Genomic DNA, 55695 nt, shown 5'->3' on the forward strand with positions numbered 1-55695 from the left:
TCGGAGGAGGGGGAGTTCCGGTCGCACCATACGTCCAGTGATATCACCCCACACCTGAGGGTGTATTGGACGTATCGGGTCCGCCCGCCTAGCGTGCGGCCCATGACGGAGCGACGTTCGATTCTCAGTGGTTCGCCCTTCGAGGAGCAGATCGGCTACGCGCGCGCCGTGGTCGACGGGGACAGGGTGCACGTGTCCGGGACGACCGGCTTCGACTACGCCACCATGACGATCTCGGACGACGTGGTGGAGCAGGCCGAGCAGTGCCTGCGGAACATCGGGGCCGCCCTGGCCGAGGCCGGCTGCACCTTCGCGGACGTGGTGCGGGTGCGCTACCTGATGCCGGCCCGGGCCGACTTCGAGCCGTGCTGGCCGGTCCTGCGTCGCTGCTTCGGTGAGGTCAGGCCGGCCGCCACCATGCTGGTCTGCGGCCTGGCCGACCCGCGGATGAAGATCGAGATCGAGGTGGACGCGCGGCGGGCCGCCGCGTAGGCGGGGCGGCCGGACGGACCGGGGGCGAGCGGGGCTCGGTTTCGGTCGCGTCGGGGTCGGTTTACGGACCGTTCCAGGGCCGGTCGCCCGGATGTGCACGGGTGGTTCCGCAGTCATGGCAGTATCAATGTCAGATGTGACATATCACATTGTCTAAGAAGGGTGTCGGCCCCACACGGCATGCCTCGCCGACCCTCAGGAGAACTCCCGTGAACCGAAGCGCCCTGACCTTCACTTCTCTGGCCTTCACTTCCCTGGCCTTCACCTTCCTGGCCGTCCTCGGCCCGGCGACTGCGGCCCCCCGGGCCGTGGCCGCCCCGGCGGCTGCCGTCCCTGCCACAGGTGCCACCGCCACCGCCGCCACCGCCGCGGCTGCCACCGCCGCCACGACGACGTGCGGCCCTTCCGTTCAGATGATCAACAGGCGGAACACCGTCTGCGTCACGGTCGACCGTGAATCCGTGCGCGTCTACGGGACCAGTGCGCAGCTGTTCGCCGGAAGCCGCGGCGGGAGCTTCATCTACGACGTGTCGGCGTCCGTCGTCGGCGGCGCGTCCCTCGGACGGGAGACCGGCTCGGTCTACCTCGGCACCGGCACCGGCTACGTCAACGGCCCGAGCGCCGTCGCCCCCTGCGGCTCGACCGTCCGTGCGTCGTTCTCGCTGACCGACTTCGGTACGCCCCCGCCCACCTCCGTCGTGGAGGTGCCGGTCACCTGCTGACCCGTCGTGCGATGCCGCCGGCCGGCGGGGCCTCCCGCCCGCCCGGCCGGCAGTAGGCTACGGCGTGTGGCGGAGCCGGGTGCGGACCGTGGTCACGTGCTGGTGGTTCGAACCGCCACGACGCCACCTGGTCTGTGACTGCACCAGAAGGGGAGCAGGTTGAGTACCGTCCCTGCCGGCCCGGGTGACTACCGCCATGTCCCCAACCCGGAGCAGGCCCTCAAGTACGCGATCCAGCACATCGCGGGTGACCGTGTCGAGATCGTCGAGGGAGTGATCACCCCGGTGTCGCCGTCCTGGGCCACGAGACCGCCGTCGACCTGATCCGTGAACAGATCGGCCCGCGCATGTGCGAGCTCGGCCTTCGGGCGGGCTCGGGGAACCTCGACCTGCCCGGGGCGGAGAACTTCTACGTCCCGGACCTGGCGGTCGTGCCGGCCGGGCCGGCCAAGACCGAGGGCGCCCTGCTGCCTCACCAGACGCTGCTGGTGGTGGAGGTGACGTCACCCTCGAACGGGGACACCGACCGGACGGCGAAACGGCGCCGGTACTCGCAGTTCGGTGCACCGGTCCACCTCCTGGTGGACCGTCAGGAACGCGCCTGCACCCTCCTCTCCCGACCTGGCCAGCTCGGGTACACCCTGGTCGAGGGTCCGCACCCCTTCGCCACGGCGATCCGACTGCCCGAACCCTTCGATCTGGACCTGGACACCGGCGGGTTCTGAACGCCGTGCCCTCCACCGGCTCTGCCGCCCGGCGGTCAGACCGCTGCGGGGGACTCGCTGCCCGGCTGGTCGGCGGGTCCCGTCACCGGGCCGGGCCGGGCCGGTGGCCCTTCCGGCCGGGCAGGTGGTGGGCCAAGGCGAGGGCGGCCAGGAGGGCGAGGAAGGCGCAGACCGCCCACCAGCCGGCCTGTGTCCAGATGCGGGTGCCCAGCCAGGAGCCCGCGCTGCCGCCCAGGTAGGCGCAGGTCATGTAGGCGCTCCGGAGCCGGCCGTGGGCCTCGGGGGCGAGTGCCTGACGCGGACCTGGTTGGCGACCATGCCGCACTGCATCGCCACGTCCAGCAGCAGCGTCCCGACGGCGAGGGCGGCCAGGCCCGACGGGCCGCCGAGGGCGCCCGGGACGAGGAGGACGGCCGACGCCAGGACGCCGACCAGGCAGACGAGGCTGACCGGGTCGGGCCCGTGACGGTCCACCAGGCGGCCGGCGACAGGGGTGCAGACCATGGTCGCGGCGCCGACCAGGGCGAGCAGGCCCACGGCCTCGGCGCCCAGCCCGTACGCGGGGCCGGCCAGCAGGAAGGCCAAGCACGTCCACACGGCGGAGAACCCGGCGAAGGCGGTGGCCTGGTAGAGGCAGGAGCGGCGCAACCGGGGTTCGGTCCGCAGCAGCCGCAGGGGTTCGGCCAGCAGCGCAGCGTACCGTTCGCGCGTGGACGCCGGGGCGGAGGCGGGGAGGGCGCGGCCCAGGCCCAGGACCAGGAGCAGGACCAGGGCGGCCGCGACCAGGTAGGGCGTGCGCCAGCCGAACCGTTCGCCGAGGGTGCCGCTGAAGGCCCGGGCGAGGAGCATGCCGCCGGTCGAGCCGCTGAGCAGGGCCCCGGTCATCGCGCCCCGGCGTCCGGCGGGCACGAGGGTGGCGGCCAGGATGCCGACGATCTGGGCGCCGATCGTGGTCAGACCGATGAGGGTGCTCGCGGCGAGCAGCAGCGGCAGGGTCGGTGCACAGCCGGCGGCCAGCAGGGCGAGGCCGGAGAGGGAGAGCAGGGTGAGGAGGTACGGGCGGTGCGGGAGCCGGTCACCGAGGGGCACCAGCAGGACGATCCCGGCGGTGTAGCCGACCTGGGTGGCGGTGACCACGGTGGCGGCCGCGTCGGGGGAGACGTGCAGCCCGGCGGCGATCAGAGGCCCGACGGCCTGCGGGAAGTAGAGGTTGCCGACCGCCACGGCGCAGGTGGCGGCGAGGACCGGGACCAGGCGGCGGTTCGTCACGTCGCCTCCCGCTGCCTCCGGTTCCCTCGTGCTGTCGGCGCCTCGCGCGCCCCGGCCGGTCCTGAACGGATGTCATGCGGCGAGTCCACGGCATCGGCGTCGGTGCGCCAACGGATGTAGCGTGGTGCTTGATGATCAGTTTCGTGCTCGGCGTCGAAGACCTCGCGGACACCCGGTTCGCGCTGTCGCCGCTGCACGAGACCCTGTTCAGCCTCCGGGTGCTGCAGGACCCGGGCCTGTCCGCGCTGCACCTGCCCTGGCGGCGATCGGTGCTCGGCAGGCTGGGCGGACTCGACACAGGGCTGCTGATGGCCCTGGTCGCCCGGCGGCGGACGCTCCCCGACTTCCTGACCCCGACGCCCACGGCCTTCGCGCCGACCTTCGAGGAGGAGCTCGCCGTCGTCCGGAAGGTCCACCCGGACCGGGTTCGCCACGACCTTCGGCTCGCGCACGCGCCGGACCCGCTCCCGGCGGCCCTGCACGCCGCCGCGGACGACGACGAGGCGGTGACCGCGCTCCGCGGCGACCTCTGCGAACTCCTGCGCCGGTACTGGGAGGTGACCCTCGCACCGCACTGGCCGCAGATGCGCCTCGTGTTGGAGGCGGACATGACCTACCGCGCCCGGCAGCTCGCCGTCGGGGGCGCCCGGCTGCTGTTCGCCGACATGCACCCCAACCTCCGCTGGGAGGGCGGCGTGCTGCACGTCGACCGGATGATCGGCCGGCACCGCGTCGAGGCCTCCGGACGCGGGCTCCTGCTCCTGCCGTCGGTGTTCGCGCACAAGCCGGCGCCGCCGGTCAGCCCGGACGAGGCGCCCCGTCTGGTGTATCCGAGCCGGGGCGTCGCCACGCTGTGGGAGGCGGCGCCGGCCGCCGACCCGGCTGCCCTCGTGGCCCTGCTGGGCGCGGCCCGGGCCCGGCTGCTCGGCCTGCTGGAGGCGCCGCTGCCCACGGTGGAGATCGCCCGCCGCCTGCGGGTCACCCCGAGCGCCGTCTCGCAGCACCTGCAGATCCTGCACGCCGCGGGCCTGGTGACCCGGGCACGGGACGGTCGGCACGTGCTGTACCGGCGCAGCTCGCTGGGCGACCTGTTGGCGGGCGGGGGCGGGGGCGCGGACGCCCCGGGGCCCGGCCCGGGCCGGGCTTGCTGAGAGATGCTCATCCGTGCGAGCCCGGCGCCGGGTCGGGTGGTGTGGTCGGGGCGCCGCCCGGTTCCCGGGCGGGCCCGGCTGTGCGCTGTCAGCGCAGGGCGACCGCCGCGCCGGTCCGTTCGGTGGCGATCCGGACGGCGAAGCCCGCCAGCGCGGTGCCCATCACATAGCGGTGCACGCGCTGCCAGAGCGGGTGCCGGCCGAAGAACCCGGCGACGGAGCCGGCCGTCACGATGAAGAACGCGTTGCCCGCGACGCCCACCGTGATCAGGGTCAGCCCCAACAGCACTCCCTGCATGCCGACATGGCCGCGCGCCGGGTCGACGAACTGGGGCAACAACGAGATGTAGAGGATGGCCACCTTGGGATTGAGCAGGCAGGTGGCGAGGCCCATCAGGAAGAGCTTGCGGGTCCCGTCCGGCGTCAACTCCTGGGGGGCGAGGAGGGATCGGCCACCCGGCCGGACGGCCTTCCAGGCCAGCCAGAGCAGGTAGCCCGCCCCGGCCAGCTTGACGGCCAGGTAGATCTCGGGCACCAGCGCGAAGACGGTGGCTATTCCGGCGGACACCGCGAAGAGGTAGACCAGGAAGCCGAGGGCGACCCCGGCCAGCGAGACGAGTCCCGCCCGGCGGCCCTGGGCGATCGACCGGGAGACCAGGTAGATCATGTTCGGCCCCGGTGTCAGCACCATGCCGAGCTCCACCAGCGCGATCCCCGCTATTGCTCCCAGCCCGATCACAACACTACCTCCGTACGCGCGTTCGCCTGGACGCAACCTAGCAGCTCACGGCCGTGTCCTGCTGTCGCCGTCCTGCTGTCGCCGTCCTGGGCCGGGCCGGTCGATGAAGGAGATGTACCTGCTCAACCGGGGCGGCACCCGGCCGGTCCCGGCGACCGGGGAGGCCGCGCACGCCCGGGCCATGAGGCGCTGGAGCAACGCGGCGGCAGCGCTGTCGGGGGACCTCCTGAGGATTAGCCCGACGGGCAGCCTTCACCGCCGGATGGCGACCGTCTTCGCCGCCACAACCATGGTCGTCGCCTGGGGACTGACCCTCGCTCCGGTCGCGTCCGCCACCTCCTCCACCTGCTACGCCAGCAGTTGTACGGGCCTGGACCCGGCCAAGACGACCTGTCAGTACGACGCCTAAACCGCGCGCTACGGCACCGTCGCGGGCCGTGGCATCGAGCTGCGGTACAGCCCGTCCTGCCGGGCCGTCCGGGCTCGGGCGGTGGAGGGGATCTTCGGGGACAAGCTCGACGTCCAGAACTCGGCCGGCATCTACCGCTCGGCGATGGTCTCGACGGTGAACACCCGGACCACGATGGTGAAGGACCGCGACCTCACCGCGCACGCCTGAGGGGGTTGCCACCCGCATCCGTCGGTCGCACACTGCTCGGCATGGGGGACTCGTCATGGCTGATCGCCGCCATCACCGGTGCGACCGCGGTCACCGCAAGCTGGACGACTGGCCGCCTATCGGCCCGATCAGCTCGCCAGACGGCCGAGCTCAACGCTGCCGAGAGCCGCCACGGACACACCCGACAGGCCCGCCGTGCCGCATACCTGGAGTTCATCGCCTCCGTGCACATCACGGGAAACCTCCACGGCAGCGCGATGGCACTGTTCCGCGGGGCGACCCACCCCGAGTGGCGAAGCGCACTCTCGGGGATCCACAGCGACCTCCGCGACAACTACCACGACCGGTTTCTTCCCGCACTCGACATCGTGTGCCTGGAAGGCCCCGACGACGTTGCCAGAGCCGCCACGGCCGTGCGCCCCGCTTCGACCAAGGTCTTCAAACTCGTGGAGGACATCCTGCGAGGCCCCGGCGACCCGGCCGAGCTCCCCACGCTCTGCGCCGCCCTCTGGGACGTCGTGGAAACATTCACCGACACGGCACGACGCGCCCTGAACACGTAGAGCCCTGCCCGGCCCCGCCATGACGGCGGGTCGGATACGAAGTGTGGCAGCGCGTGCACGCGGTCGCAGCCGTGTTTCACCTTCTCCTTCGAGGGCGCTCACGTCGAGCAGCCCGCCGAGCCGACCACGGTGCTCCGGCGCATCAGGGCGCCGAACCTGCCGGGTCGTCGGCTCCGATCGGAATCAGCGGGGAAGGGGTGGGGCGGTCGTGCCGAAGGCGCGCTCGGCGGTGGTCGCCACCCAGAGCGGGAACTGATCGACGGGTATCGCCGGCGATGCCGGGAAGTCCGGGCGGACCGTCGCCGCAGGGAAGAATGCGACCTGGCAGCGCCGACACAGCCATGCCGCCCGCCACACCCGGCGGTGCTGCTCCCACTGCGCCCGGGTCGGCGCCGCGCCCTGCCCCCGCCGGGCAGCGCGGCGCCGGCGCTGGGCGACGGCGTTCACGGCCAGTGCCACGCCCACCAGGATCGCCGCGACGAGGAACGGGCCCAGGGTGTAGCCGAGCCGGTAGGAGACGTCGGAGCTGCTGCCGTCATCGTCGGTGAGCAGCCCGCGAACCCCTGACACGGCCAGGAGACCGGCCAGGCAGAAGAGGGCGATCGCGGCGCCGCTCATGCCGGCCGGCTCGGGCGGCGAGGACAGCAGCGCGCGCGTCGCCTCGTCGAGCGGCCGGTCGATGTCCACGAGGGACTGCGCCACGGTGGCGGACTCGTCCGACGCGGCGCACTGCGGGCAGGGGGCGTTCATGGCGGGGTGGCTCCTGGTGAGAACGGTGGACCTTCGGTGAACGCGTAGTACACCACAGGGAACTGACCACCCGTTCCACCCGAGGCCCCAGCCTCCCGGTGCCGCTGCCGCTACTGAGCTGCGGCGCGCAGTTCCAGGGTGCAGCACTTGACGCTGCCACCGGCCTTGAGTAGTTCGGTGAGGTCGAGGCCGACGGTCTCGAAGCCCCGCGCGCGCAGCTGCTCGGCCAGCCCGACCGCCGCCTCGGGCAGGACGACCCGGCGGCCGTCCGAGACGGCGTTCAGTCCGAACACGGCCGCGTCCTCGGCGGAGGCCAGCACGGCGTCCGGGTGGAGCTCCTGCAGGGTCCTGAGGCTCGCGGGCGAGAAGGCGGCCGGGTAGTACATGATCTCGGTGTTGGTGAGCACCGAGAGCGCGGTGTCCAGGTGGTAGTAGCGCGGGTCCACCAGCTCCAGGGTGACGACCGGGCAGCCGAGCACGCGCTCCGCCTCGGCGTGTGCCCGGCGGTCCGTGCGGAAGCCGGTGCCGGCCAGGAGGCGCCCGCCGACCAGCAGGTAGTCGCCCTCGCCCTCGTTGGTGAACTCGGCCCGCTGCACCCGGTAGCCCCGGGCGCGGAACCACTCGACGTACGCGGGGGCCTCGTCGGCGCGCTCTTCATGGCGGAAGCGGGCGATCAGCGCCGTGCCGTCGACCACCGTGGCGCCGTTGGCAGCGAAGACCATGTCCGGCAGGCCCGGGGTCGGCTCGATCAGCTCGACGGTGTGGCCGAGGTCGAGGAAGAGCGCGTGCAACTGCTCCCACTGGGCGATCGCCCGCTCCCCGTCGGTGGGCTTGTCCGGGTTCATCCAGGGGTTGATCGAGTAGTCGACGGTGAAGTGCGTCGGACGGCACATCAGGTAGTGGCGCGGCCGGGCGGTGCGGGGGGTGTCCGCGGACATGGGCGGGTCTTCCTTCCGACGGGGTGAGCGGACGGGCGCCGGGCGGGGTGACGGGGTGAGGTTCCCCGGCGGCATCGGTCGGCCTCCCGAAGGCTCCGGCACGTGCTCCGGAGGCTCACCGCGGGAGGTCGGTCGCGGTGAGCCTCCCGCCCCCGGCGATCAGGCACGTGACCGGGGTGTGTACGGCGGCAGGACGGAAGTGATCCACCTCGGGCCGGCCACCCGGTGGGGGAGACGTTCGCCTCCTTGCCCCGTGACGGCCGCCTCGGCGTCCTCCCGGCCGGGGGCGTGGGCCGTAGAGTCCCGACCGTGACCGCCACCGCCGACCTCGCCGCCACCGCCGACCCCGCCGCCACCGCCGACCTCGCCGCCACCGCCGACCTCGCCGCCACCGCCGACGTCGACGCCGATTCCACCGGCACCGACAACCCCGGCACCGTCGCTCCCACCACCGCGTCCTGGCGCGAGACTTCGCGCACCACCGTCTTCTCGAAGTTCGGCCGGGCCGTCGACCGCGTCGGCTTCCGCCTCCCCGACGGGGCCCAGGAGGTCTTCTACCTGAAGCGCGAGCGCGCGGCCGGTGCCGTGCTCGCCCTCACCCCGGACCGGCGTGTCGTTCTCGCCCGCCAGTACCGGCCGGGACCCGGGCGCGTCCTGTGGGACCTGCCGGGTGGCTACCTGGACCCCGGTGAGCAGGCGGCCGACGCCGTCGCCCGGGAACTGCTCGAGGAGACCGGCTACAAGGGCGACGTCGAGGCGGTCGGGGCCTACTGGCTGGATGCCTACACCGACGCCCGCCGGTACGCGTTCGTCGCCACCGACTGCGTCCCGGTGGCCGAACCGCAGCTGGAGCAGACGGAGTTCATCGATGTCGTGACGCTCTCCCTGGACGAGTTCCGTTCCCGGGTGCTCCGCGCGGGACTGATGAGTGACACCGCCGCCGCCTACCTCGCCCTGGACCACCTGCGGCTGCTGTAGGGCGTTACCGGCCCCTCCTCACGCAGCCGAAGGCCCGGGGTCGCCGGTCAGGGTGCACTTTGCCGTCGCCCCGTGTGTCCGCCCGGGGCGGCGGTCGGTCGCGTCCTAGCGTGGCCCGGAACGATCCGGGCGCCACGCCGCCGGGATCCCGGTCCTACGGAGGCATCTCGACCATGACCGTCAGCCTGCCCGAGCTCACCGGGGACTACGTCCTCGACCCGGTCCACAGCCGGATCGGCTTCGTCGCCCGCCACGCCATGGTGACCAAGGTCCGCGGCGCATTCCACAAGTTCGACGGCACCGCCCACCTCGACGGCGCGGACCCGGCCCGCTCCACCGGCCGGGTGGTGATCAAGGCGGAGAGCATCGACAGCGGTGTCGAGCAGCGCGACCAGCACCTGCGCACCAACGACTTCCTGGACGTTCCCAACTTCCCCGACATCACCTTCCGTACCACCTCGGTCGAACCGCGCTCCGACACCGAGTACCGCGCCACGGGCGACCTGACGATCAAGGAGACCACCCGCCCGGTCAGCATCGACTTCGAGTACACGGGCAACGCCGTCGACCCCGACGGCAACCTACGGGTCGGCCTGGAGGGATCGGTGACCATCTCCCGCAAGGACTTCGGCGTGACCTGGAACGCAGCCCTGGAGGGCGGCGGCGTGCTGGTGGGCGACAAGGTCGTCCTGGAGTTCGACCTCTCCGCGATCCGGCAGGGCTAGATCCGGTGTCGCGTGGGTAGGGTCTGGCCCAGCCGCCCGAGACGGTCCCCGGGCTCCGGTGGACCAGGCGTCGTCGATGCGCAGCCGCCGGATCGGCCGGCGGCTGCCGTCCCGCGCCGGCGCCGCCGACGTCAGACGGGCGGCCGGGCCGGGCCCAGGCGCTTCCGGTGGACCGTGGAGCTGTGCCGGACCGTCATGCCGACCCGCAGGTAGAGGGCCAGCGCGCCGGTGTCCGAATGCGTCCAGAGGGAGCAGGTGTGCCGGCCCTGCTGCTGGAAGGCGCGGAAGGCGTGCCGCAGGAGCAGACGGGCGATACCCCGGTTGCGGTGGTCACGGCGGACTGCGACCTGTTCGAGGTACCCCTCGCCGGTTTCGGGAAGGTCCAACGCGATCGCCCCGCCCACCAGTTGGTCACCGGCGAAGGCAAGCGGCGACATCGCCGGGGCGAAGGCGGGACGCTCGACGGTGTGCCGGGCCCACTCCTCGTAGTCCATGCGTCGAGGCTGCCATGCGTCGAAGGCGTCCTGGACGAGCCGGTGGGCGGCGCGCGCGTCATGCTCACCGGCCGCGCCGCCGAGACGGAACGGCCGGACGGTGATGCCCTCGGGAGGTTCGGGCACCGCGGGCACCGCCGCCTCGGCCAGGCCGAACTCCAGCTGCCACTCCGTCACCATCGGTTCGTAGCCGCGTGACCGCAGCAGGGCGACGGCGGCCGAGTCGCCGTCCGGGACGCTCTGGACGATCTGCGCGCCGCCCGCCTGCCGCGCCCGGGCCTCGGCCCAGTCCAGGAGTGCGGCGCCCAGACCGCGGCCCCGGTGCCCGGGATGGACGTCCACCTTGGACCGGCGATTCACCCAGGCATGTGCGGCGAGGTGCCCGTCCGGGGCGTGGACGAGCAACGTGTCCGACTCCGGGACCAGGCCCGGCCGGGCGAAGTCGGCGGCGACGCCTCCGGTGTCGGTCTGCGCCCGGCCGTAGAGCTCGCGCTCGCAGGCCGTGACCAGCCGGTGGACGGCGCCCAGGTCCTCGGCGCTCGCCGCGCGGGCCCGGTAGCCGGTCGGCAGTGCGGGTAGGAGCTCGGACATCGGCGGACACTCCCGGGTTGCGGACGGCAACGGCCGTGCGGCGCCCGCCGTGGGCGCCCCACCGGCCCCAGTCTTTCGTGCGCCGTCGGTCCGATCAACCGTGCCGTCTGGTCCGGTTCTTCTCCCGGTTCGGCACCGGAGGCGGTGTGGGGGCCGTGTTCAGACCTGCTCGAAGTGGAAGGCTTTGATGAAGCAGTCGCGTGGCTGGGTGACGGCGAAGACGATGCACTCGACGATCGACCGGGCCGTCAGCGGGTCGGTCGCCTCCCGGGGTGTGTTCTCCCACTGGTCGGAGAGCGGATCCGGGTTGTCGAAGTCCGGCGGGTACAGGGAGATCACCCGCACGCCCCGGCCGCGCAGGCGCTTGGAGAGGATCTCGCCGAATCCGGCCTGCGCGCTCTTGGCCGCGTAGAAGGCGTCGTGGGCGTTCGACCGGTCGTGCCCGGCCGTCCCGCAGGCCGACACCATGGTCACCACGTCCGGACGGTCGGAGGCCAGCAGCAGCGGCAGGAAGTTCCGCACCGTCAGGACGGTGCCGGTTGCGCCCGAGGCGATGGTCTCGACGACGTCGTCGTCCGAGCCGGCGAGGAGATCCGGCCCGGTCAGCCAGCGCGCACCGTTGTTGATCAGGACGTCGACACGGTCGGTACGCTCGGCGACGGCGGCGGCGAACCCGCGGATCGAGGCCGGGTCGCTCAGGTCGCAGGCGAAGGCGTGGACGGCCTCGTGCCCCAGCACACGGATCTCGTCCCGGACGGCCTCCGCCGCGGCGAGGCTCCGCGCCGAGAGGAAGACCTCGGCGCCGCTCGCCGCCAGGCGGACGGCCAGCGTCCGGCCGAAGTCCCGGCCGGCCCCGGTCACCACGATCCGCCGACCGGCCAGTGCCGTCGCTGTGGACATGCGTCACCACTCCTTGCACCGGGCGCTCCAAGAGGGCCCGGTCGTCGCGTTCCCGTTCACCGATGAGTGCGGCCGACGGTCGGTCGCCCGCCGCTCTGCTGTTCCGGCCGCTCGTCAGGACCGCGGCCGCTCCGTCCGCCTACAGCTCTGCACGCGGAAGTCCGGGTAGCCCAGGATGTGGAGCTTCTCGGACGGGTCGAGCACGTACGGGACCGTCTCGCCGGTGTCAGTGAACCCGAGCCGCCGGTAGAACGCCCGGGCCCGCGGGTTGTCCTCGTGGACGCCCAGGGTCAGCTGCGCGGCCTCGGTGTGCTCCCGCGCGAAGTCGATCGCCGCGTCCATCAGCGCGACGGCGGGCCCGTCCGGGCCACGGTGCGCGGGCGACACGTACACGCCGTGGACGTGGGCGTGGTCGGGGATGTCCGGGAGCGGTGCGGCTCCGGCCATCCCCACCCAAGCCCCGGACCGGTCGCGGGCGGCGAACAGCGCCGATTCCCCCGACGTCGCCCCGGCGGCCGCCTTCGCCCGCCAGTAGGCGTCGTCGCGGGCGGCGGCCTCGGCGAAGGACTCGTCGAACGCCTTCGGTGAATCCCGCAGCGCCTCCAGCCGGATCGCGCGGAGTTCGCGCCAGTGCCCGGCGGCCACGCGTCGGATGCGGTGGGTCATGGTCCTCGTTCCCTTGATGTGCCGACGTCAGTTCTAGTGGATCAAGGTGCCGCGAACATCGGCCGGATGTCCTCGGCCGTGAGGGCGTGGGCCTACGACCACGGGCGTAGGCCCACGCCACCCGCGGCCCGACCGGGGCGGGCGACCGGTGTGCCGGTCCCGGGGCCGGTTGCAGCCCCGGGAGCGGACCGTGGATGATCGGCGCCGTGTTGTTCGAGTCCCTGTCCGTCGCCGCGCTGGTCGTGGTGCTGGTCTGTGCGGTCGTCCGTCCTTTCCGCTGGCCGGAGGCCGCCTTCGCGGTACCCGCCGCCGGCCTGGTCGTCGCAACGGGGGCGATCGGCCGGGCGGCCGCGGGGGAGGAGGCCGCCCGGCTGGGCCCGGTGATCGGCTTCCTCGCCGCGGTACTGGTCCTGGCCAAGCTCTGCGACGACGAAGGGCTCTTCCACGCCTGCGGTACCTGGATGACCCGCTGGGCGCGGCGCAGGCCGCGGCGGCTGCTCGGCGCGGTCTTCGCCCTGGCCTCGCTGATCACCGCGGCGCTCAGCCTCGACGCGACCGTCGTCCTGCTCACTCCGGTCGTCTTCGCCACCGCAGCCCGGATGGGCGCCCGGCCGGCGCCGCACGCCTACGCGGCCGCCCACCTCTCGAACACGGCCTCCCTGCTGCTGCCGGTGTCGAACCTGACCAACCTACTCGCCTTCACCGCCACGGGCCTGACCTTCACCCGCTTCGCCCTGCTGATGACGCTGCCCTGGCTGGCCGCCATCGCGGTGGAGTACGCCGTCTTCCGCCGCTTCTTCGCCGCGGACCTCGACGCACCCGTCCAGCCCGGGGACGGGCAGGAACCGCCGGAGCTGCCGCTGTTCGCGCTGGTGACCGTCGGCCTGACGCTGGGAGGCTTCGCGGTGGCCTCCGCGGTGGGCGTCGACCCGGTCTGGGTGGCGGCGACCGCCGCCGCCGTCATGGCCGTCCGTGCCTTGGCCCACCGCCGCACCACCCCGGTCGCGATCCTGCGCTCGACGGCGCTGCCGTTCCTCGCCTTCGTCCTCGCCCTCGGCGTCGTCGTCCGTGCGGTCGTCGACAACGGCCTCGGTGACGCACTCGGTGGTGTCCTCCCCGCGGGTACCTCGCTCCCGGCGCTGCTGGGCACGGCCGCCGTCTCCGCGCTGCTCGCCAACCTGATCAACAACCTGCCCGCGGTGCTCGCCCTCGTTCCGCTCGCCGCACCCTCCGGCTCCGGGGCCGTCCTCGCGGTGCTGCTCGGGGTCAACATCGGCCCGAACCTCACCTACGCCGGCTCCCTGGCCACCCTCCTGTGGCGGCGCATCACCCACCACCACGAACACGACGTCCAGTTGCGGCAGTTCACCCTCCTCGGCATCCTCACCGTCCCCGCCGCCTGCTCGCCGCCACCCTCGCCCTCTGGGCCGCCCTCGCCACCGCCGGCGCTTGACGGCGCCCCGTCGGCGGCCGGTCCGAGCGGCGCCGGGGACGCCGCGAGAGTGTCAACTCAGGTGCCCACCCAGCCATGCGCGAGTGAACGCGGAGATCGTGAATCCGTCGTTGATCCGACCGTCGCCAATGGCGGAACGGACCTCGGCGGAGGTCATGGGTACGAGTCGGCGGATTCCCTCGGCCGTGTCCAGGCCGCCGAAATCTCCGATCCGCGCCGTGAAGAGCGCGACGTGGTCCGCAAGGAGACCGGAATCGGCGTAGAGAACGCCGAGCGGAGCGATCTCGACCGTGCGCGCGCCGATCTCCTCCTCCAGCTCTCTGGCGGCGTTCTCCCGGCCGTCCATTCCCTTCACACCGAAGCCACGGGGCGCCTCCAGGTGCCAGGTCCGGGTGGCGTGTCGGAAGTGCTCGATCAGGAGGATCGCGTCGCGGAGCATCGGAAGAATGACGACACCGGTGTTGTCTTCTGTCGTCAGAATCCTTGTGTACAGTCCGAGGCGGCCGTCCGGAAAGCGAACGGGATCGCGCACGACGGTGATGTACCGGTCGGAATGGACCAGCCCTGATTCCGGGGGCGACGCGCCCGCTGCCGCGATCGCGGCAGCGATCTCGTCCGGATCGCTGAGGATGTCGATACCTCCGGGAGTGTTCACGAATCTCTCGGGGTGTCGTGCGCGTAACTGGGCGTAGCGGATCATGGAGTTCGCCATTGCACTTCTCCGCGGTCTCGTCGCATGAACGAGGGCTGTCTTCGGGTCGGGGGTTTCCATACCCTGCCGAAGGTGCCACGCTGGAGACAGCGGGCCAAAGATCCGGGGAGGCGTCGTGGAAACCTTCCGCCGCATGGGTGTAAAAGACCTGGAACTGTCCGCAGTGGTGGCCCAGTCGCTGGACAATCAGTGGGTTCCACCGGGACTCCTGTCTGAGATGTTAGCCGATGGAAGATCGCTCCTGGAGGTCGAGGAGTCGTTGTGGGAGGTCGCCCGCGCCGATTATATTCGCTCTCTCTTGAACTCTCCGCAAGTGCTGGTCAATCGGGCCTTTCTGTACAACAATCCGATGGTCTTCCGGGACTTTTCCCGGGGATCTCCGGACCGCGAGGCGTTCATCTCGCTCCTGTCGTCCGGCGGAATCGTGCAGATCCTGGTGAACGAGCGGACCCCGGCCGACCGCCCCACGGCCGTCGATGACAGCAAGGCGCCGAACTTCTCGGTCCTCAGTGACGGGTGGGCCGCGTGGAGTGGTGTTGCCGGCGAGGCCTACGTCCACAGCCTGAAGTTCGACTGGGCGGATTCCGTGGGGAACTCCGGCCAGATCATGGGCCGGCTCGGCCGGACGTTCCCCCAGCGAGTCATGTCGCTCGTGACCTTGCGAAAGGCGGATCTGGCAAGGGACCTCGGCGTCAGTGAGGCGAGCGCCGAAGAGCTGAAGCAGGTCCTCCGGCAAGTGGCCGACGCCTGTTCGGAGCTTTCGTCCACAGAGACCGTGGTGACGCGCGAGGCGCTGTACAAGCGATTCGTCATCGTCGACCGCACCGAACCCGCGGAAGGCAGGTACGACCCGACGAAGCCGTACTCCGGATTGATCAAGCAGCTGCTCGACCTCGCGTACAACGTGAATCTCGCCGTCGGTATCGAGACCCTGGCGCTCACTCCGGCCAAGGGCCTTCATCGAACCGTCCTGCAGGAATGGGAACCTCCCCGGCGGGATCCGGGAACCCAGCTGTCGGCCCACGAGCTCGCCACCCTCCTGCGGGGTGTCGCCTTCGACTACCTGCAGGAGACCATGTACCTGGAGAGCTTCAAGGATCTCTCCCTACGGGACGTCGTCGCCGTACGGGAGTCCGATGAATGGACGCTCTACCGGGCCCGGCTCGACTCCTTGCTCGCTGCGCCCCTGGAGATGTTCAACGACGAGGAGAGCGGCGCGGCCGCGCTGATGCGTTCGTACATCGATGTACTGCAGATCTGCACGAACACCCTCCGGTCCCACCCGGTGCCAGGTCTCTCGCCGAATCGTGCGCGGGATTTCGTGGTCTCCATCGTCGTGGAGGCGGCGGGTGCCGCTCTGAACTACTGTCTGGCTCCGCACGGCGCCGAGGTCGCGATCGCCGGTGCGGCCGCGGGTCCGGTTGCCGCGCAGGCGGCCAACGTGGTCGTGCGGCTGAGTGTGCGTGGCTGGACCGGGAGGCACAGGCAGAAGTTCTGGACGTCGGAGCTGGACAGCAGGGTGCAGGTGATCACGGGCTGGGTCGATTCGGCCCAGGAGTTCTGGGAGGAACTGCTCGCACAACTGGACGATGTCCCCGGCACCGAGGAGGCACGGGAGATCCTGGCGACCAGGAATCGGGCAGCTGCGCTGGAGGGTGGCCCGGAAGCGGACACGCTGTCACCGATCTGACCGCCGTCCGCGAAGTCGTACCGGCGGCCTAGCATGAGGCTCCGCTGATCATCTTTCAGGCCCGGCCGTCGGTGACGCCGTGTCCGTCCAGTGCGAGGAGCCGTGCCATGTCGTCCATCCCGCCCGCCGTGCCGCCGTACGCGGTGCCCTGCCCGAACCCGGCCGGCTCCGGGACGCGCCACGCGCTGGTCGACCCGGACGGACGGTTGCTCCGGGAGCCGGACCTGAGTGGGGTCGGGCCGTTCCACGCGGACGGCTTCGGCGGGTTCGTCGCGCCCGCGGCCGACGGGGACGGGCGCTGGGGCTACCTCGACCATCGCGGCGCGTGGCTGGCCGAACCGGAGCTACGGCACGCCGGCGCGTTCGAGGAGTTCGGCCTCTCCCGGTTCCAGGCCGCCGACGGCCGCTGGGGCTACGCCGGATCGGACGGTGCGCCCGTGATACCCCCGACCCTGGTGGAGGCCTACTCCTTCCGGCACGGCATGGCCGTCGCCGCCACCGAGGACGGGTGGTGCTACATCGACGGCGCCGGGAGCATCGTGATCAGCGGGCCGTTCAGCGGTGTGGGTGCGTTCGGGCCCAACGGGCTGGTCGGCGTGCGAATGGCCGACAGCGGGCTCTGCGGCTACCTGGACCGCACGGGCCGCCAGGTCATCGAGGCGCGGTTCGACGGGGCGTCCCCGTTCGGGCCCCACGGAGTGGCGCCCGTGCGAATGGGGAAGAGATGGGGTCTGATCGACGAGGCGGGTGAGTGGGTCGTGGAGCCCTCCTACCCCCGGCTGGACGCGTTCGCCGAGAACGGCCTGGCGTACGTGCTCGGCGGCACCCTCGGGAACCACTACAAGGGCTTCGTGAACGCCCGTGGCGAGTTGGTGATCAAGGCGGACAACCGGATCTCGGACACCTTCGGCGCCGGCCTGGTCCGGTTCGACGACGACTACCTGCACGGCTACCTGGATGCCACCGGGGAGGAGGTCATCGATCAGCAGTACGAGTGGGCCGAGGACTTCGACGAGGGCGGCGCAGCGGTGGCCCACTTCTTCGACATCGGGGAGGACGGCGACCCGCAGGCGGCCGCGGCCGCCGAGGCGCGGCCGCCCGGCCGGGCGTGGGGCGTCCTGCGTGCCGACGGACGGTTCTTCCCCGTCGCCCACCCCGAGCCGCTGACCGACGCCGACGGCTGGATCCTCGGCTTCCGCGGTGGGTTGGCACCCTTCGTCACCGGCGACGGCGGGGTCGCGTACGTCGACCGCGACGGCCGGGACGTCTGCCGGGTGCAGCCCTCCGCCGACGGCGTCGTGCTCGGCATCGTCGACCGGGCCGGTACGACGGTCTGGGAGACGGCGGCGGCCGCCGGGACCTTCGAACGCGCCGAGATCGCCCACGCCCGGGACGCGGCGGGCTACCTGGTGTACCCCGGTGCCCCGGAGCGCGACGTCGTCGACCTCGCCGGGGAACTGCTGGCGGCCGAACCCCGCCGGTTCGAGCCCTGCAGCCTGATCCTCGACGACCGCGAGGACCCCTACGAGCTCCCCGAGGGGGAGGACGAGGAGGTCGACGGCACCTCGTTCGGCGCCGCCTGCGTGGTCGCGGAGGTCAACCTCTTCGCCGAGCACCAGCACGCGTTCCCGTACCTCCAGGAGTGGACGGTCGAGCGGTTCCAGGAGATCGAGGAGGACGCCGTCGAGCGGCTGAGCGCCCGGTTCGGTGCGCCCCTGCCGGGGGTCGAGATCTACCTGCGCTGCGGCGACGGCGAGACCTCCACGGTCTGGGGCGTGGGCGAGCGGCGGCTCGTGCTGCAGTCCTGCCTCGTCGTCGGTGACGGGGACGTGGAGATTCAGCTCTGGCTCGCCGCCGTCGATCCGGAACCGTCCGACGCCCCGGCCGAGGGCGGCGCTCCAGCCGACGTCGACGCGCAGGACGCCGTGGCGGACCCCGACACCCGCCACCTCCGGACGAAGGGTTCGCACCGATGACCGACGACACCCGCCGGCCGCCCGCGTTCGCCCCTGCGATACCGCCGACCTCCGCCGTCGGCGGCCGGCGGCACCCGATCGAGGTCGACCTGGCCGGCGATTTCTACGAGGGCGCGATCGTCGTCCGCGCCGACGGCTACGTCGACCTCCTGGGCGACCTCGCCCCGGCCGGTGACCTCCTGGCCGGGCTGGAGCGCGACCGGGACGAGGACGGGCGTGCGGTCGGGGACGACGCCGTGGACGGCGACGTCGACCCGGAGGACGTGAGCGTGGCGCTCCGGGTGCGCCGCTGGCGCTTCGGCCGGCTGAAGAACTGGGCACCGCCGAGCGCCCTGGCCCAGGTGGTCCGCGACGACCTGGACCGGCTGGCCGGCCGGCTCGACGCGGGCGCGCGGTGCCTGCTGGTCCTGGAGGCCTACCTGGACGACCCCACGCCGGACCGGGCCGCGGCCCTCGTCGAGGCCGTGCGCCGGGTACCGGAGCAGGTCGACGACACCCTCGCCGGCTTCGACCAGGAACTGCGCGCCTTCGCCGGCCGGCAGAGCAACGAGTTCGACGTCGACCGGCTGCGCACCCGGCTCCCGCAGCGCGCCGTGCTGCGGGCCCGGATCGACCACGAGCAGGCCGCCACGGCCGGTGATCCGGCACTGCGCAACGGTCACCTCGTCCCGGTGGGCTACGGCGGGCGCCGGTACGCCTCGGTCACCCACGCCTACTGGGCGCTGTCCACCCGCGACGTCGGGATCCGCGCCGCCGTCGAGGCTGCCGCGACCGCGCCCGAGGCCGAGGCGCTGGCCCACCGCGCCCCGCGCACGCAGCGGTGGGACCAGGTCCGCTCCGCCCTGCTGACGGACCTGATCCGCGCCAAGTACGCCGAGCACCCTGCGCTGGCCGAGGCCCTGCTCGCCACCGGTGACCGCCCCCTCGCCGCCGGCGGCCCGGCCATGGGCTTGCTCGCGCACCGCGCGCAGCTCGACGGCGGCCGTGCCCGCGCGGACGTCCTCCTCGAACTCGTCCGCGCGGAGCTGGCCTTCGACGCCTCGCCGGTCTTCCGCTGACCTCTTGCTGCCACCCCGGGGCCGTGCCACCGCTCGCCGAGCAGTGGCACGGTCCCGGCGTCGCCCGGTCCGCGGTCAGCGTGTCCGCAGTTGCATGAGTGATCGTCAAGTTTGCATACCGGTAGGTAAGTTGATGCTTCCAAACCGGTTCCCCGGCGGGGTGGCGACTGCTACGCTCCCGGTCGGCTGACCGAGCCGAGATCCTTCTCCTTCGTGCCCTCGATGGGAGGTGAGGGAACATGTTGAGCTTCTCCAGTCAGGTTGGGAGCACCGCCACCGGCGGTGCGTTCGTCCAGGTCGCGCCGGGAGCCAGCACCACCTGTGGCGGCGGTAACTGCTGCTGCAGCTCGTGCTGCAGCTGGTAGCCACCGGTGTCGGGCGGAGGCGGCCGCCGGCGGCCGCCTCCGCCCGACAAGCACGCCGCACGCCCGTATGCGCTCCGCAGCTCACCAGCACCCCGCACAGCAGCACCCCGCACGTCCGAAGGACCGCACATCCCGTTCGCCGCACAGCCGCCCGCAACCCTCGTCGAGCGAAAGGCCGAGATGTCACTGAAGGACTCCGAAGAGGCCGTGTCCGACTACCTGGGCCGGAACGCCCACGTGTCCACCGTGGCGGCGTTCGGGCAACAGCACACCTCCGTGTCGATGTACAGCGCGACGACGGTGGTGCGGGCGCCGGAGTCGGTTGTGCGGGGCCGGTGGAGTCCGGCCGTGCACGGCTTCGTGGGGGAGGAGCTGCTGCTCAACCACCGGCGCAGCGGCCGGGACCTGGGCATGCAGTTGGGGGTGTCGCGGTTCTACGGCCACGACGCCGTCCTGTCCAGCGCGCACAGCGACCTCCGGGAACGGCTGGACGGCGCGATCGTCCTGCCCGCGCACCGGCGGCTGCGCGCCGGCCTGACCACCACGGTGGCCGCGCGGCGCAGCGGCCGGGGCTTCTCCGGGAAGCCCGTCGGACTGGACGAGTTGGCGACCGTCCTCTGGCACGCGCAGGGCGTCTCCGGCAGTCTGCCGGTGCCCACCGCCCAGGACGGCGACGCCGCGGTGGCGCTGCGCAACGCCCCCTCCGGCGGCGGCCTCTACCCGGTGCGGCTCGCGGTCCTCGCCCAGCACGTGAAGGGGCTGGCCCGGGGCGCGTACGAGTACCAGCCGCACAGCCACACGCTGCTGCCGCTCGGCGCGACGCCGTCCGCGGTGGACCTGGCCCGGCAACTGTTCACGGCGGACGTCGAGCTCGACAAGGTCGCCTTCGCGCTGGTCTACGTCTACGACCTGTACGCCAACTCGCAGAAGTACGGCGACAGCGGGCTGGTCTTCGCCCTGATCGAGGTCGGCGGGATCTCCCAGAACGTCCACCTGGCCCGGACCGCACTCGGCATGATCGGGTGCGACCAGGGCGGGTACGACAAGCAGACCCTGGAGAAGACCCTCGGCTGCGACGGCACGTCGCGCCATGTCGTCCACCTGACGCTCCTCGGACACGGAGAGGCCTGATCATGACCGTCGCACCGTCCGAGCCGGGGATCGTCCTGGCGACGTCCGTCCGGCTCCTGGCCGTCGAGCCGGGGGTCGTCCGGCTGCGCTGGGGCATCTGGAACTTCTCCGAGGTCAACGTCGACCTGCGGGCGGAGTCCCCCGCGGTCCGGGCCGCGATGACCGCGCTGTTCGAGACGCTGGCCGCCGGCAAGCCGGCCGACGGGTCGTTCGCGGAGACCGCCGACCTGACGCCGGTCGAGCGGGCCAACCTCCGGCTGGCCGTCAACGAGCTGCGGCAGGCCGGGTTCCTGGCCCACGACCGTCCGTCCGAGCACGGCGCCGAGATGGCCCGGGCCCTGCTCGGCAACCTCGACCTGTACGGCGCCGGCGAGTCCGTCGACGCCACGGTCGGCTTCGCCGCCGACTCGCCCAGCGCCACCGCCTACCTCTCCGCCCAGGCGGAGACCCTCGGCGTGCCGCTGGAACCACTGCCGGCCGGCTTCCTGGACGGCCTGCGCAGCGCCGACCTGACCTCCGGGATGGGAGGCCTGGCGGCCGCAGACGCGCTGAAGCGGCTGGGCGCGGCCGTCGAGCACTGCGACTCGCTCGTCGTCCACCTCGGCCAGGCCTCGATCCTGACCCTGCGCAACCTCAACCGCCTGGTCTGCCACCTGGAGAAGCCGGTGGTGGTCGGGCTGGTCGACGGCCCGTTCGCGACCGTCGTCGGTGCCGAGAGCCCGCGCACCGGCTGCCTGGAGTGCTTCGAACAGCGCTCGCTGGCCCGACTGGAGGACCACATCGGTTACCACGCCTTCGTCGGGGCCGGCGCCTCCGCCGGCAGCGGCAGGGCCAACGGCGTGGAGTCGCTGATCTGCGCCCACCTGGTGAACGAGGCCGTTCTGCTGCGCTCGCTCGGCACCTCGCGGTTCCTCGGCCGGGCGCTCAGCGTCTACCTGCCGACGTACGAGATGCAGGCGCAGGACGTGCTGCGCATCGGGACCTGCCCGGCCTGCGGCCACGTGGCCCGGGACATCGTGCGCGAGATCAACTTCAGCAGCCGGGTCGTCGTCGACCGCCACGTCCGCGAGGCGCTCGGAGGAGGCCGATGAGCGGCATCCCGACCCGGGGTCACCCGGGGATGGCCGAGGCGCTCGCCCGCTACGGGCGGATCGGCGGCAACCAGGGCGGGATCCTGCCCGGCATGCTGGTCTCGGTCGCCGCGATCGACGGTGAGCCGTACCTGCGCTCGGCCACCGCGGCGATGCCGCAGTACCACCGCCTGGCGCTCGGCGACCCGCACCTGCAGATGCAGTACCACCTCGCCGGCTACGGCTCCACCAACGAGGAGGCGGTGACCCGGCTCACCGGCGAGTCGGTGGAGCGCTACGCGGCGATCATGGCGATGCCGCTGTTCGCGGACCGGATCGAGTACGCGTCCTACCGCTCGCTGTCGTCCCGGCACCGCTGCCTGCCGCTGGAGCTGCTGGGCATCTTCGACGCCGAACAGCAGCGGGTGCTCGCCCGGATGATGCACCGCTACTCGCCCGAACTCCCCACCGAGGACGACGTCATCGCGTGGATCGCCTGCCCGTCGCTGACCCGGCCGGGGGAGGAGGTCTACCTGCCGGCGCAGCTGGTCTTCCTCGGATTCCGCAGTGACGCCGGAGCCGGCGACAAGCTGTTCACCCCGTCCTTCTCCACCGGGACGGCCGCCCACGTCTCGCTGGACAAGGCGCTGCTCGGGGCGCTCGTCGAGGCCGTCCAGATCGACGCCTTCGTCCTCAACTGGTACACCGGGGCCCGGGCGCCGCTGATCGACCTCGACGAGGACGGCCGGGCACTGCTGGCCGCGGCGGGGCTGGCACCGGACGGGCCGTACGAGGTGCGGGCGAGCTACCTCACCCGGCCGGACCTGCCGCTGCCGAACATCGGGGTGACCCTGGTGCGCCGGGACGGCAGGCTGCCGTACATCGCCTTCGGGCTCCAGGCGGACCCGCAGCCGCGCCAGGCGCTGCTGCGGGGGGCCGCCGAGGCGACGGCGATCCTCGGCATCGGCATGTTCAGCACCGTCTTCGACCTGCCCAACGTGCACTTCGCGCAGACCGGTTCGGCGTACACCGACCTGGACACCAACGTGCTCTGGTTCGCCGCGCCAGGGGATGCCGGGCGCAAGCTGGCCGCCGTGGAGAGCCGGACCGCCGGGCGGGTCGACTTCGCCGGACTGCCCGGCTACGCGGTCGACGACCGGACGGCGATCCACCGGCTGCTGGCCGAGCTCGCCGGTGTCAGTGAGTGGGCGGGCTACCTGGACATCACGCCGCCGGAGCTGGCCGACACGCCGTGGCGGGTGGTCCGGGCGGTCGTCCCGGAGCTGCTGAGCATGTGCCTGCCCGGGTTCCCCCCGAAGGGACATCCGCGGATGCTGAGCCATGGGGGTGTGACCCATGTGGTCCCACACCCGCTCCCTTGAGTGCCTGGTGCTGGTGGTCACCGTCGCACCGGCCGAACTGGTGCGCGTCGCAACGGCGTTCGGCCCCGGCGGCGGCCTTGGTGGAGGCCCCGGCGGCGGGACGGGCGGCTCGGGCCCGGCGAAGGGCGGTGCCGGTGCCGGCGGCGGACGGGGCCGGGCGGTGTGGCTCGCGCTGCTCGGCGCCCCGGCGGCCTACCTGGTGGTGACCGGCCTGGCCCTCGCCGTCGCGGCGAGCGGTGGGTTCGCCCCGGACACGTTGACCGACTGGCGGGCCGACGCGTTCTGGCTGCCGGCCGCCGTCCTGGTCGGGGCCGCGCTGGTGGGCGCGGAGTTCCTGGTCGGCGCGTTGCCACGACTGCTGCGGGGCGCGCACGGGCTGCGGCTCGCGGTGCACCGTTCGAGCGGCGTGGCGACCTCCGGGTACGCCGCCGCCGTCCTGGTCACCGCGGTCGCGGAGGAACTGCTCTACCGGGGTCTCTGGGTCGGCCTCCTGCACCAGCGCCTGGAGTTGCCGTCCGGCGCGGCGATCGCCGTCGCGGCGCCGGCCTACGCGCTCGGGCACCTCTTCTTCGGCGGCCTCGCGGTCGTGCAGAAGACGCTGTCCGGAGCCGTCTTCGGCGTGCTCCTGGTGGCCTCCGGAAGCCTGGCGGTGCCGCTGGTCGCGCACCTCGCCCAGAACGCCGCCGTCCACCTGCTGGCCGTCCGTCAGGAGCGTGCCGGCCGGCACCCGACGGACGGCCGGTGGACACCGGACGGCGACACCGAGACCCCCGGCACGCGGGAGGCGACCCGATGAGCGCGCCCGGGTACGCCGGGCTCTGCGCTGTCGTGGTCGCCGGCTGGCTGGCGCTGTACCGCGTGCCGTTCAACGACCCCGCCCGGCGCCGGCGGACGGCACTGCGGCTCGCCGGCCGGACCGGACAGAGCCCGGACGCCGCGTTCGCGGTTTTCGGTACGCTGCTGTACCTCGGGCTGGGGGCGCTGGCGCTGACCGCGCTGCTCGCAGCCACCCCGCTCTCCCTCGGCGACCTGGTCGGACGGCCCACCCCGGCCACGGCGCTCGCCCTGCTGCTCGCGGTCCTCGGCACCTCCAGCGCCAACATCCTCTGCGTGTCGCTGCTCTACCGGGCCGATCCGCGGGTCGACGTCCCGGGCGAGATCGCCCGGGTCCAGTGGATCGCCTCGATCCTGGCGCTGCCCCGGCACTACCGCTGGATCATTCCGGCGGCCGCGGCCCTCTTCGAGGAACTGCTCTTCCGCGGCGCGGTCCTGCTGGGCTTCGGCGCGCTCGGCAGCGGCTTCGGCATCGCCCTCGCCGTCAGCACCTGCCTGTTCGCCGCCGGCCAGGTCGCCCTCGTGTCCACCCCGGTCCAGGCGTACGTGCTGGGCACGTCGAGCGTGACCCTCGGCGTGGTCGGCGGCCTGCTGACCGCGGCCACCGGCGGCGTCCTGCCCGCCCTGGCCCTGCACATGTCCTTCGCCGGCTTCTACACCCACCTCAGCGCCTCCGCGGGAGCGCGCACCACTCCCAGGAGGCTCACCCTTTGACCGTGAACCAGCCGTCCGCCGATCCGACGGTGGAGGAATCGGACACCGGGGCCGTCGTCAGGGTCGACCGACTGACCGTCACGTACGGTGCGCTCACCGCCGTGCGCGACGTCTCCTTCCGGATCCCTCCCGGGGAGGTGTTCGGGCTGGTCGGGCCGAACGGCGCGGGCAAGACCTCGATCGTGGAGGCGGTCGGCGGGCTGCGCCGGCCCGCCCGGGACGGCGCGATCTCGGTCTGCGGCCACGACCCCCGCACGGACCGCGAGGCCGTCACCCGCCTGGTCGGGATGCAGCTCCAGGAGTCGCAGTTTCCCAGCCGCGCCCGGGTGGGCGAGCTGTGCGAGCTCTACGAGGCGATCTACCGGGCGCCCGGGGCCTCCACCGCGCTGCTGGAGTCCTTCGGCCTCGCCGACCGCCGCCGCAGCCTGATCGCCGACCTCTCCGGCGGCATGCGCCAGCGGCTCGCGCTGGCCCTCGCCCAGATCGGCGACGTCCGCCTGGTCGTCCTGGACGAGCTCACCACCGGCCTGGACCCCCACCAGCGCCGGGAGACCTGGCGCTCGGTGCTCGACCTGGCCGCGCGCGGCGTCGCGGTGCTGCTCACCTCGCACGCGATGGACGAGGTCGAGGCGCTCTGCGACCGGGTCGGCGTGCTGCGGGCCGGTGAACTGGCCGCCCTCGACACGCCGGCGCGCCTGACCGAGGCGCACGCGGGCCCGTCCACCTTCTCGATCGACCTGCGCGCCGTCGCGGACGGCGGCGGGCAGGAGGCCGGGCGGGGGGCCGGGCCCGGCGCCGTGACCGGAGGGATCGAGCAGCGGCTCGACGGCCTCGGGCTGGCCCGGCTGCCCGGCACGCCGGAACGTCCGGAGTTCACGGGGACCTATCCCGCCGACTACGACCGCATCGTCCACCTCCTCACGGACGCCGGGCTCCCGCCCTCCGCGGTGAGCCGCCGGACGCCGACCTTCGAGGACGCCTACCTGAACCTGGTCGGCGGTACCGCGCGGAAGGGGGTGGCCTGAGATGGAGACACTGTGGCCGATCCTCCGGTTCGAGTCGCGCAGGATGCTGCGCAACTTCGCCCCGGTCTTCTTCGCACTGGCCTTCCCGGTGCTGATGCTCTGCATGTTCGGCGGCATCTACGGCAACAAGCCGTCCGAGCAGTTCGACGGGCGCGGCACGGTGGACATGTCGGTGCCCGCCTACCTGGTCCTGGTGGTGTCGGTCACCGGGCTGATGAGCTTCCCGCTCGGGCTGGCCGAGTACCGGGACCGCAAGGTCCTGAAGCGCTTCCGCGCGACACCGGTCGACGCCTCCGCCTTCCTGGTCGCGCAGGGCCTGGTGAACATCGCGCTGAGCCTGGTCGGCGCGTTGCTGTTGGTGGTGGCCGGGTACCTGTTCTTCGACCTGAACCTGCCGAGCTCCGGTGGCGCGCTCGCCGCGACGGTCGGAGCGCTCCTCCTCGCGGCGCTCGCGATGTACGCGGTGGGCGGCGTGGTCGCCGCGGTGGCGAAGTCGGAACGGGTGGCGGTGGCCGTCGCCAACCTGATCTACTTTCCGATGATCTTCCTTTCCGGGGCGACCATCCCGCTGCAGATCTTCCCCTCCGGCATGAAGGCGATCAGCGACGCCCTGCCGGCGACGTATGCGGTGAAGCTCCTCCAGCACGCCTGGTTGGACAGCGCCACCGACGTCGCGCTCGACCTCGGCGTGCTCGCGGGCGTCGCCGTGGCCGGCGGAGCCGCCGCCGTCCGGCTGTTCCGGTGGGAGTAGTCGTGACCGCCGCGCACCCCCCGCTCGCCGAGCAGGTGCCCGCGACCGCCTTCCTCACCGCGCTCGCCCGCGCCGAGGCGACGGCCGACCCGCGCGGCGGCCTGCGCGACCCGTACGCCGAGCGGTTCGCCGCCCGTTGCCCGGCTGCCATCCGCCGCGTCACCCGGCATACCGCCGGGACGTCCTCGCTGGTCGCCCGGGCGATCGCCGTCGACGGGCTGCTCGCCGGCCTGCTCGGCGAGCCGGGTGCGGACGGGGGCGCGGGCGGCGGCACGGACGAGGGCGCGGGCGGGTGCACCGACCAAGGCACCGGCGGCGGGGCGGCGCCCTGGGAGGTCTGCGTCAACCTCGGCGCGGGCTTCGACGCCCGCCCCTACCGTCTGGCCTGGCCGGCCCACTGCCGGGTGATCGAGATCGACTGCGCGCCCGTGCTCGACCTGAAGGACCGCCTGCTGCCGGCCGGGGCCGCGCCCGTCCCGGTCGAGCGGCTGCGCTGCGACCTGCGCGACGTCGCCGCCCTGGCGGGGCTCCTGCGCCCCCGCACGGCCGGCCGGCGGGTCCTGATCCTCGCCGAGGGCCTGCTCGCCTACCTGCCGGACGCCCAGGTCCGAGCACTCGCCGCGGAGCTGGCCGGGATCGGCACCGCCTGGATCTGCGACGTCCTTTCCGTCGCCTCCGCGCAAGGCCTCACCGCGGCCGCCCACACCGCCGGGACACCGCTGACCATGCACGGCCTCGCCGACCTCACCCCGTTCGAGGCCACCGGCTGGCGGTGCGAGCACCTCGACCTCCTCCCCACCGCCCAGCTGTCCCCGCGCCCGGGCGCCACGGCCCGCCTCCTGCCCGACAGCGTGCTCCGGCTGCGCCGAGACCGATGACCTTCCGCCGTGCCCGCGCCGCCCGGGCAGGGCGCGGTGGGGCGGTGGTGGGGGCGCTCGTACAGGTCGGAGCGCTCGTACAGGTCGGAGCCGTGATCGCCGGCAGGTGACCGTCCGCCGTGCGGCCGGTTCGTCGGAATCGCGGCGCCGGGTGCTCGCGGCCCCTACGAGGTCGAGTTCGTAAGTGCTTCGGGGGTTGATCATGCGGCGAGGTGGAAGGAGGGGTCTTCCTGGCGGTCGGCGGTGTGCCGGTCGAGCCTGGCCCGCAGATCGTCCAGGTCGGAGGTGGTGAGCTTCCACCGGAACGGCTGTGCCGTGGCGTTGTAGCGGTCTTCGAATGCTCGGAGCCGGTCCCCGACTTGGGTCAGGTCGGTGAAGTCGTCGGGTGAGACGACCTTGCGCTGCACGACGGAGAAGTAGATCTCCACCTGGTCAGGCCATGAAGCGTGCACGGAGGTGTGGACCATCACCGTGTTCGGGAAGGCCGCGGTCAGCCGGTCGGCGGCCTTCTGGCCGGGCTGGGAGGAGCCGTTGTCCGCGATCCAGAACACCCGTTCGGCGCTGCCGTAGGGTTCCTGGCTCATGACCTGGGTGACCAGCTTCATGAACGGGTCGATGCCGGTGCGTGGTTCGGTGAGGCCGAACACCTACCGCACGGTCGATGTCTTAGGCGGCGAGGTAGGCCAGGGCGCCTCCGCGGCCGTGGGTGTGGTTCACGCCTGCTCGGCGAACCGGCCCCGCCAGGTGCGCACGGTGTCGAGGTGCAGGCCCATCTTCAGACCGCCTGCTTCCTCGCTTCCCCGGGCGCCCGGCACATCACCGGACAGACCATCCATGTCGACGGAGGCGCCTTCACCATGCGGTAGCGCCTTTCGCTCCTGGAGCGGCTGACGAGGCGACATGCGCACCATCGGACCCGGAGCAAACCCTGAAGGGCTTCCGGAACGAACCGCCGAGCTCATGAGGAGTTCGTCGCGGGTACGGCTCCGGTCCGATTCAGCGGCGGATCAGGACGGCGGGTTCCGAAGCGAAAGCTCACCACCAGCCGGCCTCCCTCCGCCACGGCCGGCGTCTTCACCGGTAGGGGGAAGACGAGTGGGGCCCGGGCTGCTCACGGGTGGCCAGCTCCCACACCCGGACCGCCCGGTCCTTCCCGCCGGTGACAGCCACCGTGCGGCCGTCCACCCGTGCGGTCGCCACCGCCGAGACCCCCTCACCGTGCCCGGTCAGGGGCCTGCCGAGCAGCCTGCGGGTGGTCAGGTCCCACACGCGCGCCGTACCGTCCGCGCTCCCACTGACGGCGATGGGACGCCCGTCCAGCATCGCCGTCGCCACCGCTTCGACCTGGCGGGTGTGACCGGCGAGCAGGCCGCCGAGCTGCTCCCCCGCCGTCAGGTCCCAGATCCGCAGCGCCCGCCAGCTTCCGGTGACGGCGACCGGGCGGCCGTCGACCACCGCCGTCGCCACGCCGGTCACCGGGCCGGCATCGCGAAGCGGCGTGCCGAGCGGCTCGCAGGTGGCCAGGTCCCAGACCTGTACCGTCTCCTCGTGGCTTCCGGTGACGGCGACCGCAACGCCGTCCACCACCGCCGTGGCGACGGCGTTGATCCTCGATCCGTCGGACTCGGGCGGGCCTGCGGGCGGGGTCTCGGCGACCAGCTCGCCGCTGGTGAGGTCCCACACCCGCAGCATGCCGCCCCAGCCGCCGACGACGGTGACCGTGCGGCCGTCCAGCACCGTCGTCGCCGTCGCCGTCACCCCGTAGGTGTGGCCGTCGAGGGTCTCGCCGACCTGCTGACGAGTGGCCAGATCCCAGACACGGACGTCGTGGTCGCCAGTGACGGCGACCGAACGGCCGCCGAGGTGCGTGGTCGACACGGAGCGGCCGTAGGCGAATTCGCTCAGCCCCGTCAGGGGTTCGCCCCGCCGCTTCCCGCTGACGAGATCCCAGATCAGGGCCGTTCCGTCGTCGTCGACGGTGACCGCGACCGGCCGGCCGTCCAGCACCGCCGTCGCCGCCGCCTTCACCTCGGCGGCGTGGCCGAGGAGGGTCTGCCGCAGTCGATGCTCGACCGGCTCCCCGGTGGCCCGGTCCACCCGCCACTGTGCGTCGCTCACGTTCTCCAGCCGGACGGCGGCCATGTGCGCCGCGAGTCCGGCGTCCCCGTAGCGGACGGCGTCCAGCGCCAGCAGCTGCCGGCACACCCCGGAGGCGGCGTCCCGGTGCGGGTGCAGCGAGGCCCGGTACGCCGGGGCCGACAGCCGCCCCTGCGGAATCGACGCGGCGTCGAACAGCGGCCTCGGCCGGTCCGGATCAGCCGTCACGAGGAAGAACGGCTCGGTCGACCATCCGTCAGCACGGCCTATTCCAGGCGCAGTCATGCCTGTCACCCTAAGGCCGGATCGGCCGCGCCGGGAGCGCTGCCCCGTCGTGCAACCGTCGTCGAGGCCCTCGGCGGGGTCGGGCCACGATCTTCATGATCGCCTGGCAGCGGGCGGGCAATGCGCTCTCGTTCGTGTCCGGCCCGCGGTGCGGGACCGGCGGCATCCCCCGCTCCCGGCGAGGTCGTGACCCGCTCGAACTCCTCGGCCACGGCCGGGTCGTCGCCGGGCGTCCCGGTCACGCACGGCCGCCCCCCGGCGTTCGAGCCGGTACGGGGGCTTGTGCGGCAGCCCGCCGAGGGAGATAGTTAGTTAAGAACAACTAATTACTTTCCCTCCGGCTGTGGGAGTCGCCATGCAGGTCGCGGTGCAGGACCATCCGCACGACAAGTGGGTGGCCCTGTCGAACACCACCCTCGGCATGCTGGTGGCTACGATCAACAGCTCGATCGTGCTGATCTCGCTGCCCGCGATCTTCAACGGCATCGGGCTCAACCCGCTGGAGCCCGGCAACGTCAGCTACCTGCTCTGGATGCTGATGGGGTACATGCTGGTCACCGCCGTCCTGGTGGTCACCCTCGGGCGGCTGGGGGACATCCACGGCCGGGTCAAGATCTACAACCTCGGGTTCCTGGTCTTCACCCTCACCTCGGTCGCGCTCTCCCTGGACCCGATGTCGGGCGGCGGCGGCGCGCTCTGGCTCATCCTCTGGCGGGTGGCCCAGGCGGTGGGCGGGTCGATGCTGATGGCCACCTCCGCGGCGATCATCACCGATGCCTTCCCGGCCCGGCAGCGCGGGATGGCTCTCGGGGTGAACATCGTCGCCGCCATCGCCGGCTCGTTCATCGGGCTGGTACTCGGCGGCGTGCTCGCCGAGTGGAACTGGCACTCGATCTTCTGGGTCAACGTGCCGATCGGCGTGGTCGGCACCGTCTGGGCCTACCGGTCCCTGCACGACACCGGGGTGCGCCGGCCGGCCCGGATCGACTGGTGGGGCAACCTGACCTTCGCCGTCGGCCTGACCGCCCTGCTCGCCGGCATCACCTACGGCATCCAGCCCTACGGCGGCCACACCATGGGCTGGACCAACCCCTGGGTGCTGGCCGGTCTGATCGGCGGCAGCGCCGTCCTCGCCCTGTTCTGCCTCGTCGAGCGGCGCACCCCCGATCCGATGTTCCCGCTGCGGCTGTTCCGGGATGCCTCCTTCACCGGCGGCAACGCGGCCACCCTCTTCGGGTCGGTGGCCCGCGGCGGCCTCCAGTTCATGCTGATCATCTGGCTCCAGGGCATCTGGCTGCCGCTGCACGGCTACCAGTACGAGAACACCCCGCTCTGGGCCGGCATCTACATGATCCCGCTGACCGCCGGCTTCCTGATCGCCGGGCCGGTCGCCGGCCACCTCTCCGACAAGTACGGTGCCCGGCTCTTCGCCGCCGGCGGACTCGCGCTGATGGCGGTCTCGTTCGGGGGGCTGCTCCTGCTGCCCACCGACTTCGGGTACCTGTGGTTCGCCCTGCTGATCCTGCTGAACGGGCTGGGCGGCGGGCTGTTCGCCGCGCCCAACACCTCGCTGATCATGTCGGCGGTCCCGCCCGACGCCCGCGGCGCGGCGTCGGGTATGCGCGCCACCTTCCAGAACGCCGGCATGGTGCTCTCGATCGGCATCTTCTTCTCGCTGATGGTGGCCGGTCTGGCCGGCTCGCTGCCGCGCGGGCTGGAGAGCGGGCTGACCGCACAGGGCGTCCCCGCCGACACCGTGCAGACCATCGCCGGACTGCCGCCGGTCGGCACGCTGTTCGCCGCCTTCCTGGGCTACAACCCGGTCCGCGAGCTGCTCGGCCCGGACGTCCTCGGCCAACTGCCCGCCGCCGACGCACAGACGCTCACCGGTCGGGAGTTCTTCCCCCAGCTGATCTCCGGCCCGTTCCACGACGGTCTGGTCGTGGTGTTCTGGTTCGCCATCGTGCTCTCGCTGCTCGGCGCGGTCGCCTCCCTGGTGCGGACCCGTCCGGCGGCCGCCGCGCCGGCGCCGGACGAGGGTACGGTGAAGGCCGCGCCCGGTGCCGCGGCGCGGGCGTCCCGGGCCAATCCGGGCAGCTGAGGAGGACCACCGCCCGATGGCGACGGAACCCACCCCGACCGGGGCGGAGCACCCCCTGCCCGCGGAGGATCTCGCCCGGCTCCGGCTGGCCGTGGCCCGTCTGCACCGGCAGCTGGTGCAGGCGTCCACCCGGCTGGACCTGACCTTCGCCCAGCTGTCCGCGCTGGCCCGGATCGAGGAGCACGCCCCGGTCCGGCTGGTCGACCTCGCCGCGCGCGAGGGCGTCGCCCCGCCCTCCATGAACCGCACCCTCGGGCCGCTCCACGCGGACGGGCTGATCGCCAAGGAGCCCGATCCCCGGGACCGCCGCTCCGCGTGGATCACGCTCACCGAGCACGGCCGCGCCACCATCGCGCAGATCCGCGCGCAGCGTTCCCAGCTGCTCGCCGACCGGGTGGGCCGGCTCTCCGCCGAGCAGACGGACGCCCTGCTGGCTGCGCTCCCGGTCCTGGAACTCCTCGCGGAGGAGCCCCCGGAAGCCGGCTGACGGCGTGCCGGCCGATCGCTCGGCCCCGCTCCGTGGCCAGGCTCATGCCCTGGGCGTTCATCGGGGAGATGAGGTGCGCGGCGTCGCCGAGGAGGTGGAGGCGGCCGTGGCTCATCGGGCTGGACACGACTCCGCGCAGCGGCACGACCTGTTTGCTCGTGATCGGGCCCCTGGGTTCCACGGGCGCGCCGAAGCGGGCCTCCAGTTCGCTCCAGATCCGCTCGTCCGGCCACTGCTCGACGGTGTCGGTGAGCGGGCACTGCAGGTAGACGCGGCTGGCGTCGGGGCCGCGGGTGATCCGTGCGGCGAGGCCGCGGGCGTGCACGGCCAGGACGGCCGGGGGGTCGGCCGGAGCGTCGGCCATGACGGTCAGCCAGGCGTAGCCGAACTCGTGGGTGTCGCAGGTGAGGACGTCGTCGGGGATCGCGGTCCGGCTGACACCGTGGTGGCGTCGGCTCCGGCGACGACCTCGCAGCGGAGGGTCGTCGCCGTTCCGTCGGCGTCGCGGTAGCGGACCAGCGGGCGGGTGGTGCCGATGTCGTGGAGCGAGACGTCCCGTGCATCGAAGCGCAGGTCGCCGCTTCGCGGAGGAAGATCCTGATGAGGATGCGGACGAGGACCTGCTGGGGGCAGAACGTGCCGTCCACGTCACCCTCGTCGTCGCGGCCCGGCCGCCAGCGCCGCAGCCGGCCGTCGATCAGCAGCGGGAGGCCTTCGCCGGGGTCGCCGTGGCTGTGGCCCTCGACGGCCTCGCCCAACCCCCATTCGTTCAGCACGCGCACGCCGCCGGCGTCGGGGGCACCGGCGCGCTGGCGCTGCTCGACGTGGGCACGGCTGTGCTTCTCCAGGACGGTGCAATCGATGCCCCTGCGCAGGAGGAAGTTGCCGAGTGCGAGTCCGGCGACGCCTCCTCCGACGATGACGACGGTCGTGTCCGTGGTGGTTCGGGTCATGGGCCTTCGAGCTCCTTGCGGATTGCGGATTGGGGATTGCGGAAATCGGAAGCGCGGACGCCGGCGCCTCGGAGCATGGCGCGCGGCCGGCGCTCCACCACTGTGGGGCCCGGCCCTTGTCGCCGACCACCGGTGAATGGACATCCGATACCGGAAACCCGCCAGGCTGTCGGTGCGGCGTCCGCACTGCCCGCGCGCCGCGTCCGCCGGCGCGAGGCGCGGCCGTTGCGCCGCCCGGCCTGGTGACTGCCGGGTGTCCGGCCGACTCGACGTCGGCGCTCACCCGGCGCGGCCCGGCTCCCGCCGTGCCCACGAAGGCCCCCGGCAACGGCCCGCGGCAGTCCCGGTACCGGAACTCCTCGCCGAGCTGCCCCCGTACCGGCTGACGGCACGCCCGCCGAGCGCACCCCCCGGCCGCGGACGTGCCCGAACAGTGATGGCGTGACGGGCCGCAGCCCCCTATCCTGGCGCGGCTTCGACCGTGATCATCAGGGCGACAGGGGGACGATGATGGCAGGATCCATCGTGGTGCGTGCGGAACTGCCCGGCCTCGGCCGGGCGGGGACCATGGGCGTGGCCGTGGACGGCGTGCGGGCCGGAGTGGTCAGACAGGGGGAGGCCGCGCACTTCCCGGTGTCGGCCGGCACCCACACCGTGCAGGTCACCGCGAAGGACCGCACCCGCTCCAACACGGTGACCGTGGAGGTCGCCGACGGCGGGGAGGCTCTGGTCACCTCGCGCGGGACCGGACTCGGGGTGGCGCTCGTCCTCCCGGTCCTGGCCGGCATCGCCGTGCCGCCCGTCTTCGTCGTGGCGACGATCGTCCTGCTCGGCGCGGTGCTCTACGTGCTGCCCGGCGTGATGTTCCGCGTGCGCGCCGAGGGCGACCCGACGCTGCGGACCGCGTCACCCGTCCCGGCCGAGGCCACCGTCGGCGGTGCGGACGCGGACGGCGGCAACGGCCTCTGGTGGGAGGCCGACCCGGCGCTCGCCAAGCGGTTCGCCAAGAAGGGATCCTGACGCCGCGCCCGGCTCGGGACGGCGCGGGGAGCCGGCTCCGCAGGGCCGCCCCGGTGGTCCGAGGGCGGCCCGTCGAGGTGTCCGGGCCGCCCGGCGGCCCGGACCGGGACGTCCGACGCGGCGGCGATCAGGCCTGGCCGTCCGGACGAGCCCCGGTCACGCGCCGGCCCCGCCGGCCCGTGTGGCAGGGGCGGCACTCGCCGTCCGGCCGGTTGGCGATGCACGCGATCGTGCCGTGGCCAGCCGTGATTCCGCCCACCCCGGACTATCCCCTGGCGTACCGCAAGCTCTGCCCCACGCTGTAGGCCATGTGCGCGTTCCCGTGGCTGTCGTAGGCAAGGCAGGGCATCTCGCCACCGCCCGGATCGACGACCTCCACCGTCCAGCCGGCCAGGGGTTCCCACCGGGCCAGCTTGATCTCGCCGTCGTCGGCGTACGCGATCCGGAGCTGCCGGGAGAGCTCGGATCCGCGGGTCGGATCCTGCGCGAGCACAGGGGACGTGCGGCCCGTGACCGAATCGACGACGTCGACAATTGCGTTGCCGTCATGGTCGAAGGTTCCCGCCTTCAACGCGTCGTTGCTGACGTCGCAGTACGCCACGAACGTTTGGGGGGTCCTGCTGGCTATCGCCGTTCGGCCTGCCACGTACTGCCCTTTCTGGACGTCCTGCTCCGCGCCGAACGTGCCGTCGGTCACGCTCAGTGCGCGTTTGACGTGGACGACCGTCATAGGGGTGACCTCGTAAGTCTCGACGTACGCGAATTGGAGGCTTGCGGACTCGTTGAAACAGAGGGACGTGCTCTGCCCCGTACGGGAACTCCCGGCGTCACCGAAATTGAGGCTTTCGGCCACACGGCTCACCTTCCAGGCGTCACCGACCTTCCGCACGTACGACAGGCAGCCGATGGACTGATCCTCGAACGCGAAGTGTGGTGTGTCGCGAAGAGCGGCGTTTCCGGGCCCTCCCGGGTGCAGTGCGAAGGAGATGCCGAAGACCATCGGTTCATGAGGGGGCTGGTGCGTCGGTACGGGCTCGAACTTCCACCCCAGGTCGGGACTGTGCACGCCGTAGATCAAGCGTCGCGTACTCTCCTCGATGTAACCCAGGTGCGGATTGCCCGCCGAATCCAGCTGGAGCCAGACCCGTTCCTCGTCGCCGGCTGTGGCAAGCGGCCCGCCCAATCGCTCTCTCGTCCACGTGCCGCCGTCGCTGCTCGCGACCACGACGTGACCGTCTTTGATCGTATAGGCGATCCGGGGCGCGCCGTTCCGGTCGACAGCGAGGGAACATTGCCCGCGGACCAGCTCCGTGTGACTTGCCGTTTCGAACTGAAATTGGGTCATGACCACCCCGACGACGATGTGGGCTGTTGGAAGTCCGCCGATGTCGGGCACGTCCGGAAGGCAGGTCTCTGCAGTGAAGGGCGGAAGCAGTCGGTGATGGCCGTGATCGCTTCCCCGAGGACTCCGTCTGAACGGCCCTGATGGGGGACGCCTTCAGTCTCAATGTCCCACACGCTTCCTGCCGGTGCAGCCCAGGAGGCGCCCACGAGCAGGACGCCCCCGGCCCCCGGAAATCGGAACGTCGTCGGCCTCGGAGCCGGGGTCGCTGCGTGATCGGGTGCATGGCCTGCTCCGGCCCCGCCTGCCGCGCGGGTTCGACGGCGTGTGTCCGGAACGCGCCCCAGGTGGCGAGCCCCGGAAGACGTGCCGCCGGTGCTACCCGTCGGCCGGGTGGTGGCCGGCCGGGGCTGGGGGCCAGGTGCTGGGGGCGAGAGTGCCGTTGACGTAGGCGCGGGCGATCAGGGCGGTGCGGTTGGTGGCGCCCCAGCGACGGGAGAGGCGGGTGAGGTGGTAGTTGACGCCGTCCGCGGTCAGGCCGACCTCGCCGGCGATCCGGGCGCTCGTGTTGCCGGCGGCGGCAAGGGCGAGGATGCGGGCCTCCAGGGCGCTGGCGCTGGCGCGGGCGTGAGCGGGCTCGGTGGCGGGCCGGTCGTGGGGGCGGACGATCAGCAGGAGGTTCAGCGAGGCGTCCGGCTCGTCGCTGACGACGTTGACGGTCATCTCGCCGACCCGGTCGGTGCCGGCGGCCGTGGTCCAGGAGACCTCGACCGGGTAGCGCGAGCGGCGGCGCAGCCGGACGGCCTCGGCGATCGGGTGCAGACGGCCCGCGGTGGTCGGACGGAACAGCTCCAGCGCGTTGCGCCCGGTGAGGCGGCCAGGGAGCGTGTCCCATTCCGTGGCGAGGATGTGGTTGGCGGCGAGGACGGTGCCGTGCGCGTCGCAGAAGAGGAGCGGCAGCGGGATCCGGTCGAACAGCAACGCGGCCCGGTTGCGCCAGAACACGGCCTTCCCGTCGAGCTGGGCGGCCGGCGACGGGGTCGGCGGCGCGGCCGACGGAGCTGCGGCCGGAGGCTCGATCGGCGGATCGGCTGACAGGTGGTCCGGCGGGGTCCCCGGTCCGGCTGCCGGCTGCGGGAGGGCGCAGTGCTCCCCGTCGGACGGCTGTCCCGCCACGTGCATCGGCTGCTGCTCCCGCCTGTTCGTGCGCCGACCGGCGCTCCGGGTGCGCCGTGGCCCGCCCGATCCGCTGTCACACGGGTCCCGTCCGCGGCCCGGCGTACCGGAACGGTCAGGCCTTGGCAATCCTCGAAACCCCGATTCCCCTACAAGAAGTTGTAGCACCCATCGGATTCCCTACCGGTCGTGCGCGGAAGGTTCAAGACAGCCGCCCGTACCGGCGGTAACCATCAGGATTCCAGTGCGAAGGGCAGTACACCCATGGCCGAGACCCCGTCCGATCTGCCGACGCCGAGCGGCGAAGTCGATGGCGTCCCCGTGATCGACGTCTCCGGGACCGGCCTGGGCGCCGTACCCCTGTTGCAGCAGATGGAGTTGGCCAGGCGGAACGGGCCGGCGTTCGTCCAGCGCATCCACGGCCGCGACACGCTGTTCGTCAGCGGACTCGACCTGGTCACCGAGCTCGCCGACGAGCAGCGGTTCACCAAGGCGGTCGGCCCGGCCCTGGTCAACGTGCGCGAGTTCACCGGCGACGGCCTGTTCACCGCCTTCAACGACGAAGCCAACTGGGCCAAGGCCCATGACGTCCTGATGCCGGCCTTCGCCCTGGGCTCGATGCGGACCTACCACCCGGTGATGCTCAAGGTCGCCCGCAGGCTCCTCGACTCCTGGGACCGCCGTGCCGGCGACGGCACGCCGGTCGCCGTGGCGGACGACATGACCCGGATGACCCTGGACACCATCGGTCTGGCCGGCTTCGGCTTCGACTTCACCTCCTTCGAACGCGCCGAGCCGCACCCCTTCGTGGAGGCCATGGTGCGCTGCCTGGAGTGGGCGATGATCCGCCTCGGCCGCGCCCCCGGGGGCGACCACCGGGCGGTCGACGCGGCGATGCGGGCGGACGCCGACTACCTGGCCGCCGTCGTCGACGAGGTCATCGCGGCGCGGACCACCGGCAGAGCCCGGCCGGAGCACACCGACCTGCTGGCGCTGATGCTGGAGGCCGTCCACCCGGCCGACGGCACCACACTGGACGTGGAGAACATCCGCAACCAGGTCATCACCTTCCTGATCGCCGGTCACGAGACCACTTCCGGCGCGCTCTCCTTCGCCCTGTACTACCTGGTCAAGCACCCCGCCGTGCTCCGGCTGGTCCAGCAGGAGGCGGACGACCTGTGGGGCGACCGGGCGGACCCGGAGCCCGCATTCGAGGACATCGGCCGTCTGCGGCTGACCCGCCAGGTCCTCAACGAGGCCCTGCGCCTCTGGCCGACCGCCCCCACCTTCTCGCGCGAGGCCCGGGAGGACACCCTGCTCGGCGGCCGGATCCGGCTGCGGGCCGGCCAGGACGTGCGGGTGGTCGTCCCGATCCTGCACCGGGACCGCACGGCCTGGGGCGACAACCCGGAGGCCTTCGACCCGTTCCGCTTCGCCCCGGCCGCCGAGGCGGCCCGCTCCCCGCACGCGTTCAAGCCGTTCGGAACCGGTGAACGTGCCTGCATCGGAAGGCAGTTCGCGCTCCACGAGGCGACGATGCTGCTCGCGATGCTGGCCCACCGCTACCGCCTGGTCGACCACGCCGACTACCGGCTGGCGGTCAAGCAGAGCCTGACCGTCAAGCCGAACGGCTTCACCCTCACCGTCGTCCCGCGCACCCCGTCCGACCGGGCCGCGAACCGTGTCGCGCTGCGCGCCGGAGCACCGGCTCACCGCGAGGACGGCAACCACGCGCACGGCACGCACGGCAGCGGCGTCGGACGGCAGGGTCCGGCCGAGCCCGCGGGGCCCACCCGGGTTCGCCCGGGCACCGGCGTGCTGCTCCTGCACGGCTCCAACTACGGTACCTGCCGCGAGTTCGCCGCCCGACTCGGCGACGCCGCCGCCGGACTCGGCTGCGACACCGCCGTCGCCCCGCTCGACGCCTACGCCGGGACGCTCCCGACCGACCGGCCGGTGGTCATCGTCACCGCCTCCTACAACGGTCAACCCACCGACGACGCGGCCGCGTTCGTCCGGTGGCTGGAGCGGGCCGAGCCCGGCAGCGCCGACGGCGTCCGGTACGCCGTCCTCGGCGCCGGCGACCGCAACTGGACGGCCACCTACCAGCGCATCCCCACCCTCGTCGACGACCGCCTCGCCGCCCTCGGTGCCACCCGGCTGCTGCCGCGCGGCGAGGCCGACGCCTCCGGCGAGCTCACCGCCGCCGTGGACGCCTTCACGGTGGCGCTCCGCACCGCCCTGCTGCACCACCACGGCGACCCGGACACCGGTGCAACGCCCGGGCCCGCGGCCGAGAACGCGACCGGGACCGGTACCGGTCCCGGGACCGCGCACGACAGCCCCGGCTACACCGTCACCGAGCTCACCGGCACCGGCCTCGACGCGCTGGCCACGCGCCACGACCTGACCCCGATGACCGTCACCGCGACCGGTCACCTCAGCCGCCCGGACTACCCCAGGATCAAGCGCCACGTCCGCCTCGCCCTGCCCGAGGGCACCGCCTACCGCACCGGCGACCACCTCGTCGTGCTCCCGGCCAACGACCAGGAGCTGGTCGAACGCGCGGCCAAGGTGCTGTGTCTCGACCTCGACGCGGTGCTCAGCATCACCCCGACCCGGCCGCGCCGGGACGGCCTCGCCGTGGACCGGCCGCTCACCGTCCGGGAACTGCTCACCCACCACGTCGAGTTGCAGGACCGGCCGACCGCCGCCCAGCTCGCCGCGCTGGCCGCCCTCAACCCCTGCCCGCCGGAGCAGGCCGCCCTGCGCGACCTCGCCGACGCACGGTCGGCGGGCGGCACGGACGCACCGGCCGACCCGCGCACCCTCCTCGACCTGGTCGAGGACCACCCGGCGCTCCGGAGCGGGGCCCTGGCCTGGCCCGTCCTCCTCGACCTGCTGCCGGCCCGCCGTCCCCGGCACTACTCCGTCTCCTCCTCGCCGGCCGCCGACCCGCGCCACATCGATCTGATGGTCTCCCTCCTCCGGGCGCCCGCCCGCTCGGGCCGCGGCACCTACCGGGGCACCGGTTCCGGCTACCTGAGCGGCCTGCGCCCGGGGGACACCGTGCTCGCCCGGCTCCAGCCCTGCCGCGAGGCGTTCCGGATCGGCCACAGCGCCACCACCCCGGTCATCATGGTCGCCGCCGGCACCGGCCTGGCCCCCTTCCGCGGCGCCGTCGCCGACCGGCGCGCCCTGCTGGCCGCCGGAGCCCGACTGGCCACCGCCCTGTGCTACTTCGGCTGCGACGCGCCGGATGCGGACTACCTGCACGCCACGGAACTGCGCGAGGCCGAGCGAGCCGGCGCGGTGTCGCTCCGCCCGGCCTTCAGCGAGGCCCCCGTCCAGGGGCGGCGCTTCGTCCAGGACCGGATCGCGGCGGAGGCCGACGAGGTGTGGTCCCTGCTGGAGGCCGGCGCCGAGGTCTACGTCTGCGGCGACGGCGCCCGGATGGCGCCGGGTGTCCGTGCGGCCCTGGAGACCCTCTACCGCGACCGCACGCCGGGTGCGGGAGAGGCGGACGCAGAGGCCTGGCTGCAACGCCTGATGGTCGAGGGCCGCTACGTCGAGGACGTCTACGCCGGCTGACGCCCGGACACGTCCGGGCAGCACACCGGCCCCCGTCGGGGACGGGGGCCGGTGTGCTCGGGGACGGCTACGGGCACTTCTCGTCGATCTTGTACTGGAGCGCCTTCGGGTAGTCGTGCCGGCTGAGCCGGACGCGGACCAGGATCGGCGCGTGGTTGATGTCGTTGCCGGCATCGGCGATGTCCGTCAGCAGCGCGTCGAGCTCGGCGTGGGTGGTGACCTCGAACCCGTGCATCCGGTCCTTGTCCGTGCCGAACACCTCGGCCAGCTTCTCGTACCGCCACGGGTGCAGCACGTTGTAGAAGTCGGCCCCGTTGGAGGGTCTCTCCTTGTAGTAGCACGGGCTGACCAGCATCTGTTCGATGCCGTAGAAGCCCTCGTTGTCCAGGACGAAGACCACCGGCCGCAGGTGGTGTCGCACCTGGGTGGACAGCTCCTGGCAGATCTCCTGGAACGAGCCGTCCCCCACGAACACCAGCGGCCGCTTCATCGGCTGCTGCCGGCCCAGGGCCACGCCGGTGGCCGCGCCGACCGAGTAGCCGATGGACAGCCAGCTGTTCTGGGCCAGGAACCCGGCCCGCTCGGTGATCCGCAGGTTCATCGAGCCGAGCAGTGCGAAGGCCGCGTCCGAGACCACCGTGAACGGTGAGGGGGCCGCCGGGTCCCCGCCGGTGGCCCGGTGCTCCAGGAAGTGGTTGACGTGCTCGAAGAAGCTGTCGTACGTCAGCTCGGCCGGGTACTCGTCGGAGCTCAGCGAGTCCAGGAAGTCCGCCGTGCTGGCCGGGACGTCCAGGCCCGCCGCGTGGGCCAGCGCGAAGTGGTCGGCCGGGAAGGTCTGGGCGCCCAGCCCTTCACGCAAAGCCGTGATGAACCGGCCGAGTTGGACCTCGGGGAAGTACTTGGCCCCGACACTCACGCCGCCCCGGGCCGCGACGATCCAGTCGTCGCCGATCGACTGCTCGCCGCCGAGGTTCTTGGAGGTGGACCAGGTGCCCAGGCCGATCCGGCACCCGGCGTTCTTGAAGGTCTTCCGGATCTCCGGCAGGCTCGCCCTGCCGTTGTAGACACCGGCGAACAGCGGGTGCCGTTCGGAGACCACGGACTTCGCGCCGACCGTGGTGCAGAACTGCATCCGGGTGAGCTGGACGAAGTCCAGCAGCTCGTCCTCCAACCGCTGGCGGACGAGTTCCTCGCCGGCCCAGACGATGGGTGTGCCGAACCTCCTGATCAGCTCCACCGCCGCGGTGACCGCCTTGTCCAGCATCTCCTGGTTCCGCTCGGTGAACGGCCTGTCATGAGAGCGGAGTTCGCCCTGCGGAGGCGGGCACGGCGCGTGCCAGAGGTCCTCCATGACCTCCAGGTAGACGGGCTTGCGCTCGGTCAGGCACGCCGTGATCGCGCTGTCGATCTGCGAGGGCGCGAGCCCCGGGTTGGAGAGCACCTGCGCGTCCACCGTGACCTGGCGGTAGACGTCGAGATTGCTCTCCCGGCGCGGGCTCATGTGCGAGGTGAGCAGGCCGACGGCCTGCTGGTTGAGCCACTGCTCGTAGGAGGGCGCCGCGTTGATCGCGATCAGCGGCACGTCCTCGACGTAGGCGCCGCCGACGGCGTTGAGCAGGCTGAACGCGCCCACGCCGTAGGTCACCGCGACGGCGCCGACGCCGTGTCCGCCCTTCGCCGGGTCGGTGTCGGCGGCCCGCACCCGGGCGTAGGCGTCCGCGGCGTAGCCGCCGCCCATCTCGGTCGGGGTGCCGACCCAGCGCACCCCGGTGGTTTCGTGCATGATCGTCAGGAACGGGCCGAGGAAGTCGCCCGGCACCCCGAACAGGTGCCGGATGCCCAGCTGCTCCAGCCTGGTGGCCAGGTACCGGGCCACCGTCCAGTCGCCGTTGCCGCTCATCGGCTCAGCTCCTCCTGCCGGCTCTCCCGGCGGACCTGCACCTCGGGCCGGACCTCCGGTTCCGCCGGGGGCGGCGGCGGGGGCGCCTCGTGCACGGCGATGGCCGCCCGGACGGCGGTCTCCACCGCGCCCTCGATCCAGGCGTGCTTGAGTGAGACGTGCTCGCCGGCGAAGTACACCGGGCCCTCCGGCTTGACCACGTCGAGGTGGAAGCTGGTCATCTGGTGCGGGGTGTACACCGCCGCCTCGCCGAAGGCGTACGGGTCGCGCAGCCAGCTCTGGGTCTTCCCGTAGCCCGTGTAGAAGACCTCGATCCGCCGGCCGTGCACCGACTGGAGGTTGCGCAGCGCGTAGACGTACCGCTCGGCGTCCTCCATGGAGTCCCAGCGCACCGCGTCGTCCGACCAGCTGTAGCTGGCCAGCACGACACCGCCGCCCTCGCCGCCGGGCACCGGGTGCGAGGGGTAGTACATGAAGCGGTTGGGGTTGTCGGTGGTCGAGCCGCCGCCGAAGCAGTTGGTGGCGGGGCGCACGCTCGCCCGCAGCAGCGGGGTGTTCTGGTAGACGTCCCGCTGGCCCTGGCTGATGCGCCGCTCGTCCACGCTCCGGTGCGCGCCGAGCAGCACGTCCGGCAGGTTGCGTGGAGGTCGGTGGCCGTTGTGGGCGGCGGCCACGGCCGCCTCGGCGTCGTCCTCACCGGCCCGCTGGTAGTACTCGTACAGGCCGGGGGCGATGGAGTCGAGTTCGACCTTCCAGTCCGCCTCGGTGAACTCCCACCAGCGGCGGGAGAACTCCAGCAGCACCTTGGTGGCCTGGTCGTAGTGGGTCTCGATGATCGCCCGGCGCTTCTTGTAGGAGAACGGCGGGGTCACCTGGACGAACCGCAGGGCGGAGAACGGGACGGTGACGATCGCGAAGTCGCCCCTCCAGACGGTGGGTTCGGCCTCCGGGTCGTCCTCGGGGACGGTCTGGACGGCGACCTGCGGTCCGATCGGGCCGACGTTGCGGGCTCCGCCGCCGTCGCGGCGGGGGTCCCAGTACTCCATCCGGATCATCCGCTCGCCCATCCGCAGCTCCTCCCGGAGCTCTGCGGCGAGCACGTCGGGCAGCTTCCAGCTGCCGCCCGCGATCTCCCAGTAGGTGGCCTTGGGGTCGATGTCGCTGCGGCCCAGGAAGGTGTGGAAGAAGGCCAGATGCAGCCGCGAGGTCATGTTCTCGATGGTGCCGATCGCCTCGATGGCCTCGTCGCTGAAGCCCGCGTACTCGCGCAGGAAGCGGCCCATCGAGTAGCCGTCGAAGTCGCGGATCACCCGGGCCCAGCCGTCCAGCCACTCGGCGAACGGCTTGTTCACCCGCTTGCCGTCCTTGATCACCGAGTAGTAGTCGCGAACCGGCTCCAGTGCCTGGTTGACCATGTCGGCGGCGGTGATCCGCACCTCGTCGCCGGTGAGGTGGAAGCCCTCGTTGACGCAGCTCGGGTCGGCGGCGTACTCCTTGCGGCGGGCCTGGAGCCGGTTGGTGCGGATCCAGGAGTTGAAGCGCTTGGCCGGCTCGCGGAAGTCCGGGCTGTCCGCGCCGTACTTCCAGACCTTGCCGGGCTCGAAGGACTCGTAGACGACCGGCGGGACGGGTGCGTTCTGGTTGCCGGTGTCCGGGTCGACGTCGACGTTGAAGAACAGCTGCCGCTGCAGGCCGAGGCTGTCGACCAGGGCCAGCGTGAGCGGGTGGAAGCTTGGCAGGCGCATCGCCCCGGCCTCCGCGTACTGCGCCGGGTCGTGGAACGGGGTGTCGGCGTCGCCGTCGGCGGTGCGGAAGGTCTTGATCCGCCCGCCCACCCGGCTGGCGTTCGCCTCCAGGATGGTGACGTTGTGTCCGGCGTCCTTGAGCAGCTTCCCGGCGACCAGGCCCGCGATGCCCGCGCCGACGATCAGCACGTCCTTGGGCTCGTCCGTGGCCGGGATTCCGTCCTTGATCAGGACGTCGAGGTAGCGCAGCCTCCGGTCCTCGCCGTCCGGACCGACGAGCAGCAGCTCGCGCGCCAGCTGTTGGCAGGTCTGCCAGCGGGCGCGGTCGTCGGCCGTGCCCTCGATGACGGGGTTCTCCATGGTGTCTCCTCGCGGTGTGCGGCGGTCAGGACCCGACCGGCTTGTTGGGGAGGTCCTTGCCCTCGGCGAGGAGGCGCAGGGTGCTGATCGAGGGGGTGAAGGCGTAGAGCGCGCCGGTGGTGCGGACGAAGCGCTTCATGTCGACCGTGCCGGCGGTGCCGTCCGCGAGCCCGATCTCGGCCTTGCCGGCGAGGCCGATGACCTTGTCGAGGCCGTTGGGGACGTGCGCGTCGCCCGTCGGGTCCCCGGGAGGGAAGTTCGGGTCGTTGGCCCAGTGCTGCTGGACCAGCTCGAACTGCATCTCCAGCGAAGTGCCGTAGCAGACGAACATCAGCCCGCGGTCCTTGCCGTCGTCCGCGCCGCCCTGGAACTCCGGGCCGTACGGGATGCCCCGGCGCATGAGCCGGTGGCTCTTCGGCTTGTCGTCGCCGATGCCGGCGAAGGCGCGCGGGTGGGTGCGGCGGATGTGGGCCACCCAGGGCGTGTGCTGGCCGATCGGGTCGTTCTCGTAGTCGAAGTCGTTGCGGTCGGAGCCGATGCCGGTCAGGGTCCCGGTCGGCGGGGCGAGCGGCGTGCCGTCCTTGGCGCGGCCGACCAGGCAGGCGCCGAGCCGGTCGGGGTCCATCGTCCCGGTGAAGTTCTTGACGCCCTCCACCACGGCCTTGTTCCAGCCCGCGACGTCCTGGCGCAGCCGGCGCACCACCTGGAGCGAGCCGTTCTTCATCCAGGCGGGTGCCTTCCGGTCGCCCGCCTCGCTCTTGTGGCCGAAGACGAACTCACCGGGCTCGATCAGCTCGGTCCCGGTGTGGTTGTCGCGGAAGCCCTCGTTCTCCGGGTCCTCCCGGTGGAAGTCCTTCACACCGGGCTGGGAGATGCCGTCCTTGTACCCGAAGTGCTCGTGTCCCTTCAGCGGGCCGGTCAGGGTGCGGCCCTGGTCCATGTGGACGCGGGTGATCCGGTGCGCGTTCTCGACCGCGTCGAGGTTCTTCAGCTTCTCCTTCAGCAGCTCCTCGGTGTCCGCGGCGACGATGAGGACGGCGTGCACGGCCTTGTCTCCGGTCCCGGCGCCGAACAGCCAGTGCTCGGGGCCGCTCTCGTCGGCGTCCCCGAGGTCCCCGGCCCGCGCGGCCGCGCCCGCGCAGAACGCCGGGAAGCCGCTGAGGTCCTTCTTCACCTGGTCGGGGTCGCCGGCGACCGTCATCAGGCCCTCGAACGTGAGCGAGACCCCGCAGCGGACGGTCGTGAGGGCGGGGTCGCGTCCGAAGGCCCGGCGGGCCAGCGAGTACTGCTCGTTGAAGTCCTCGGTCTCGTTGGTCGTCGCGACGGTGTTGAGGATCGCGGAGAGCCAGCCGCGGCCCTTGGCGGCGTCCGGGAAGTGCAGGTAGCGGAAGTCCGTGAAGTCCTTGTTGAACGCCGCCAGGATGTTGCCCTGGATGTCGGTGTTCGTGCGCAGCTTCGGCTGGGGCAGCTGCTCGATGGACGGCACGGCGGTGGGACGGGTGGGGGTCGTGGTCACGCTCGGGCTCCTCGCGGTGGGTAACAGGCAGGAACTGTCACGACGTGTGACAGTGGCACCACCCAACGTAGCTTCGTCGTCGAGAGCGCTGTCAACCGGAGGTCAGCCTCCCGACGGGCTCACGGAGCGTCACCGGGGAGTTCGAGTGACGGCCGGCGCGTGCGGTGCGGTGCCGCCGCTGCCGTGGCCGGATCGGCACGAGGCCCTCCCGGCCGGCCGGGAGGGCCTCGTGCCGATCCCGTCAGCCGCGCCGGGAGACCGCGACGCCGGCCAGGCAGAGGACGCCGCCCGCGAGGGTCAGCACCCCGGGTGCCTCGCCGAGCAGCGTCCACGCCATCAGCACCACCAGGGCCGGGACGGAGTACGTCGTCGCGCCCATCCGGCCCGCCGTCGTGCGGGACAGCGCGTACGCCCAGGTGGTGAACGCCAGCGCGGTCGGGAACAGCCCCAGGTACACCACGTTCAGGGTCGCGGACAGCGGAGCGTCCGCCAGGTCCGAGACCAGCTGCGGCGTGAACGGCAGGCAGGCCACCGCGCCGATCAGGCAGCCGAAGGTCGTCGCCTGGAGCGGTGTGGCGTGTCGCAGGGCCGGCTTCTGGCTCACCACGCCTCCCGCGTACACCGCCGCCGCCAGCAGACAGAGCAGGATGCCGAGCACCGAGCTGCCGCCCCCGCTCGACATGGAGAAACCCACCACGACCGCCCCGCCCAGCGAGACCGCCATCCCGGCCAACAGCTTGGGCGGGAAGCCCTCCTTGAGCAGCCAGCCGCCCAGCAGCGCGATCAGCACCGGCCCGATGCCGACCAGCATGGCGGCCGTGCCGGCGTCGACCTGCTTCTCACCCCAGTTCAGCGCGACCATGTAGAGCCCGAACCAGAGCACGCCCGAGGCGGCTATCCCCGGCCAGGCCGCCCGCGGCGGCAGCCCCTCCCGCCGGTACGTCAGCAGGGCGAGCAGCGCCACCGCCCCCACCAGCAGTCGGCCGAGCGCGAGCGCCCCCGGCCCGAAGTGCGCACCTGCGCTGCGGATGGCCACGAACGCGGACGCCCAGAGCAGCACCGTCGTGGAAGCGGCCGCCATTGTCCTGCCGTCGATTCGGGTCGTGCCCGCCACAGAGAGATCCATGCCGGTGAACCTATGCCCTGCACGCTTCGGTCCCCACCGAAATATCGCGGGGCGGTTCCCTCCCCGGACCCGCCGGGCGGGCCGGTTCCGCCGGGCGCGCCACCCGGCTGCCTCACGCGGACGTTCGCACCCGCCGGACCGTCAGCCCGTCCCGGGTGCGGCCGACGACGTGACCGCCGGCTCACCGCGGTCCGGCAGTGGTCCACGGTGGCCGGGTCGGCCGCGTGCACCGTGGGCTCCACGACGTCCACCGCCTCGTCGAGGCGGTCGGTCCGGAAGCGGAGGTCGAGCTCGGCGGGCGGGTGACGAAGGGCGGCCGTCCGTCAACGTCGCGGCAAGACCGAGCCGGTCCGTGTAAGGCGCGCGTCAACGGCGGGCGCCACCGCGTGCTGGCGGGGGTGCACTGGAACTGCGGGCGGAAGCCGTCGGGGCGGTCCGCCCGGTGAAGCGACCCGCGCCGGCCTCTCCCACCCGAGCAGGAGCACTGACCCATGACGACCACTGCCGCAGCCGCCACGCCCGCCACGTCCGCGCCGTTCACCCTCCCGGCCCCGGCCGCCGGCCACCCGTCCGCTCCCTGCGTCCCGTCCGGCCACGCGCTCGGCGGCCCGTGGCCGGCCTCGGCCCGGCCCGGTGCCGCCGGTGAGCTGCTGATCGGCGGCGTCGGGCTGGCGGAGGCCGCGGACCGCTTCGGCACCCCGCTGTACGTGCTCGACGAGGACGAGGTCCGGGCCCGCGCCCGGGCCTACCGCCGGGCCCTGCCGAAGGCCGAGGTCTTCTACGCCGCCAAGGCGTTCCTGTGCAGTGCGATGGCCGCCTGGATCGCCGAGGAGGGCCTCGGCCTGGACGTCTGCTCGGCCGGCGAACTGCGCCTGGCCACCGCCGCGGGGTTCCCTCCGGAGCGGATCCTGCTGCACGGCAACGCCAAGACCCCGGAGGAGCTCCGGCTCGCCCGACGGCTGCGGGTCGGCCGGATCGTGGTCGACGTCCTCTCCGAGATCCCCCGCCTCGCCGCCATCTCCGTCGCCGACGCCCCGCAGCGCGTTCTGGTACGGGTGGTCCCGGGCGTGGCCGCGGGGCACCACAGCGCCGTCCGGACCGGCGTCGACGGGCAGAAGTTCGGCTTCCGGATCGCCGGCGGCGACGCCGCCGAGGCGGTCGACCGCATCCTCGCCCAGCCCGGCCTCGAACTCACCGGCCTGCACTGCCACCTCGGCTCCCAGATCACCGACACCGCGCCCTACCGCACCGCCCTGGACCGCCTCGTCGAGCTGCTGGCCGACCTCCGCGACCGCCACGGCGTCGAGCTGCCCGAGCTGGACCTCGGCGGCGGCCACGGCGTCCGGTACCGCCCGCAGGACGAGGAGCTGGACCCCGCACGGTTCGCCGCCGGGACCACCGCCCACCTCGCCGCCCGCTGTGCCGAACACGGCCTCGCCGTGCCCCGGCTGCTGGTCGAACCGGGCCGGGCGGTCGCCGCACCCGCAGCGGTCGCGGTCTACCGCGTGCTGGCGGTGAAGCACACCGCCGACGGCCGGGCCTTCGCCGCCGTCGACGGTGGCATGGGTGACAACCCCCGCCCCGCGCTCTACGGCTCCGCGTATGACGTCCGGCCGGTCGGCCGGCCCACCGCGGGCACGGCGACAGGCGTCTTCGACGTCGTCGGCCGGCACTGCGAAGCCGGTGACGTCCTGGTCCGCGACGCGCAGCTGCCCGCCGATCTGCGGCCCGGCGACCTGCTCGCCGTTCCCGCGGCGGGGGCCTACCAGCTCTCGATGGCCTCCGGCTACAACCTGGTCGGCCGGCCCCCGGTGGTGGCCGTCCGCGACGGCCGGGCCCGCCTGCTGATCCGGCGCGAGACGGTCGAGGACTTCCGCGCCCGCGAGGTCGGCCGGTGACGCGACGTCAGCGGGGGCGGGCGGCCGAGGCCGTGGCGAGGCGGCCGACCAGGGCGGCAGCGGTGTCCGGGGCGAAGGAGAACGGCAGCCGGTGCTGGTCGTCGTGGCCGCCGGTCGGGTCCATGGTGGCGCCCGGGACGACCTCCGCACCGTGCCGCAGGGCCAGCTGTGCGTAGACCCGTGCGTCGGTGCCGGCGGGAGAGCCGGATCCACAGCACGGAGCCGCCCTGCGGGGGCTGCCAGTACCAGTCGGGGAGGTGCTCGGCGAGCAACCGGGTCATGGTGGCGAGCCGCTCCTGCCGGAGCCGCTCCCGCTCGGGGGCGAAGGCGGGGAGGGCGGGGAGGGCGGGGAGCAGCCGCGCGGCGGCGAGCCGGTCGACTCGGATGCCGTCGGGGTCGAGTCCGGCGCCGACCAGCCGTGAGCCGGCCGCCCGGGGAGTTCCAGCTGGCCTCACCGGCCGGCTCCGCGGGACACCGCGCCGGGAGCGGCGGTTGTCCTACGCGATCGGCGGCGTCCACCTCGGCCTGGCGGCCCTGGTGTTCGTCTGAAGGCGGGCGCCTGACGACGGGCGCGCCGTTCGTGCTGCCGAGCCGCCTCCTACGACGTGGCCGCCCCGGTGGCCCGGCGCCGGGCGGCCCGGCGGTGCTTGGCGAGCTTAGCCAGGGCGAACACCACCGCGGCGGCGCAGCCCACGGCCGCCCACGCGGGCAGGAGGACCGACGCCGGCACCAGCCCGGCCAGGGTGAGCACCAGACAGGGCAGGTACCAACCGAGGACGGTGCGCACCGGATCGCCGTACCGCAGGGAGATGGCGGCGTTGGCGGAGTAGAAGGCGAGGACGCCCCCGCACAGCGCCCAGCGGGAGCCGGGCGGCAGCGTGTGGTCGGGCTCGGCCACCGCGGTGCCGAGGGCGGCGGCGATCACCGTGATGCCCGAGACGAGGACGAACGGCAGGTACATCACGGTGTCGCGGATGGCCCGGTCGGCGCCGCCGGCCTGCGCCCGGCCGAGTCCGCGGACGGCCTCCGTGGTGCCCCAGGTGAAGAAGACCATCGCAAGTTCGGCCACCACCACGAAGGCGAGCAGCGCGGCCAGCGCCGACGGCCGGGTGAAATGGTCGGCGAGGGTGAGGACGACGGTGTAGACGCTCTCGCCGAGCACGATGACGACGAAGAGCCCGATCCGTTCGACCAGGTGTTCCATGGAGAGCCGGCTGTAGAACTCCGCGGTGATGCCGGCGCGGACGGCCAGCAGCACCACCTCCAGCGCGACCGCGACGATCCAGAGGACGAACCTTCCGGGGTTCGGTACGGCCGCCGACACCGCCCAGAGCGTGGCCGGCACCAGGCAGTAGAGCACCGGCCGCCAGACGGGCAGGGGGTTCTCAGGGGCGCGGGCCCGGCCGATCCAGATGGCGAAGAAGCCGAGCCGCACCCACGCCGCCCCCAGCGCGTACGCCCAGGCCCGGTCGCCCAGCCCGTCCGGCGCCGCGGCGGCCATCAGCCCGAGGCCGGGCATCGCGCCGAGCAGGAGCGCCTGGCTGCGGGGGGTGTCGGAGCCGAACACGTTGATCGTGACCGTCAGGTTGGCCCACGCCCACCAGGCCGGGAAGAACAACACCAGGAAGGTGCCGAACTCCTGAGCCCCCGGATCGCCGTGCAGGTCGTGCGCCAGAACGGCGACGGTGGCGACGAACACCAGGTCGAAGAAGAGCTCGAACCAGCCCGCCCGCTGCTCCTGCGGCACCGCCTCCTGCGATTCCATCCCCCCACTCTGCCCGCCCACCGCTCCCGGCCGCTCGGGGCGCGCCACAGGTAGGGCGCTCGACTGCCGGCGAGGACGCTCCGGGGGCGGGAGGAGAATCCGGGATTCCCTGCCCGCGGGATCCTCAGGCTGACCCGTCACCGGCCTGACGCCCGGTGGAGGCGGTCCGCAAGTGCCCTGCAGCATCTCGGCGAGTGCCCAGCGGCGACGGCCGGGCGAACGCGTGTCCGGCCGGGGATCCCGACCAGGCCTGTGGAGACGGGCGGTTGCTGCGCAAGTCATCGTCGGGGTGGCCGACCGGGTCGGCCGCGTCCCGACGCGGATGCGGCCCGTCGTCGACCTCCTCGGGACCTCAGCCGGTGACCCACCAGGACAGGGCGCTCGTGAGGGACGGCCGCAGGGCCGGATCGAGCACGTCCGGCGTGGGGTCGGTGGCGACCGCGGTCAGCCGGTAGCCGATGCCGCGCGGTCCGGCGGCGAAGCCGAAGGAAGAGAGCGGGATGGTGGTGCGGCCGCGCAGGTGCGTCAGCTCGCGCCCGTCGGAGTACCAGCGGAGCGTGGTGCCGGGGACGGGGAGGTCGACGGTGAGCCGGCCGGACGAGTCGAGCGTGGAGTTCGCGGGCGTGGTGCTGGTGACGGTCGTGGCGTGGCGGTAGAACCCGGCGATCATCGCCTCACGCCCCGGGAGGTTGAACTCGCGGCCGAGCGAGCGCATGATCGAGTTCTCCGTCGGCCGGAAGATCCCGTCGGGGTAGTAGCCGCCGCCGAGGTACGCGCCGACGGTTCCGCCGTCCGGTGAGGTCCGGCCCAGCCACCGGTACCACTTGGCGCGCTCGCGGCGCATCCGCTCGGTGGTCAGGGTGCTGATGTTGGATTCGGCGGGTTCCGCGCCCCGGTAGGTGCCCTGGCCGTCGTAGTAGTACTCGTCGGCCAGCTTGCCCAGGGAATGGCCGGTCTCGTGGACGGCGATCTGCCCGGAGCGGTCGTTGCCGCCGGCCACGGTGGCGATGCCCTCGTACCCGAGCGGGGACCGCACGTCGTTGTAGCCGGCGCCGCCGTACTTGGCGCTGTTGGCGACCACGAGGACGAGGTCGGCCTGCGGGGCCTTGGCGGCGTAGCGCTCCACGGCCTCGACGTCGACGCAGAGCAGGCGCTCGATGTCCTCGCACCAGAAGTACGACCCGAGGGCGGTGTCGCGGACGGCGGCCCGGTCCGGGTCCCCGGTGATGCCGGACTGTGCCGAGACGGCCTCCACCGCCCAGACGTTGAACAGGTTGCGGTAGGTGGCGTACGGCTCGACGGCGCTGACCTCCTGCCACTTCGCGGTGGCGTCGGCGCGGAACTTCTCCTGCTCGCCCGCGGTGTAGCCGTCGCCGATCACCACCACGTCCAGTTTGGTGTCCGTGCTGCCGTTCTGGACGAGCGGGGTGACGGCGCCGTCGGCCGCGACGGCCTGCGGGCGGTCGGCGAGGTGGGGCGAGGCGGGGGAGACGCTCGCCCGGCCGATCCCGCCGTCCTCGGCGAAGACCTCGACCTGCTGCCGACCGTCGGGCGCCTGCCCGTGCTGGTCGGATGCTGCTCCGGCGGGCGCCGCCGCGAGAATGGCCATGGACATGACAGTAGTCAGGATGGCAGAGGTCCACCTGCGTTTGCGCACCGGGGCTCCTTCGACGGGGGACTGAAGGCCGATCGTACATATGTGACATGGCATCGGGCCAGAGATCGGACGGCGCCCGCACGGGTTACCCCCGCCGAGGCGACTCCGCTCCGTGGCGCGCTGGCGCCCGGCCGCACCCCGGCCGCTCCTGGCCCCCGGCCGCCCGCCGTGGAAGCGGAGACCGACACCCGTGGCGGACCCCGACCGCGTCATCCGCATCCACCGGCCCTACCTCGCCCTGATCGTCGGTGGAGCCGAGACCGTCGAGGTGCGCGTCGGCTACCCGAGTACGCGCAGGATCCGCGTCGGCCGGGTGCCCGCCTTCGAGTCAGGCGAGGAGCGCTGCCGCGCCCGGGTGGTGAAGGTCGCCGAGTACGAGTCCTTCGAGGCGATGCTCGACGCGGAGGACCACCGGGCGATCGCCGGCGAAGACCCGGGCCGGGGCGAACTCCTCGCCGCCTGCCGGGAGATCCATCCGCCGGAGAAGGAGGCGCCCGGCGTCCTGGCGATCCACCTGCGGCTCGTCCCGTGACGGGGCCAAGACGGGCGCTCCGAGGCCGGTTCGCCGGACCGGTGCGATGATGTCCGGCATGACGGACTCGGACGCCCACGACGACGGCGTGATCCTGGACGACCTGCTGCGCGAGGCCGCCGCGGACGCGGCCGGGGCGCTCTGGCGGCTCACCGGCGACGACCGGCAGCTCGACGCCAACGTGGTGCGGCTGCGCCCGGACGCCATCGTCGCCGACCACGTCGAACCCGATCTGGACGTGCTGGTCGTCGGGCTCTCCGGTGAAGGCGCGCTGCGCTGCGCGGGCATCGCCCACGACCTGCGGCCCGGCATGCTGCGCATGCTGCCGCGCGGTGCCGTGCGCGGGGTCTCGGCGGGGCCGGACGGCGTCGTCTACCTGACCGTGCACCGTCGCCGTCCGGGCCTCGCCGTCCGGCCCCGCCCGTGACGCCGCCCGAGATGCGTGCGGCGATGCCGATTTGACGCCCACCGGCTCCTTGCGGGGAGGGCGGGCCCGCGTCATCCTGCTGGCCGAGGGCTTGCGGGGCTGGTCGGCGGGCGGCACGAGGCGCCGACGCCGACCTGACGGGGAGCGGTTCGGGGGGCTCGATGGGGACGGTCGGCATCATCTGCGCTGTGGTCGGGTCGGTGGGCGCGGGGTTGTTGCGGTGGCTACCGCTACGGGGGCGTACGGACGGCCTGACGGCCGCCCACCTCGCAATGGTCCGCGGCGGGCCGAGAGCCGCGCTCGTGGTGGTCGTCGTCGAACTCCACCTCGCCGGGGCCGTCGCGGCCGACCGGCACGGCCGGCTGCGCCGCGTGGTGCACGCGTACCCGCGGAAGGACGCGACGCCGCTGCACCGCGCCGTGCGGACGGCGCTCTCCCGCGCCCTGTCCTGCGCGGACGCCGCGGTCGTCCCCACCGTCCGGCGGGCTCGGAAGGAGTTGCGGGCGGATCTCGCCCGGCGCGGCCTGCTCTGCGGCCGCGGCCGGCAGGCGGCGGCGGGCCTGGTGGCCCTCGCCGCCGGTGGATCGGCCGTGGCCGCCGCCGCGCACGGTGCGGCGCCGGTGGGGATCCCGCTCGCGGTGGCCTCGTTCGGGATGTTGTTCGTGCCGGGACGCACCCTCGCGGGGTGGGCACTGCTCGGCGAACGGCGCCGCCGCCACCCCCTCCCCGCCGCCGACGCGCCGCGCCTGCGGGCCGCACAGCCGGACGGCGGCACCGCGCTCCTCGTCGCCCTTCACGGCCGGCGGGCGCTGCGCCGGCTGCTCCCGGGGTTCGCCGCCGAGACCGGCCTGCTCGGCGGTCGCGCCGCCCGCGACACCGTCGCCCGCTCCGGCCACGACTGCGGCCCCGACGCCTCGTCCGCCTCCTGGTCGTCGGACACCTGACGCTTCGTGCGCCGACCGGGAGCGCGGACGGCCGGCGGGGACGGCCGGCGGGGAGGTGCTAGCGGGCAGGTGGCGCCGGCAGGCGTCGTGTTCTGGGGTGGGCGGGGATGACCTGGCAGGCGAAGCAGGCGTGGGCGGCGATGACGAACACGGCCGGGAGGCCTCCGAGGAGGATGAGGAACGTGGGTGTGAGGTTCGCCAGGACGATGAGCGCGGCGCGGGCGCCGAGACCGCGTGACGCCCATGGAGCCACCATCAGCAGTGCGGTGACCACCGGGGCGCCGAACAGCACGGCCACGATGGCGGAGGCCCCGAGGATCTGCGTCGGTACGGAGAGGCCCGCGCTGCCCGCGGTCATCGTGAAGGCGAGCGCCAGGAGCGAGGCCAGAAGGGCCATCGGTGTCAGGTAGTAGACGGCGTAGCGGGCCGCGGCCCGGCCCGCCCAGCGCAGGGCGGTCCGCCAGTTCGCCACCCAGAGGCGGGCGCCGAGGGCGAACGGGAGCAGCAGCAGCGGCGCGAGGACGAGCAGGGCGATCGCGAGGTCTCCGCCCGGTGTGTTCTCGGAGAGTTCGAAGACCAGCAGGTAGGCCAGGGGCAGGGCGGCGAGGGTCGTCACTGTGAAGGCGTGAGCGGTGGTGTCGCACAGGCCGGGCCCTGTCGGCCGCCGCATCGGAGGCCGACCACGGATGGCGCCGGTCGCCCGGCCGTTGTGCGCGGCGAAGCCCGGACCGATGGGCTGGATCTCCTGCACCTTGCATCCCCCCTTGAAATTGAACACGTTCAAAGTATTGCCGGGAGGCGTGCTCGTCAACCGGCGACCCAAGGCAGCGGGGCGAGGAGCGGCCGGGCGGCGTCGGATCAGCGTCCGCGTAGGGCCCGGTAGGCACCCCACGCCTCGATGAAGCCCTGGACCGCCCGGATGTCGTCCGAGAAGGAGGCGGAGCGCCACTTCGCCCTTCCGCCGTCGTGGTAGTGGAGGTCGATCCAGACGGAGACGTTCACCCTCGTGCTGTCGGAGAAGCTCTGACCGCGGACCTGCAGCTCGATGCCGGCCAGGTCGTGGAAGGCGACGACCGCCGGCGGCCTGTGCTCGTCGGCGTACTCGACGGCGCCCTCGGGGGTGATCACCAGCAGCGGGTCCGGATCGTGCGACGTCCCGTGCAGGAAGCCGGACAGCTTTCCGCGCCGTTTGGTGAAGACCCGCCAGCCGTCCGGTACGGGACCGTGGCGCGCCTGCCCGAGGACCATCCGGGGATCGGTCATGTCGCCTCCGCCGGTGGCATCCGCGTCCGGGGCCGCGTCCGGCCTCCCCGGATGACTTTCAGGACCACCGAGGATTCTCCTTGCCCCGGTGGGCGGCCGCCACTTCTGCGCCCCGAGTGCTACCGGGTCGCGCGGCTCCCGCGGCCGCC

The 55695-nt window shown here is 72.9% G+C and carries 50 protein-coding genes and 6 pseudogenes (2 of these 56 cut by a window edge); 30 read left to right on the plus strand and 26 right to left on the minus strand.

All coding sequences use genetic code 11. The annotated features are described in order from the left end of the window. Positions 1-30: pseudogene (locus ACF9IK_RS36135) on the minus strand (LysR family transcriptional regulator); it reaches 913 nt to the left of the window's first position. 72 nt (positions 31-102) lie between these two features. Here ACF9IK_RS36135 and ACF9IK_RS36140 point away from each other — a divergent pair. The 3 genes and pseudogenes from ACF9IK_RS36140 (at position 103) to ACF9IK_RS36150 (ending at position 1939) form a co-directional block, all read left to right on the plus strand. Further along, on the plus strand, positions 103-492 hold the full coding sequence (locus ACF9IK_RS36140) for a RidA family protein (RefSeq protein ID WP_395298289.1): 390 nt from the start codon (positions 103-105) through the stop codon (positions 490-492). 209 nt (positions 493-701) lie between these two features. Continuing rightward, positions 702-1214: a hypothetical protein gene (locus tag ACF9IK_RS36145; protein WP_395298290.1), complete on the plus strand. Its 513-nt coding sequence runs from the start codon at positions 702-704 to the stop codon at positions 1212-1214. 159 nt (positions 1215-1373) lie between these two features. Next, positions 1374-1939 (plus strand): annotated as a pseudogene (locus ACF9IK_RS36150) (Uma2 family endonuclease). An 82-nt stretch (positions 1940-2021) separates the two neighbouring features. On the opposite strand, the gene ACF9IK_RS36155 reads toward ACF9IK_RS36150, so the two are convergent. Continuing rightward, positions 2022-2189 (minus strand): hypothetical protein, encoded by a 168-nt coding sequence (locus tag ACF9IK_RS36155; RefSeq protein ID WP_395298291.1) that lies wholly within the window; start codon positions 2187-2189, stop codon positions 2022-2024. Continuing rightward, positions 2186-3208 (minus strand): MFS transporter, encoded by a 1023-nt coding sequence (locus tag ACF9IK_RS36160; protein ID WP_395298292.1) that lies wholly within the window; start codon positions 3206-3208, stop codon positions 2186-2188. Before ACF9IK_RS36160 ends, ACF9IK_RS36155 begins: the two co-directional genes overlap by 4 nt. A 131-nt stretch (positions 3209-3339) precedes the next feature. Here ACF9IK_RS36160 and ACF9IK_RS36165 point away from each other — a divergent pair, with 131 nt between their 5' ends. Then, entirely contained in the window at positions 3340-4359 is a 1020-nt protein-coding gene (locus tag ACF9IK_RS36165) for an ArsR/SmtB family transcription factor (protein WP_395298293.1), read from the plus strand. Between the two features lie 88 nt (positions 4360-4447). Here ACF9IK_RS36165 and ACF9IK_RS36170 read toward each other — a convergent pair whose 3' ends face one another. Then, on the minus strand, positions 4448-5098 hold the full coding sequence (locus tag ACF9IK_RS36170; protein WP_395298294.1) for a LysE family translocator: 651 nt from the start codon (positions 5096-5098) through the stop codon (positions 4448-4450). Between the two features lie 112 nt (positions 5099-5210). Here ACF9IK_RS36170 and ACF9IK_RS36175 point away from each other — a divergent pair, with 112 nt between their 5' ends. From ACF9IK_RS36175 to ACF9IK_RS36185, 3 genes and pseudogenes are all read left to right on the plus strand, one after another. Then, entirely contained in the window at positions 5211-5507 is a 297-nt protein-coding gene (locus ACF9IK_RS36175) for a hypothetical protein (protein WP_395298295.1), read from the plus strand. A 27-nt stretch (positions 5508-5534) separates the two neighbouring features. Beyond that, a pseudogene (locus tag ACF9IK_RS36180) lies at positions 5535-5717 on the plus strand (DUF2690 domain-containing protein); the annotation flags it as partial. A gap of 41 nt (positions 5718-5758) precedes the next feature. Further along, on the plus strand, positions 5759-6280 hold the full coding sequence (locus ACF9IK_RS36185; protein ID WP_395298296.1) for a hypothetical protein: 522 nt from the start codon (positions 5759-5761) through the stop codon (positions 6278-6280). A gap of 183 nt (positions 6281-6463) precedes the next feature. Here the strand turns inward: ACF9IK_RS36185 and ACF9IK_RS36190 are convergent, their stop codons facing one another. Together ACF9IK_RS36190 and ddaH are read right to left on the minus strand one after the other, a co-directional pair. Next, positions 6464-7030, minus strand: coding sequence for a hypothetical protein (locus ACF9IK_RS36190; protein WP_395298297.1), 567 nt, complete (start codon positions 7028-7030; stop codon positions 6464-6466). Positions 7031-7140: 110 nt separating this feature from the next. Next, positions 7141-7968, minus strand: a complete 828-nt coding sequence (gene ddaH / locus ACF9IK_RS36195; protein ID WP_395298298.1) for a dimethylargininase — start codon at positions 7966-7968, stop codon at positions 7141-7143. A gap of 309 nt (positions 7969-8277) precedes the next feature. Here ddaH and ACF9IK_RS36200 point away from each other — a divergent pair, with 309 nt between their 5' ends. Together ACF9IK_RS36200 and ACF9IK_RS36205 are read left to right on the plus strand one after the other, a co-directional pair. Continuing rightward, positions 8278-8946 carry an NUDIX hydrolase gene (locus ACF9IK_RS36200; RefSeq protein WP_395298299.1) on the plus strand — a complete coding sequence of 223 codons (669 nt, stop codon included), beginning with the start codon at positions 8278-8280 and terminating at the stop codon, positions 8944-8946. A 173-nt stretch (positions 8947-9119) separates the two neighbouring features. Continuing rightward, positions 9120-9671: a YceI family protein gene (locus ACF9IK_RS36205; protein WP_395298300.1), complete on the plus strand. Its 552-nt coding sequence runs from the start codon at positions 9120-9122 to the stop codon at positions 9669-9671. Positions 9672-9802: 131 nt separating this feature from the next. On the opposite strand, the gene ACF9IK_RS36210 is transcribed toward ACF9IK_RS36205, so the two are convergent. The 3 genes from ACF9IK_RS36210 to ACF9IK_RS36220 form a co-directional block, all read right to left on the minus strand. Beyond that, the gene (locus ACF9IK_RS36210; RefSeq protein ID WP_395298301.1) at positions 9803-10756 is read right to left on the minus strand and encodes a GNAT family N-acetyltransferase; all 954 of its coding nucleotides are present in this window, start codon (positions 10754-10756) and stop codon (positions 9803-9805) included. A gap of 159 nt (positions 10757-10915) precedes the next feature. Further along, positions 10916-11656, minus strand: a complete 741-nt coding sequence (locus ACF9IK_RS36215) for an SDR family oxidoreductase (protein ID WP_395298302.1) — start codon at positions 11654-11656, stop codon at positions 10916-10918. A gap of 114 nt (positions 11657-11770) precedes the next feature. Then, a complete protein-coding gene (locus tag ACF9IK_RS36220; protein WP_395298303.1) occupies positions 11771-12322 on the minus strand; it encodes a GNAT family N-acetyltransferase in 552 nt (183 codons plus the stop codon). Positions 12323-12516: 194 nt separating this feature from the next. Between ACF9IK_RS36220 and ACF9IK_RS36225 the strand changes: the two are divergent. Beyond that, positions 12517-13775 (plus strand): annotated as a pseudogene (locus ACF9IK_RS36225) (SLC13 family permease). 52 nt (positions 13776-13827) lie between these two features. On the opposite strand, the gene ACF9IK_RS36230 reads toward ACF9IK_RS36225, so the two are convergent. Continuing rightward, positions 13828-14622 (minus strand): NUDIX hydrolase, encoded by a 795-nt coding sequence (locus ACF9IK_RS36230; RefSeq protein WP_395298304.1) that lies wholly within the window; start codon positions 14620-14622, stop codon positions 13828-13830. Between ACF9IK_RS36230 and ACF9IK_RS36235 the strand changes: the two genes are divergently transcribed. The 11 genes from ACF9IK_RS36235 to ACF9IK_RS36285 all read left to right on the plus strand — a co-directional run bounded on the left by ACF9IK_RS36235 (position 14603) and on the right by ACF9IK_RS36285 (position 27361). Next, complete coding sequence (locus tag ACF9IK_RS36235) at positions 14603-16177, plus strand: hypothetical protein (RefSeq protein ID WP_395298305.1); 1575 nt, start codon at positions 14603-14605, stop codon at positions 16175-16177. The two genes, ACF9IK_RS36230 and ACF9IK_RS36235, sit on opposite strands and share 20 nt — an antisense overlap. A 107-nt stretch (positions 16178-16284) precedes the next feature. Beyond that, complete coding sequence (locus ACF9IK_RS36240; protein WP_395298306.1) at positions 16285-18153, plus strand: WG repeat-containing protein; 1869 nt, start codon at positions 16285-16287, stop codon at positions 18151-18153. Next, on the plus strand, positions 18150-19211 hold the full coding sequence (locus ACF9IK_RS36245) for a hypothetical protein (RefSeq protein ID WP_395298307.1): 1062 nt from the start codon (positions 18150-18152) through the stop codon (positions 19209-19211). The genes ACF9IK_RS36240 and ACF9IK_RS36245 overlap by 4 nt, the downstream gene beginning before the upstream one ends. A gap of 545 nt (positions 19212-19756) precedes the next feature. Beyond that, positions 19757-20707, plus strand: a complete 951-nt coding sequence (locus ACF9IK_RS36250) for a SagB family peptide dehydrogenase (RefSeq protein ID WP_395298308.1) — start codon at positions 19757-19759, stop codon at positions 20705-20707. Between the two features lie 2 nt (positions 20708-20709). Then, the gene (locus tag ACF9IK_RS36255) at positions 20710-21798 is read left to right on the plus strand and encodes a hypothetical protein (RefSeq protein ID WP_395298309.1); all 1089 of its coding nucleotides are present in this window, start codon (positions 20710-20712) and stop codon (positions 21796-21798) included. Continuing rightward, positions 21795-23159, plus strand: a complete 1365-nt coding sequence (locus tag ACF9IK_RS36260) for a YcaO-like family protein (protein WP_395298310.1) — start codon at positions 21795-21797, stop codon at positions 23157-23159. The genes ACF9IK_RS36255 and ACF9IK_RS36260 overlap by 4 nt, the downstream gene beginning before the upstream one ends. After that, the gene (locus ACF9IK_RS36265) at positions 23134-23955 is read left to right on the plus strand and encodes a CPBP family intramembrane glutamic endopeptidase (protein ID WP_395298311.1); all 822 of its coding nucleotides are present in this window, start codon (positions 23134-23136) and stop codon (positions 23953-23955) included. Before ACF9IK_RS36260 ends, ACF9IK_RS36265 begins: the two co-directional genes overlap by 26 nt. After that, positions 23952-24707 carry a CPBP family glutamic-type intramembrane protease gene (locus tag ACF9IK_RS36270; RefSeq protein WP_395298312.1) on the plus strand — a complete coding sequence of 252 codons (756 nt, stop codon included), beginning with the start codon at positions 23952-23954 and terminating at the stop codon, positions 24705-24707. Before ACF9IK_RS36265 ends, ACF9IK_RS36270 begins: the two co-directional genes overlap by 4 nt. 2 nt (positions 24708-24709) lie before the next feature. Then, on the plus strand, positions 24710-25732 hold the full coding sequence (locus tag ACF9IK_RS36275; RefSeq protein WP_395298313.1) for an ABC transporter ATP-binding protein: 1023 nt from the start codon (positions 24710-24712) through the stop codon (positions 25730-25732). Position 25733: 1 nt separating this feature from the next. Next, positions 25734-26483, plus strand: coding sequence for an ABC transporter permease (locus tag ACF9IK_RS36280; RefSeq protein ID WP_395298314.1), 750 nt, complete (start codon positions 25734-25736; stop codon positions 26481-26483). Between the two features lie 2 nt (positions 26484-26485). Then, positions 26486-27361 carry a class I SAM-dependent methyltransferase gene (locus ACF9IK_RS36285; RefSeq protein WP_395298315.1) on the plus strand — a complete coding sequence of 292 codons (876 nt, stop codon included), beginning with the start codon at positions 26486-26488 and terminating at the stop codon, positions 27359-27361. A 200-nt stretch (positions 27362-27561) separates the two neighbouring features. Here ACF9IK_RS36285 and ACF9IK_RS36290 read toward each other — a convergent pair whose 3' ends face one another. From ACF9IK_RS36290 to ACF9IK_RS36300, 3 genes are all read right to left on the minus strand, one after another. After that, positions 27562-28008: a hypothetical protein gene (locus ACF9IK_RS36290; protein WP_395298316.1), complete on the minus strand. Its 447-nt coding sequence runs from the start codon at positions 28006-28008 to the stop codon at positions 27562-27564. A gap of 66 nt (positions 28009-28074) precedes the next feature. Next, the gene (locus ACF9IK_RS36295; protein WP_395298317.1) at positions 28075-28263 is read right to left on the minus strand and encodes a hypothetical protein; all 189 of its coding nucleotides are present in this window, start codon (positions 28261-28263) and stop codon (positions 28075-28077) included. 172 nt (positions 28264-28435) lie between these two features. After that, entirely contained in the window at positions 28436-29743 is a 1308-nt protein-coding gene (locus ACF9IK_RS36300) for a WD40 repeat domain-containing protein (RefSeq protein ID WP_395298318.1), read from the minus strand. A gap of 343 nt (positions 29744-30086) precedes the next feature. Between ACF9IK_RS36300 and ACF9IK_RS36305 the strand changes: the two genes are divergently transcribed. Beyond that, positions 30087-31844 (plus strand): MFS transporter, encoded by a 1758-nt coding sequence (locus ACF9IK_RS36305; protein WP_428846378.1) that lies wholly within the window; start codon positions 30087-30089, stop codon positions 31842-31844. Positions 31845-31860: 16 nt separating this feature from the next. Further along, complete coding sequence (locus ACF9IK_RS36310) at positions 31861-32331, plus strand: MarR family winged helix-turn-helix transcriptional regulator (RefSeq protein ID WP_395298319.1); 471 nt, start codon at positions 31861-31863, stop codon at positions 32329-32331. Between the two features lie 91 nt (positions 32332-32422). Here ACF9IK_RS36310 and ACF9IK_RS36315 read toward each other — a convergent pair. Together ACF9IK_RS36315 and ACF9IK_RS36320 are read right to left on the minus strand one after the other, a co-directional pair. Further along, positions 32423-32695: pseudogene (locus tag ACF9IK_RS36315) on the minus strand (4-hydroxybenzoate 3-monooxygenase); the annotation flags it as partial. Between the two features lie 298 nt (positions 32696-32993). Further along, positions 32994-33428: pseudogene (locus ACF9IK_RS36320) on the minus strand (FAD-dependent oxidoreductase); the annotation flags it as partial. Positions 33429-33809: 381 nt separating this feature from the next. Between ACF9IK_RS36320 and ACF9IK_RS36325 the strand changes: the two are divergent. Continuing rightward, on the plus strand, positions 33810-34304 hold the full coding sequence (locus tag ACF9IK_RS36325; RefSeq protein WP_395298320.1) for a hypothetical protein: 495 nt from the start codon (positions 33810-33812) through the stop codon (positions 34302-34304). Between the two features lie 265 nt (positions 34305-34569). On the opposite strand, the gene ACF9IK_RS36330 is transcribed toward ACF9IK_RS36325, so the two are convergent. After that, positions 34570-35700: a hypothetical protein gene (locus ACF9IK_RS36330; protein ID WP_395298321.1), complete on the minus strand. Its 1131-nt coding sequence runs from the start codon at positions 35698-35700 to the stop codon at positions 34570-34572. A 324-nt stretch (positions 35701-36024) separates the two neighbouring features. Next, on the minus strand, positions 36025-36828 hold the full coding sequence (locus ACF9IK_RS36335) for a helix-turn-helix transcriptional regulator (RefSeq protein WP_395298322.1): 804 nt from the start codon (positions 36826-36828) through the stop codon (positions 36025-36027). Positions 36829-37086: 258 nt separating this feature from the next. Between ACF9IK_RS36335 and ACF9IK_RS36340 the strand changes: the two genes are divergently transcribed. Further along, positions 37087-40413, plus strand: a complete 3327-nt coding sequence (locus tag ACF9IK_RS36340; protein ID WP_395298323.1) for a bifunctional cytochrome P450/NADPH--P450 reductase — start codon at positions 37087-37089, stop codon at positions 40411-40413. 67 nt (positions 40414-40480) lie between these two features. Here ACF9IK_RS36340 and ACF9IK_RS36345 read toward each other — a convergent pair whose 3' ends face one another. The 4 genes from ACF9IK_RS36345 to ACF9IK_RS36360 all read right to left on the minus strand — a co-directional run bounded on the left by ACF9IK_RS36345 (position 40481) and on the right by ACF9IK_RS36360 (position 47015). Then, positions 40481-42313, minus strand: coding sequence for an alpha-keto acid decarboxylase family protein (locus ACF9IK_RS36345; protein ID WP_395298324.1), 1833 nt, complete (start codon positions 42311-42313; stop codon positions 40481-40483). Further along, entirely contained in the window at positions 42310-44418 is a 2109-nt protein-coding gene (locus ACF9IK_RS36350) for a flavin monoamine oxidase family protein (protein ID WP_395298325.1), read from the minus strand. Before ACF9IK_RS36350 ends, ACF9IK_RS36345 begins: the two co-directional genes overlap by 4 nt. 25 nt (positions 44419-44443) lie before the next feature. Beyond that, positions 44444-45934, minus strand: coding sequence for a Dyp-type peroxidase (locus tag ACF9IK_RS36355; protein ID WP_395298326.1), 1491 nt, complete (start codon positions 45932-45934; stop codon positions 44444-44446). A gap of 241 nt (positions 45935-46175) precedes the next feature. After that, positions 46176-47015, minus strand: coding sequence for a DMT family transporter (locus ACF9IK_RS36360; protein WP_395298783.1), 840 nt, complete (start codon positions 47013-47015; stop codon positions 46176-46178). Positions 47016-47551: 536 nt separating this feature from the next. Here ACF9IK_RS36360 and lysA point away from each other — a divergent pair. Further along, on the plus strand, positions 47552-48958 hold the full coding sequence (gene lysA / locus ACF9IK_RS36365) for a diaminopimelate decarboxylase (RefSeq protein WP_395298327.1): 1407 nt from the start codon (positions 47552-47554) through the stop codon (positions 48956-48958). A gap of 257 nt (positions 48959-49215) precedes the next feature. Next, a complete protein-coding gene (locus ACF9IK_RS36370) occupies positions 49216-49380 on the plus strand; it encodes a hypothetical protein (protein ID WP_395298328.1) in 165 nt (54 codons plus the stop codon). A gap of 176 nt (positions 49381-49556) precedes the next feature. Here ACF9IK_RS36370 and ACF9IK_RS36375 read toward each other — a convergent pair whose 3' ends face one another. Next, on the minus strand, positions 49557-50723 hold the full coding sequence (locus ACF9IK_RS36375; protein WP_395298329.1) for a low temperature requirement protein A: 1167 nt from the start codon (positions 50721-50723) through the stop codon (positions 49557-49559). Between the two features lie 352 nt (positions 50724-51075). After that, positions 51076-52332: a M64 family metallopeptidase gene (locus ACF9IK_RS36380; RefSeq protein ID WP_395298330.1), complete on the minus strand. Its 1257-nt coding sequence runs from the start codon at positions 52330-52332 to the stop codon at positions 51076-51078. A gap of 238 nt (positions 52333-52570) precedes the next feature. Between ACF9IK_RS36380 and ACF9IK_RS36385 the strand changes: the two genes are divergently transcribed. From ACF9IK_RS36385 to ACF9IK_RS36395, 3 genes are all read left to right on the plus strand, one after another. Next, complete coding sequence (locus ACF9IK_RS36385; RefSeq protein ID WP_395298331.1) at positions 52571-52912, plus strand: ASCH domain-containing protein; 342 nt, start codon at positions 52571-52573, stop codon at positions 52910-52912. Between the two features lie 58 nt (positions 52913-52970). Further along, entirely contained in the window at positions 52971-53339 is a 369-nt protein-coding gene (locus ACF9IK_RS36390; RefSeq protein ID WP_395298332.1) for a hypothetical protein, read from the plus strand. 161 nt (positions 53340-53500) lie between these two features. Continuing rightward, positions 53501-54283 carry a TIGR04222 domain-containing membrane protein gene (locus ACF9IK_RS36395; RefSeq protein WP_395298333.1) on the plus strand — a complete coding sequence of 261 codons (783 nt, stop codon included), beginning with the start codon at positions 53501-53503 and terminating at the stop codon, positions 54281-54283. Between the two features lie 58 nt (positions 54284-54341). Here ACF9IK_RS36395 and ACF9IK_RS36400 read toward each other — a convergent pair whose 3' ends face one another. The 3 genes from ACF9IK_RS36400 to ACF9IK_RS36410 all read right to left on the minus strand — a co-directional run. Further along, positions 54342-55061, minus strand: coding sequence for a hypothetical protein (locus tag ACF9IK_RS36400; protein WP_395298334.1), 720 nt, complete (start codon positions 55059-55061; stop codon positions 54342-54344). 80 nt (positions 55062-55141) lie between these two features. Continuing rightward, the gene (locus tag ACF9IK_RS36405; RefSeq protein ID WP_395298335.1) at positions 55142-55546 is read right to left on the minus strand and encodes a hypothetical protein; all 405 of its coding nucleotides are present in this window, start codon (positions 55544-55546) and stop codon (positions 55142-55144) included. A 119-nt stretch (positions 55547-55665) separates the two neighbouring features. Next, positions 55666-55695 carry the 3' portion of a phytoene desaturase family protein gene (locus ACF9IK_RS36410; protein WP_395298784.1) on the minus strand. It continues 1404 nt past the right edge of the window, so only the last 30 of its 1434 coding nucleotides appear in the window; its start codon lies beyond the right edge, outside the window — the gene reads right to left on this strand; its stop codon occupies positions 55666-55668.

It is taken from the genome of Kitasatospora hibisci (genome assembly GCF_043950205.1).
In the GTDB taxonomy this organism is placed as follows: Bacteria; Actinomycetota; Actinomycetes; order Streptomycetales; family Streptomycetaceae; genus Kitasatospora; species Kitasatospora hibisci.

What these genes read in the sequence shown, in the direction of transcription:
- ACF9IK_RS36140 (WP_395298289.1), top strand. Translation starts at nt 103, where the DNA reads ATGACGGAGCGACGTTCGATTCTCAGTGGTTCGCCCTTCGAGGAGCAG.
- ACF9IK_RS36155 (WP_395298291.1), bottom strand. Translation starts at nt 2,189, where the DNA reads ATGACCTGCGCCTACCTGGGCGGCAGCGCGGGCTCCTGGCTGGGCACC.
- ACF9IK_RS36165 (WP_395298293.1), top strand. Translation starts at nt 3,340, where the DNA reads ATGATCAGTTTCGTGCTCGGCGTCGAAGACCTCGCGGACACCCGGTTC.
- ACF9IK_RS36175 (WP_395298295.1), top strand. Translation starts at nt 5,211, where the DNA reads ATGTACCTGCTCAACCGGGGCGGCACCCGGCCGGTCCCGGCGACCGGG.
- ACF9IK_RS36185 (WP_395298296.1), top strand. Translation starts at nt 5,759, where the DNA reads ATGGGGGACTCGTCATGGCTGATCGCCGCCATCACCGGTGCGACCGCG.
- ACF9IK_RS36190 (WP_395298297.1), bottom strand. Translation starts at nt 7,030, where the DNA reads ATGAACGCCCCCTGCCCGCAGTGCGCCGCGTCGGACGAGTCCGCCACC.
- ddaH (WP_395298298.1), bottom strand. Translation starts at nt 7,968, where the DNA reads ATGTCCGCGGACACCCCCCGCACCGCCCGGCCGCGCCACTACCTGATG.
- ACF9IK_RS36205 (WP_395298300.1), top strand. Translation starts at nt 9,120, where the DNA reads ATGACCGTCAGCCTGCCCGAGCTCACCGGGGACTACGTCCTCGACCCG.
- ACF9IK_RS36210 (WP_395298301.1), bottom strand. Translation starts at nt 10,756, where the DNA reads ATGTCCGAGCTCCTACCCGCACTGCCGACCGGCTACCGGGCCCGCGCG.
- ACF9IK_RS36215 (WP_395298302.1), bottom strand. Translation starts at nt 11,656, where the DNA reads ATGTCCACAGCGACGGCACTGGCCGGTCGGCGGATCGTGGTGACCGGG.
- ACF9IK_RS36220 (WP_395298303.1), bottom strand. Translation starts at nt 12,322, where the DNA reads ATGACCCACCGCATCCGACGCGTGGCCGCCGGGCACTGGCGCGAACTC.
- ACF9IK_RS36230 (WP_395298304.1), bottom strand. Translation starts at nt 14,622, where the DNA reads ATGCGGCGGAAGGTTTCCACGACGCCTCCCCGGATCTTTGGCCCGCTG.
- ACF9IK_RS36240 (WP_395298306.1), top strand. Translation starts at nt 16,285, where the DNA reads ATGTCGTCCATCCCGCCCGCCGTGCCGCCGTACGCGGTGCCCTGCCCG.
- ACF9IK_RS36245 (WP_395298307.1), top strand. Translation starts at nt 18,150, where the DNA reads ATGACCGACGACACCCGCCGGCCGCCCGCGTTCGCCCCTGCGATACCG.
- ACF9IK_RS36250 (WP_395298308.1), top strand. Translation starts at nt 19,757, where the DNA reads ATGTCACTGAAGGACTCCGAAGAGGCCGTGTCCGACTACCTGGGCCGG.
- ACF9IK_RS36255 (WP_395298309.1), top strand. Translation starts at nt 20,710, where the DNA reads ATGACCGTCGCACCGTCCGAGCCGGGGATCGTCCTGGCGACGTCCGTC.
- ACF9IK_RS36260 (WP_395298310.1), top strand. Translation starts at nt 21,795, where the DNA reads ATGAGCGGCATCCCGACCCGGGGTCACCCGGGGATGGCCGAGGCGCTC.
- ACF9IK_RS36265 (WP_395298311.1), top strand. Translation starts at nt 23,134, where the DNA reads ATGTGGTCCCACACCCGCTCCCTTGAGTGCCTGGTGCTGGTGGTCACC.
- ACF9IK_RS36270 (WP_395298312.1), top strand. Translation starts at nt 23,952, where the DNA reads ATGAGCGCGCCCGGGTACGCCGGGCTCTGCGCTGTCGTGGTCGCCGGC.
- ACF9IK_RS36280 (WP_395298314.1), top strand. Translation starts at nt 25,734, where the DNA reads ATGGAGACACTGTGGCCGATCCTCCGGTTCGAGTCGCGCAGGATGCTG.
- ACF9IK_RS36295 (WP_395298317.1), bottom strand. Translation starts at nt 28,263, where the DNA reads ATGTCGCCTCGTCAGCCGCTCCAGGAGCGAAAGGCGCTACCGCATGGT.
- ACF9IK_RS36300 (WP_395298318.1), bottom strand. Translation starts at nt 29,743, where the DNA reads ATGACTGCGCCTGGAATAGGCCGTGCTGACGGATGGTCGACCGAGCCG.
- ACF9IK_RS36310 (WP_395298319.1), top strand. Translation starts at nt 31,861, where the DNA reads ATGGCGACGGAACCCACCCCGACCGGGGCGGAGCACCCCCTGCCCGCG.
- ACF9IK_RS36335 (WP_395298322.1), bottom strand. Translation starts at nt 36,828, where the DNA reads ATGCACGTGGCGGGACAGCCGTCCGACGGGGAGCACTGCGCCCTCCCG.
- ACF9IK_RS36340 (WP_395298323.1), top strand. Translation starts at nt 37,087, where the DNA reads ATGGCCGAGACCCCGTCCGATCTGCCGACGCCGAGCGGCGAAGTCGAT.
- ACF9IK_RS36345 (WP_395298324.1), bottom strand. Translation starts at nt 42,313, where the DNA reads ATGAGCGGCAACGGCGACTGGACGGTGGCCCGGTACCTGGCCACCAGG.
- ACF9IK_RS36350 (WP_395298325.1), bottom strand. Translation starts at nt 44,418, where the DNA reads ATGGAGAACCCCGTCATCGAGGGCACGGCCGACGACCGCGCCCGCTGG.
- ACF9IK_RS36360 (WP_395298783.1), bottom strand. Translation starts at nt 47,015, where the DNA reads ATGGCGGCCGCTTCCACGACGGTGCTGCTCTGGGCGTCCGCGTTCGTG.
- lysA (WP_395298327.1), top strand. Translation starts at nt 47,552, where the DNA reads ATGACGACCACTGCCGCAGCCGCCACGCCCGCCACGTCCGCGCCGTTC.
- ACF9IK_RS36375 (WP_395298329.1), bottom strand. Translation starts at nt 50,723, where the DNA reads ATGGAATCGCAGGAGGCGGTGCCGCAGGAGCAGCGGGCGGGCTGGTTC.
- ACF9IK_RS36380 (WP_395298330.1), bottom strand. Translation starts at nt 52,332, where the DNA reads ATGGCCATTCTCGCGGCGGCGCCCGCCGGAGCAGCATCCGACCAGCAC.
- ACF9IK_RS36390 (WP_395298332.1), top strand. Translation starts at nt 52,971, where the DNA reads ATGACGGACTCGGACGCCCACGACGACGGCGTGATCCTGGACGACCTG.
- ACF9IK_RS36395 (WP_395298333.1), top strand. Translation starts at nt 53,501, where the DNA reads ATGGGGACGGTCGGCATCATCTGCGCTGTGGTCGGGTCGGTGGGCGCG.
- ACF9IK_RS36405 (WP_395298335.1), bottom strand. Translation starts at nt 55,546, where the DNA reads ATGACCGATCCCCGGATGGTCCTCGGGCAGGCGCGCCACGGTCCCGTA.